The sequence below is a fragment of the Escherichia sp. E2661 genome, assembly GCF_004745185.1.
GTDB lineage: Bacteria > Pseudomonadota > Gammaproteobacteria > Enterobacterales > Enterobacteriaceae > Escherichia.
The window spans coordinates 1-52,435 of sequence record NZ_PDIG01000040.1 but is presented as its reverse complement, the minus strand read 5'-3'; the positions used below and the strand labels follow the sequence as shown (position 1 = coordinate 52,435).

Annotated in this window: 33 protein-coding genes and 13 pseudogenes; 18 read left to right on the top strand and 28 right to left on the bottom strand. The window is 48.7% G+C overall.

Features of this window, described 5'->3' with window-relative positions; translation table 11 throughout:
- Positions 1-87 (bottom strand): annotated as a pseudogene (locus tag CRI63_RS22425) (hypothetical protein); the annotation flags it as partial.
- Here CRI63_RS22425 and CRI63_RS22420 point away from each other — a divergent pair.
- From CRI63_RS22420 to CRI63_RS22410, 4 genes and pseudogenes are all read left to right on the top strand, one after another.
- Positions 78-421: pseudogene (locus CRI63_RS22420) on the top strand (ISAs1 family transposase); the annotation flags it as partial. The pseudogenes CRI63_RS22425 and CRI63_RS22420 overlap by 10 nt on opposite strands.
- 40 nt (positions 422-461) lie before the next feature.
- Complete coding sequence (locus tag CRI63_RS24045; RefSeq protein WP_167852330.1) at positions 462-647, top strand: hypothetical protein; 186 nt, start codon at positions 462-464, stop codon at positions 645-647.
- Complete coding sequence (locus CRI63_RS22415; RefSeq protein WP_135520844.1) at positions 634-1,083, top strand: hypothetical protein; 450 nt, start codon at positions 634-636, stop codon at positions 1,081-1,083. Before CRI63_RS24045 ends, CRI63_RS22415 begins: the two co-directional genes overlap by 14 nt.
- Before the next feature lie 291 nt (positions 1,084-1,374).
- Positions 1,375-1,924, top strand: a pseudogene (locus CRI63_RS22410) (ISAs1 family transposase); the annotation flags it as partial.
- Positions 1,925-1,998: 74 nt separating this feature from the next.
- On the opposite strand, the pseudogene CRI63_RS22405 reads toward CRI63_RS22410, so the two are convergent.
- A pseudogene (locus tag CRI63_RS22405) lies at positions 1,999-3,049 on the bottom strand (membrane-associated sensor domain-containing protein).
- Positions 3,050-3,152: 103 nt separating this feature from the next.
- On the bottom strand, positions 3,153-5,129 hold the full coding sequence (locus CRI63_RS22400) for an alkyl sulfatase dimerization domain-containing protein (protein ID WP_135520842.1): 1,977 nt from the start codon (positions 5,127-5,129) through the stop codon (positions 3,153-3,155).
- A 305-nt stretch (positions 5,130-5,434) separates the two neighbouring features.
- Between CRI63_RS22400 and pptA the strand changes: the two genes are divergently transcribed.
- Positions 5,435-5,662, top strand: a complete 228-nt coding sequence (gene pptA / locus CRI63_RS22395) for a tautomerase PptA (RefSeq protein WP_130210863.1) — start codon at positions 5,435-5,437, stop codon at positions 5,660-5,662.
- Positions 5,663-5,665: 3 nt separating this feature from the next.
- On the opposite strand, the gene CRI63_RS22390 is transcribed toward pptA, so the two are convergent.
- Positions 5,666-6,235 carry a flavin reductase family protein gene (locus tag CRI63_RS22390; protein ID WP_130217588.1) on the bottom strand — a complete coding sequence of 190 codons (570 nt, stop codon included), beginning with the start codon at positions 6,233-6,235 and terminating at the stop codon, positions 5,666-5,668.
- A gap of 174 nt (positions 6,236-6,409) precedes the next feature.
- On the opposite strand from CRI63_RS22390, the gene nhoA reads away from it, so the two are divergent.
- Positions 6,410-7,255: an N-hydroxyarylamine O-acetyltransferase gene (gene nhoA, locus CRI63_RS22385; protein ID WP_135487781.1), complete on the top strand. Its 846-nt coding sequence runs from the start codon at positions 6,410-6,412 to the stop codon at positions 7,253-7,255.
- 107 nt (positions 7,256-7,362) lie between these two features.
- Here the strand turns inward: nhoA and CRI63_RS22380 are convergent, their stop codons facing one another.
- The 7 genes and pseudogenes from CRI63_RS22380 to yddG all read right to left on the bottom strand — a co-directional run bounded on the left by CRI63_RS22380 (position 7,363) and on the right by yddG (position 17,619).
- Entirely contained in the window at positions 7,363-8,256 is an 894-nt protein-coding gene (locus tag CRI63_RS22380; RefSeq protein WP_135520840.1) for a PhzF family isomerase, read from the bottom strand.
- A 79-nt stretch (positions 8,257-8,335) separates the two neighbouring features.
- Positions 8,336-9,016 (bottom strand): respiratory nitrate reductase subunit gamma, encoded by a 681-nt coding sequence (narI, locus tag CRI63_RS22375; protein ID WP_130210515.1) that lies wholly within the window; start codon positions 9,014-9,016, stop codon positions 8,336-8,338.
- Complete coding sequence (gene narW, locus CRI63_RS22370) at positions 9,013-9,708, bottom strand: nitrate reductase molybdenum cofactor assembly chaperone (protein ID WP_135520838.1); 696 nt, start codon at positions 9,706-9,708, stop codon at positions 9,013-9,015. Before narW ends, narI begins: the two co-directional genes overlap by 4 nt.
- Positions 9,708-11,253 (bottom strand): annotated as a pseudogene (gene narH, locus CRI63_RS22365) (nitrate reductase subunit beta). The gene narW and the pseudogene narH overlap by 1 nt, the downstream one beginning before the upstream one ends.
- Positions 11,250-14,990 (bottom strand): nitrate reductase Z subunit alpha, encoded by a 3,741-nt coding sequence (gene narZ, locus CRI63_RS22360; protein ID WP_135520836.1) that lies wholly within the window; start codon positions 14,988-14,990, stop codon positions 11,250-11,252. Before narZ ends, narH begins: the two are co-directional and overlap by 4 nt.
- A gap of 81 nt (positions 14,991-15,071) precedes the next feature.
- Positions 15,072-16,459 (bottom strand): annotated as a pseudogene (gene narU, locus CRI63_RS22355) (nitrate/nitrite transporter NarU).
- Positions 16,460-16,737: 278 nt separating this feature from the next.
- Complete coding sequence (gene yddG, locus CRI63_RS22350; protein WP_135520834.1) at positions 16,738-17,619, bottom strand: aromatic amino acid efflux DMT transporter YddG; 882 nt, start codon at positions 17,617-17,619, stop codon at positions 16,738-16,740.
- A gap of 232 nt (positions 17,620-17,851) precedes the next feature.
- On the opposite strand from yddG, the pseudogene fdnG reads away from it, so the two are divergent.
- From fdnG to fdnI, 3 genes and pseudogenes are all read left to right on the top strand, one after another.
- Positions 17,852-20,898 (top strand): annotated as a pseudogene (gene fdnG, locus CRI63_RS22340) (formate dehydrogenase-N subunit alpha).
- Positions 20,899-20,910: 12 nt separating this feature from the next.
- Positions 20,911-21,795 (top strand): formate dehydrogenase N subunit beta, encoded by an 885-nt coding sequence (gene fdnH, locus CRI63_RS22335; protein WP_001240583.1) that lies wholly within the window; start codon positions 20,911-20,913, stop codon positions 21,793-21,795.
- Positions 21,788-22,441, top strand: coding sequence for a formate dehydrogenase-N subunit gamma (fdnI, locus tag CRI63_RS22330; protein ID WP_000045648.1), 654 nt, complete (start codon positions 21,788-21,790; stop codon positions 22,439-22,441). Before fdnH ends, fdnI begins: the two co-directional genes overlap by 8 nt.
- Positions 22,442-22,668: 227 nt before the next feature.
- Here the strand turns inward: fdnI and CRI63_RS22325 are convergent, their stop codons facing one another.
- The 6 genes and pseudogenes from CRI63_RS22325 to bdm form a co-directional block, all read right to left on the bottom strand.
- Entirely contained in the window at positions 22,669-22,953 is a 285-nt protein-coding gene (locus CRI63_RS22325; RefSeq protein ID WP_000781370.1) for a HigA family addiction module antitoxin, read from the bottom strand.
- Positions 22,953-23,231 (bottom strand): type II toxin-antitoxin system RelE/ParE family toxin, encoded by a 279-nt coding sequence (locus CRI63_RS22320; RefSeq protein WP_000605676.1) that lies wholly within the window; start codon positions 23,229-23,231, stop codon positions 22,953-22,955. Before CRI63_RS22320 ends, CRI63_RS22325 begins: the two co-directional genes overlap by 1 nt.
- Before the next feature lie 185 nt (positions 23,232-23,416).
- Positions 23,417-24,428, bottom strand: a pseudogene (adhP, locus tag CRI63_RS22315) (alcohol dehydrogenase AdhP).
- A gap of 133 nt (positions 24,429-24,561) precedes the next feature.
- The gene (gene maeA, locus CRI63_RS22310) at positions 24,562-26,259 is read right to left on the bottom strand and encodes a malate dehydrogenase (protein ID WP_024166593.1); all 1,698 of its coding nucleotides are present in this window, start codon (positions 26,257-26,259) and stop codon (positions 24,562-24,564) included.
- Between the two features lie 155 nt (positions 26,260-26,414).
- Positions 26,415-26,552 (bottom strand): stationary-phase-induced ribosome-associated protein, encoded by a 138-nt coding sequence (gene sra / locus CRI63_RS22305; protein ID WP_000841557.1) that lies wholly within the window; start codon positions 26,550-26,552, stop codon positions 26,415-26,417.
- Between the two features lie 101 nt (positions 26,553-26,653).
- The gene (gene bdm / locus CRI63_RS22300) at positions 26,654-26,869 is read right to left on the bottom strand and encodes a biofilm-dependent modulation protein (RefSeq protein WP_130217566.1); all 216 of its coding nucleotides are present in this window, start codon (positions 26,867-26,869) and stop codon (positions 26,654-26,656) included.
- A 344-nt stretch (positions 26,870-27,213) separates the two neighbouring features.
- On the opposite strand from bdm, the gene osmC reads away from it, so the two are divergent.
- Complete coding sequence (osmC, locus tag CRI63_RS22295) at positions 27,214-27,645, top strand: peroxiredoxin OsmC (protein WP_000152304.1); 432 nt, start codon at positions 27,214-27,216, stop codon at positions 27,643-27,645.
- Between the two features lie 310 nt (positions 27,646-27,955).
- Entirely contained in the window at positions 27,956-28,879 is a 924-nt protein-coding gene (locus CRI63_RS22290; RefSeq protein ID WP_130259036.1) for an omptin family outer membrane protease, read from the top strand.
- 67 nt (positions 28,880-28,946) lie between these two features.
- Here CRI63_RS22290 and dosP read toward each other — a convergent pair.
- The 5 genes and pseudogenes from dosP to CRI63_RS22265 form a co-directional block, all read right to left on the bottom strand.
- Positions 28,947-31,353 (bottom strand): annotated as a pseudogene (gene dosP / locus CRI63_RS22285) (oxygen-sensing cyclic-di-GMP phosphodiesterase DosP).
- Between the two features lie 24 nt (positions 31,354-31,377).
- A pseudogene (gene dosC / locus CRI63_RS22280) lies at positions 31,378-32,761 on the bottom strand (diguanylate cyclase DosC).
- Between the two features lie 344 nt (positions 32,762-33,105).
- The gene (locus tag CRI63_RS22275; RefSeq protein ID WP_130224876.1) at positions 33,106-34,425 is read right to left on the bottom strand and encodes a glycoside hydrolase family 10 protein; all 1,320 of its coding nucleotides are present in this window, start codon (positions 34,423-34,425) and stop codon (positions 33,106-33,108) included.
- A gap of 130 nt (positions 34,426-34,555) precedes the next feature.
- The gene (gadC, locus tag CRI63_RS22270; RefSeq protein WP_130259039.1) at positions 34,556-36,091 is read right to left on the bottom strand and encodes an acid resistance gamma-aminobutyrate antiporter GadC; all 1,536 of its coding nucleotides are present in this window, start codon (positions 36,089-36,091) and stop codon (positions 34,556-34,558) included.
- Between the two features lie 155 nt (positions 36,092-36,246).
- Complete coding sequence (locus CRI63_RS22265) at positions 36,247-37,647, bottom strand: glutamate decarboxylase (protein ID WP_135405912.1); 1,401 nt, start codon at positions 37,645-37,647, stop codon at positions 36,247-36,249.
- 592 nt (positions 37,648-38,239) lie between these two features.
- Between CRI63_RS22265 and CRI63_RS22260 the strand changes: the two are divergent.
- Positions 38,240-38,793 (top strand): annotated as a pseudogene (locus tag CRI63_RS22260) (tyrosine-type recombinase/integrase).
- Here CRI63_RS22260 and CRI63_RS22255 read toward each other — a convergent pair.
- Positions 38,790-39,632 (bottom strand): helix-turn-helix transcriptional regulator, encoded by an 843-nt coding sequence (locus CRI63_RS22255; protein ID WP_135520832.1) that lies wholly within the window; start codon positions 39,630-39,632, stop codon positions 38,790-38,792. The pseudogene CRI63_RS22260 and the gene CRI63_RS22255 sit on opposite strands and share 4 nt — an antisense overlap.
- Before the next feature lie 150 nt (positions 39,633-39,782).
- Between CRI63_RS22255 and CRI63_RS22250 the strand changes: the two genes are divergently transcribed.
- The 5 genes from CRI63_RS22250 to tibA all read left to right on the top strand — a co-directional run bounded on the left by CRI63_RS22250 (position 39,783) and on the right by tibA (position 47,132).
- On the top strand, positions 39,783-40,445 hold the full coding sequence (locus tag CRI63_RS22250) for a tyrosine-type DNA invertase (protein WP_130219592.1): 663 nt from the start codon (positions 39,783-39,785) through the stop codon (positions 40,443-40,445).
- A 366-nt stretch (positions 40,446-40,811) separates the two neighbouring features.
- Positions 40,812-41,276 (top strand): CaiF/GrlA family transcriptional regulator, encoded by a 465-nt coding sequence (locus tag CRI63_RS22245; protein WP_135520830.1) that lies wholly within the window; start codon positions 40,812-40,814, stop codon positions 41,274-41,276.
- Positions 41,273-41,890 (top strand): LuxR C-terminal-related transcriptional regulator, encoded by a 618-nt coding sequence (locus tag CRI63_RS22240; RefSeq protein ID WP_135489294.1) that lies wholly within the window; start codon positions 41,273-41,275, stop codon positions 41,888-41,890. The genes CRI63_RS22245 and CRI63_RS22240 overlap by 4 nt, the downstream gene beginning before the upstream one ends.
- Before the next feature lie 321 nt (positions 41,891-42,211).
- Complete coding sequence (locus CRI63_RS22235) at positions 42,212-43,432, top strand: autotransporter strand-loop-strand O-heptosyltransferase (RefSeq protein ID WP_135520828.1); 1,221 nt, start codon at positions 42,212-42,214, stop codon at positions 43,430-43,432.
- Positions 43,425-47,132 (top strand): autotransporter adhesin/invasin glycoprotein TibA, encoded by a 3,708-nt coding sequence (gene tibA / locus CRI63_RS22230; RefSeq protein ID WP_135520826.1) that lies wholly within the window; start codon positions 43,425-43,427, stop codon positions 47,130-47,132. Before CRI63_RS22235 ends, tibA begins: the two co-directional genes overlap by 8 nt.
- A 236-nt stretch (positions 47,133-47,368) precedes the next feature.
- Here tibA and CRI63_RS22225 read toward each other — a convergent pair whose 3' ends face one another.
- From CRI63_RS22225 to CRI63_RS22215, 3 genes are all read right to left on the bottom strand, one after another.
- On the bottom strand, positions 47,369-47,737 hold the full coding sequence (locus tag CRI63_RS22225; RefSeq protein WP_135520824.1) for a helix-turn-helix domain-containing protein: 369 nt from the start codon (positions 47,735-47,737) through the stop codon (positions 47,369-47,371).
- A 56-nt stretch (positions 47,738-47,793) separates the two neighbouring features.
- Positions 47,794-48,045, bottom strand: coding sequence for a DUF1471 domain-containing protein (locus CRI63_RS22220; protein ID WP_135520846.1), 252 nt, complete (start codon positions 48,043-48,045; stop codon positions 47,794-47,796).
- A gap of 125 nt (positions 48,046-48,170) precedes the next feature.
- Complete coding sequence (locus CRI63_RS22215) at positions 48,171-48,944, bottom strand: SDR family oxidoreductase (protein WP_135385950.1); 774 nt, start codon at positions 48,942-48,944, stop codon at positions 48,171-48,173.
- Positions 48,945-49,094: 150 nt separating this feature from the next.
- Here CRI63_RS22215 and CRI63_RS22210 point away from each other — a divergent pair, with 150 nt between their 5' ends.
- A complete protein-coding gene (locus tag CRI63_RS22210) occupies positions 49,095-49,988 on the top strand; it encodes a LysR family transcriptional regulator (protein ID WP_135520822.1) in 894 nt (297 codons plus the stop codon).
- A 61-nt stretch (positions 49,989-50,049) separates the two neighbouring features.
- On the opposite strand, the pseudogene CRI63_RS22205 reads toward CRI63_RS22210, so the two are convergent.
- Both CRI63_RS22205 and CRI63_RS22200 read right to left on the bottom strand, forming a co-directional pair.
- Positions 50,050-50,934, bottom strand: a pseudogene (locus CRI63_RS22205) (alpha/beta fold hydrolase); the annotation flags it as partial.
- A 234-nt stretch (positions 50,935-51,168) separates the two neighbouring features.
- Positions 51,169-52,435, bottom strand: a pseudogene (locus CRI63_RS22200) (type II toxin-antitoxin system HipA family toxin); the annotation flags it as partial.

Sequence of the window (52,435 nt, the reverse complement as noted above, 5' to 3'; positions counted from 1 at the left end):
CCATTCAAACGTGAAATCAATAAGTTCATCAGGGACATCGCAAACAATATGAAGACGGATCTCTTCTCTGCCGTGACTCTTTTCGGTCCATAATAGCAGAACAAAAGAAAGAGCAGAAATGACGGTCAGATATTATATCAGTTCTGCTGATTTAACCGCTGAGAAGTTCGCCACAGCGATCCGAAATCACTGGCACGTGGAGAATAAGCTGCACTGGCGTCTGGACGTGGTAATGAATGAAGACGACTGCAAAATAAGAAGAGGAAATGCAGCAGAATTATTTTCAGGGATACGGCACATTGCTATTAATATTTTGACGAATGATAAGGTATTCAAGGCAGGGTTAAGACGTAAGATGCGAAAAGCAGCCATGGACAGAAACTACCTGGCGTCAGTCCTTGCGGGGAGCGGGCTTTCGTAATCTTGCCCTGGTAGATCTTATTAGTCAGGGCCGTGGACGTATGCAAAGACAAGGTGCTCCTAGCGATCCCTATAATGAGATGGGTGAGTCTTACAAGAAAGGATATGAAGTTCATCCAAATGAATCAAATACGCAAAATGCACCTGAAGATGACATACCCCATGTCAAATGGAAAGATTGGGAATCGGGAAAATCTAGCGGAGGAAGAGGCCATGTCTTTTTCTGAATATGAAGAATTTTTTGAAATATGGCGTTTTGAGAATTGCTCTGAACTAATGCAAGCTGTTCAGTGCGGAGATATAATATTCTTTAATAAAGAACAGAGTAAAATTCTTTGGTCTATGTTTGTCTCACCAAATGTGAAACATCTGATGAGAATGGATATGAAAGTATTCTCGAATATAGAATATTGCGATGTCGATTTCGACATAAAGGAATCGGCTGATGATTTATTCTCGAGATTTAATGAATTATCTGACTGTCCTCAATCTGTTTTTTTATTCTTTGGTGAGAAACATCTATGTATAACTCCATATTCTCTTTTACAGAAATATTGGAATTATTATTTTTTACCATCAGATGAGACAACTATAATTATCACACCTCAAAATAAGTATTTTCTTTTCTCTTATGAGGAGTGCTTTTTTATTGTAACCAGATAATTGCTTATAATAAATAGATAAGATAAATTATCTCCTAATGAATTTATTAATAGATGACAACAAGTCATAATGGTATAACACTATGATTTTGAACATTTATAGTTGACGTTGATGGTACAATTCGCTAAATGGGTAGATTGCGTATCCCAGGGAAAGATCATCAGAAGTACACTTTTTGTACTAAATAATTCGCATTTTATGTTTAAAAATTGAGATATTCCTTATTACCTAAAGCTGTTTTTCATTGCTTATACATGATCAAATACTCCTTACATAATTAAGGAGAACAAAATAGAACTTAAAAAGTTGATGGGACATATTTCTATTATCCCCGATTACAGACAAGTCTGGAAAGTGGAACATAAATTGTCTGATATTCTACTGTTGACTATTTGCGCCGTTATTTCTGGTGCAGAAGGATGGGAAGATATAGAGGATTTTGGGGAAACACATCTCGATTTTTTGAAGCAATATGGTGATTTTGAAAATGGTATTCCTGTTCACGATACCATTGCCAGAGTTGTATCCTGTATCAGTCCTGTAAAATTTCGCGAGTGTTTTATTAACTGGATGCGTGAATGTCACTCTTCAGATGATAAAGACGTCATCGCAATTGATGGAAAAACACTTCGGCACTCTTAGGATAAAAGTCGTCGCAGGGGAGCGACTCTCGTTATTATTGCATTCTCAACAATGCACAGTCTGGTCTTCGGGAAGATCAAGACGGATGAAAAATCCAATGAGATTATGTGATTTCTGAACGTCTTAACATGATGGGCATTAAAGGAAAAATAATCACCACCGCTCCAATGAATGCCAGAAAGACATCGCAGAGAAGATAGCTCTGGACAAATATTACCACCCGTCAGCCCTTGTTAAGAGCGGAGAGACGTAATCTGTCCAGTCCCCTAATGCTTATAAAGCCCATCGATTTCGCCCATTTTCTTTCGCCCGGTATAACGCGGCGTCGGCATCTGAAACAATTTGTTCAGCCGTTTTTGAGGGAGCAGAACAGGCAATCCCCTGACTAACCGTAACAAATGCACTAACAGCAGATGCCTGATGCGGGATAGCTGCCAGTTTAAGTTCTTGCTTCACTCTGGCTGCTACCGCCTCAGCTTCCGGCAACGTTGCATTAAAAAGTAGGATGGCAAACTCTTCGCCACCATAACGAGCGACTATATCTTCAGGCTGGCGTATTGCGCGTTGCAGGGCGTCGGCAACTTGTATCAAACATTTATCACCCGCTGGGTGCCCGTAGGTGTCGTTGTAGCGTTTAAAAAAATCGACATCCAACATAATGAGAGCAAATGACCCGCCGTTATCTATCGCGTCGTGTAAGATACTGTTCATTGCACGTCGGTTTGCTATCCCAGTTAAAGGATCACGATGTGCTAATGCATCGAGGCGATTAATTAACTGGTTGTTGTACTTGTTTTGTTGCCATGCTTCTTCAAACCAACGTAACAAAATAAGTCGCCCACCATATAGCGCCAGTGAAAAAAGGCTCCAGATAACAGCGAAATGAACATTCACATGCTGATTGAGAACAAGACTGGCTAACGGGATGCTAAACCATAATGGAGTGATAAATGCGAGTAATGATGGCGTGTGAAAATACAGCGCAACAACGGCACTAAGCATTAATAATACACACAGAGGATAAGCAAAAGGTAACGTCCAGTGTGCAATGAAATAAAAGCAACACCATGACCATAACAGGCTGAGAATGACCAATAGTTGCTGAATATACAGCACTTTTTTTTCGGGAGATGAGCAATAAAAGGCCACTAATCAGTAGAATGCCGAAAGATGAAATATCAATAGTATGTACAAGGTTTTTCTCATTAAACCCTGAAGTCATGTCTTCATTAAACAAAATACCACGCAGCAAAATCATCGATGAAAAACAGATGTTAATCAAGGCAAACCACGGCAGGCTAATCGACATTCCGCGAATAACCATATCCTGGCGATTTTTCCACGAACAATGGGCGTTTTTTTCTTTTATCAGAAACCATTTCTTATAACCAGAAAAGGGCAGGAAACCTGCCCAATTTATACTGAGTTTATGGTGTCACTATATTGAACCAAAACTCAAAATTATCCATATAATCTAACAGCTCGTTGAGTTTTTCCGCATTGCCGGTAATTTTGACATCTCCTTTGTCTGTGGCTTCTTTCAGCGTCTCTTCTTTCAATACAATTTTGTTCAATACATCACGAGACAGAGTGATAGTGGCATCAGCATCCGAAGCCTCTACACCAGCGCTATGATTGAGAACACCATTTTCAAGCTCCACTTTATAGGTGCCGCCATCTTCACCAAAATCGAAATTCAACACGGCTTTGGCGTCTGCCGCTTTCTCACCATTAATATGGACGGCAAGATAATCAAAGAACATCTCTGGCGTCATTGCACGCACAGTGTCAGGGCTGGCAGTATTTGGTGTTGGTAATTTTTGTACGCCGTTACGCAATTCCTGTGCGCCAGTGAGATAGAAATTACGCCACGGCCCAGATTCAGCCTGATAGCCTAACTGCTCAAGCGCATCAGCTTCCAGATTTCTCGCTGCCTGGTTGTTTGGATCCGCAAACACCACCTTACTGACAACCTGAGCAACCCAGCGGAAATTACCCTGGTCATAATCCTGTTTGGCTTTTTGTAAAATGGCATCAGCACCGCCCATATACTCGACAAATTTCTTTGCGCCTTCTTCTGGCGGCAGTTCATCAAGCGTTGCGGGGTTACCATCAAACCAGCCGAGATAAAGCACATAAGTTGCTTTCACATCATGGCTCACCGAACCGTAATAGCCGCGATTCGCCCAGGTGTTAGCCAGTGAAGAGGGCAGTTTAAAGTTTGCGGCAATTTCATCACGGGTCATCCCCTGATTTGCCATACGCAGAGTTTGATCATTGATGTAGCGATACAAATCACGCTGGCTTTTAAGCAGTTTGACCACGTTATCATTGCCCCAGGTTGGCCAGTGATGTTGAGCGAGAATAATCTCGGCTTTATCACCCCATAAATTGAGCGCTTCGTTAATATATTTTGACCACGGCAGCGGTTGGCGAATTTTGGCACCACGCAGCGAATAAGTGTTGTGAAGGGTGTGCGTGACATCTTCTGCTGTTTCGATCAGTTTCTTTTCTTCAATAAACCACAGCATTTCAGAAGGCGCTTCGGAACCTGGCGCCATCAGAAAATCATAGGTCAACCCGTCAATAGTTTCTTTTTGCCCGGTTTTGGTGATGTAGTCAGTAGGAGCAATCAACGTGACCGTTCCTGCTGAAGTGGTTGTTCCCAGTCCCGCGCCGACCTGGCCTTTAACATCAGGTTTCAATAAGTTGCCATACATATAACTGGCTCGTCGGCTCATCACATTGCCAGCCATAATATTTTCGGAAACGGCCTCCTCCAAAAATCCGGCTGGCGCATAGATTTTAACTTTGCCTGATTTAACGTCAGCTTCATCAATTACGCCGCGAACACCACCGTAGTGATCGACATGACTGTGTGTGTAGATAACCGCCACTACCGGTTTCTGGCCGCGATTTTTGTAATAGAGATCCATCCCAACTTTGGCTGTTTCTGCTGAAACAAGTGGATCAACGACGGTAATACCCTCTTTGCCTTCAATGATGGTCATATTTGATAAATCAAGGTTACGAATCTGATAGACACCTTCAGTCACTTCAAATAATCCGCTGATATTTATCAGTTGCGCCTGACGCCATAAACTTGGATTCACCGTATCAGGGGCTTTATCGCCTTCTTTGATAAAAGCGTATTGTTGTGGATCCCAGATAACATTTCCTTGTTCGCCCTTAATCACGTCCTGAGGAATAGGGGCAATAAAACCTTTATGGGCATCAGTAAAGTCAGTGTTATCGGAAAACGGCAACTGGTTATAGAGTAAATTGTTTGCTTGCTGCGTGGCTGCGGTGGCGTTTTTAGGGGCTTCCGCCGCGAGGAGAGGTAAGGAACTGGTGGTGAATAATCCCGTTATTAGCAGACTTTTAACAATATGATTAAGCTGCATCTTAAGTGTCTCCAGAATGGATTTTTATTGGGGGTAATTACGGATGAAAATTTTTAGTGAGGGCAAGAATAACTATAATGGGCGTTAACAAATTGGCAAGCCGGGAACTTGATGTTTTCTTAATGGCATGTTGGCGAAGAATATATTCTGTAAGTTAACGTTTTCATTGGCGCTTTATTTAAAAGTGTGTAGTACAAATATGTACAATTTCAAGTAGGCATTATTGCTGTAAAAACGCATTACCGGACACACGACATTCACAACGTGTGTTAATTTTACTGACATCTTTCAAAAGGAGCACAATCATGCCGCACATAGACATTAAATGTTTTCCGCGTGAACTGGACGAGCAACAAAAAGCTGCGCTTGCTGCAGATATTACCGACGTTATTATTCGCCATCTGAACAGTAAAGACAGTTCGATAAGCATTGCGCTACAGCAGATTCAACCAGAATCATGGCAAGCTATCTGGGACGCCGAAATTGCGCCCCAAATGGATGCCTTGATAAAGAAACCTGGTTACAGCATGTAATGCTTAACCAGCCGTAACACGCTTGCCGCTGGTAACAAACGTGCCAGCACCTAAATGATGTAGTGTATTGAGCTTATCATCATCAAACTGCCAGCGGCCTTCGACAAATACCCGTGCGTCTGCCGCTGCTGATACCACTTCGCCGAACAGCGTGTCGTATTTCTCTTGCGCGGAAGTCGCTGGTAGCAATCGGCACTCCATCCACGCCAGACATTTTTCTTCAACCAGAGGCAAACCAAGCACCGGACCTTTCACCACCGGAATGCCATAGCAATTAAATTTATCTTCTTCACGCCCAGATACACTTCCCACTGCCCACGTCCAGTTAGTCGCTGCAACGCCTGGGATAACGATGCCAAATTTACCGTTACGCTCAATCAACTCCCTCGTCCATGTCGATTTATCTACCACAATCGCCACGCGTGGCGGTTCAAACTCCACCGGCATCGACCAGGCCGCAGCCATAATGTTACGCCGCTGGGATTGCTCATCTAAACTGGTGATCAGGACAGTAGGGCCATGATTTAACAGACGGCTGGCATGGTGTAATTCTACGGGGATGAATCGGCTCACGGTATCGCCTCGCTAAGAAGGTTGTTTTAAAAGCGTAGCTCGTAACGCAATAAGCAACGAAATTAACGGGATCGGCGATTTGCGAACGTGATGCATGTCCGCGATCGCACAAAATAGCCTGTGCGGCGCCTATTCCAGGTTATAAGTTGATAAAACCACTAACGGAAACGCCTGATGACGCCCATTCTGAATCATTATTTTGCCCGCATTAACTGGTCGGGAGCTGCTGCGGTCAATATCGATACGCTTCGTGCATTACACCTGAAACACAATTGCACCATTCCATTTGAAAATCTTGATGTTCTGCTGCCGAGGGAAATGCAGCTTGATGATCAATCTCTGGAAGAGAAATTGGTGTTCGCCCGGCGTGGCGGTTATTGCTTTGAACAGAATGGCGTGTTTGAGCGGGTATTACGCGAGCTGGGTTTTCATGTACGTAGTCTGTTAGGGCGCGTAGTGTTATCTAATCCACCATCCTTACCGCCGCGCACGCATCGTTTGCTGTTGGTAGAACTGGAAGGTGAACAATGGATTGCCGACGTTGGTTTTGGTGGTCAGACGCTGACCGCGCCAATCCGTTTAGTGCCGGATATCGCGCAAACAACGCCACATGGCGAATATCGGCTGTTACAGGAAGGGGACGACTGGGTTTTGCAGTTTAATCATCATCAGCACTGGCAGTCGATGTACCGTTTTGATCTCTGCGAGCAGCAACAAAGCGATTATGTGATGGGTAATTTCTGGTCGGCGCACTGGCCGCAATCGCATTTTCGCCATCATTTGTTAATGTGCCGCCATTTGCCGGACGGTGGCAAGCTGACACTGACCAATTTTCATTTCACCCATTATGAAAATGGACATGCAGTGGAGCAGCTAAATCTACCGGATGTGGTGTCGTTGTATGCGGTGATGCAGGAGCAGTTTGGACTGGGCGTGGATGATGCGAAACATGGATTTACTGTGGATGAGTTAGCGTTGGTGATGGCGGCGTTTGATACACATCCGGAGGCGGGGAAATAGTTTGTGCCAGAGTGCCGGATGCGGCGTAAACGCCTTATCCGGCGGTTGTAGGCTGATAAGCGAAGCGCATCAGGCAATTTGTTTTTCTGCCATCTATTGCAACGGTTTCAGAGTTCAATTGCCCATTCAGCATGGAAAAGAATCACCGCCGAGCCAGAAATGGTGACATTCTCCGGCTGGTTATCGCGAATTGTCACCGTTACATCAATCACTCCATCACGACCCAATGCGCGCCCCTGATGGCCTTTAACACGCAACATGCTGCCATCGTGGGGCAATACGTTGTGATGTACCAACCATGCACCCATCGGACCATTGGCATTGCCGGTCACCGGATCTTCCACAATACCAATCGCAGGCGAGAACATGCGACCATCGGTTTCGTTTTTGCCCGGACGGATCTGGAAGGGAAAGAAACCATTGCAGCCAATCTGTTTGCTGATAGCGGTCAGCGCAGCAAGGTCAGGCGAAAGGGCGTCGATATCCACTTCTGGTTTCAGCGGAATCATCACTTTTGAGTGTCCTGTTGTTGCGACCTGAATTGGCAAGCCTGGCAGAATATCGTCTTCAGTGAGATGAAGCGCGTTGATAATCGCCGCACGTGTTTCACCTTCCAGCGGTGGCTCAAAGCCAGGAGAACCTTGTTCCAGCGAAATACGATAATCATCGTTGTGCTTTTCGATAGTCACGCGGTGTTTTCCTGCCAGCGACGTTTGCCAGACCGTGCAATTTCCCAAACCTAATACCTTCGAACGTACATAATGTGCTGCCACGGTCGCGTGACCGCAAATCGGCACTTCAACTGTTGGCGTAAAGTAGCGGATGTGCACATCGCTGTCGTCGCTGTGCAGCAGAAACGCAGTTTCCGAATGCCCTAACTCGCGGGCGATAAGTTGCATTTGCGCTTCGCTAAGATTATCGGCAGGGAAAACAACACCGGCAGAATTGCCGCGAAACGGTTGAGAGGTAAAAGCATCGACGTGGTAAACCTGCGGTTTCATTAACGTTCTCCTGTGGCTGGAGAACTATCATAGCCTGCAACAGGCCGGAGAGCGAAGGGCTATCCGGCCAGGGTAATGATTATCGCCGCGAACGCACAATCTGATACCGACGAGTAAAGTACTCAAACGGCGCGCTCCAGACATGCACCAGTCGGGTGAACGGGAAGAGCAGGAAGATAGTCATTCCCAATACCAGATGAACGCGAAAGATATAAGCTACGCCATCAAGATGCGTCGATGCACCGCCCTGGAAAGTGACGATGCTTTGTGCCCATCCCACCAGCTTCATCATTTCACTGCCGTCCGGATGTTGTGCTGAAAAGGGAATGGTGGTTAACCCAAGAATGCACTGAATTAACAAGATGGCGAGGATCAGGATATCCGCACCAGAAGACGTCGCCCTGATACGCGGATTTGTTAAACGACGCACCAGCAGCCCCGCACCGCCAATCAACGTTAATACACCGCAAATACCACCGAGCACCATCGCCATCTGTTGTTTTACCGCCACCGGCAGAAACCACGCGTACATCCAGTGCGGCGTTAACATGCCAAACAGATGACCGAAGAAGATCCCCAGAATGCCGATATGGAACAAGTTCGACCACAGCACCATCCCGCGTTTATCCAGCATCTGGCTGGAGGCGGCGCGCCAGCTATACTGCCCGTAATCGTAGCGCAGCCAGCTTCCAAGGATAAAAACCGTGCCACACAAGTACGGGTAGATATCGTAAAAAAAGACGTTCAGATACTGAATCATTTCCCACCTCCCGCGCTGATGTCGACATACTGCGGCGCGACATCCTGGCTAAAGCGTCGCTGATATTGATTGAGCGGCGAGCTGTCACACGCCGTGGCGTTATCTTCAATAAACTTCACCTGTTCCTCTTCCCACACCGCATCCAGCGCCTGACGGGTGTCATCGCGCTCTTCGCTGCGAATCTGTTTAGTGACACTGTCACTTGAAAGTGTACTTCCCGCCAGATGCAACAGGGCGTCAAACAACGAATACCACGGTGCCTCGCGTTGTTTTAAGCGTCCGCCAAGCAGGGTGAGGATCGGCGCAACGTTGAGTAACCCTTCTTTCGCCTGGTCGTCCGGCAGTACGCTTAAATACTCCAGATACAGCGGCAGATAATCAGGCAGTTCCCGACAATCCAGTTGCAGACCGACCTTTTCATACTCCGCCAGCAGGTTCACCATTGCCTGGCCTCGATCGCGGGACTCGGCATGAACATGTTCGAACAGCAGCAGCGATGTGGTACGTCCACGGTCAAACACTTCGCACCATTCGGCCTGTTTATCCAGCAGCGGCGCGTTAAGCAGGTTACGGGTGAAATCCGTAAGCATCGGCGCGTCGCGGCGGATCAACACCAGCGCGTCCTCCTTGCATTCCCATAACAGCTCGTCCGGATACTCCATCAACAGGCCGATCACCTTGAGGATCTGCATTATTCGCCCTCCGCTTTATTGCGTACTTCGGTAATGTCGATGGCATCAATCCGGCTACTATTGAACAGGTTGAATTTGCTGTCCGAGCCGTGGCAACCGTCGCCAAAAGTAAAGCCGCAGCCGTTGCGTTCTGCGAAGGCATCGCCCGCCATTTCACGATGGCTGGTCGGAATGACAAAACGATCTTCATAGTTGGCGATAGCGAGATAGCGATACATATCTTCGACCTGAGCGACGCTCAAACCCACTTCGTCGATGGCACGGGTATCCGTTACGCCTTCCACGGTTTGTGAGCGCATATAGTGGCGCATCGCCATCATCCTTTTTAGCGCCCGCAGTACCGGGCCGGTATCGCCGGCACTCAACATATTGGCGAGATATTGCACCGGAATACGCAGGCTTTCGATGGCGGGGAGCACGCCTTCGCTTTTCGGCAAACCGCCCGCATCAGCGTAGGACTGAATCGGCGACAACGGAGGAACGTACCAGACCATCGGCAGGGTGCGATATTCAGGGTGCAGCGGTAGCGCCAGTTTCCAGTCCATCGCCATTTTGTAGACTGGCGAACGCTGGGCAGCTTCAATCACATTTTGCGGGATACCTTGTTTCAGGGCTTCCTCGATCACTGAGGGATCGTGCGGATCGAGGAATACTTCGCACTGGCGCTCATAGAGATCAACTTCACGCTCGGTGCTCGCCGCTTCCTCAATGCGGTCGGCGTCGTAAAGCAGCACGCCAAGATACCGGATGCGACCCACGCAGGTTTCTGAGCACACGGTGGGTTGGCCTGACTCAATTCGTGGGTAACAGAAGATACATTTTTCTGACTTACCGCTTTTCCAGTTGAAGTAGATTTTTTTGTACGGACAACCGCTAATGCACAAACGCCAGCCACGGCATTTATCCTGATCGATCAGCACAATGCCGTCTTCTTCGCGTTTGTAGATAGCGCCGCTTGGGCAGGTCGCCACGCAGCTGGGATTGAGGCAGTGTTCGCACAGGCGAGGCAGGTACATCATGAAAGTGTTTTCAAACTGCCCGTACATCTCCTTTTGCATGGCCTCGAAGTTGCGGTCGCGGGCGCGTTTTTCAAACTCGCCGCCCAGCAGTTCTTCCCAGTTTGGCCCCCAGATCACTTTGTCCATCCGTTTGCCGTCAATCAGTGAACGCGGGCGAGCAGTAGGAATATGTTTACCTTCCGGCGCGCTATGCAAATGTTCGTAGTCGAAGGTGAAAGGTTCGTAGTAATCGTCAATCTGCGGGACGACCGGGTTGGCGAAAATTTTGGTAATCACGCCCATCTTGCTGCCCACGACGCGGACGGATCTTACCGTTGACATCGCGGACCCAGCCGCCTTGCCACTCTTCCTGATCTTCCCAGTTTTTCGGGTAACCAATGCCCGGTTTGGTTTCGACGTTGTTAAACCATGCGTACTCCATGCCCTCGCGTCCGGTCCAGACGTTTTTGCAGGTCACCGAACAGGTATGGCAGCCGATACATTTATCGAGGTTAAGCACCATGCCGACTTGCGAACGTATTTTCATTTTTTCGCCTCCTGTACCTGATCGCGACCTTCATCATCCAGCCAGTTAACGTTCTTCATCTTGCGGATCATGATAAATTCGTCGCGGTTCGAGCCGACGGTGCCGTAGTAGTTGAAGCCCCAGGCCAGCTGCGCGTAACCGCCAATCATATGCGTCGGTTTCGGGCAAACGCGGGTGACCGAGTTATGAATGCCGCCGCGCATGCCGGTTACTTCCGAGCCGGGGATATTCATAATGCGTTCCTGGGCGTGATACATCATGGTCATGCCCGGCGGTACGCGCTGGCTAACAACCGCACGAGCTGTCAGCGCGCCGTTGGCGTTAAACACTTCCACCCAGTCGTTATCGACAATGGTCAGTTCACGGGCATCGGTTTCGCTGATCCAGACAATCGGCCCGCCGCGCGAGAGCGTCAGCATCAGCAGGTTTTCACTGTAGGTAGAGTGAATGCCCCATTTCTGGTGCGGCGTCAGGAAGTTAAGTGCTTTTTCCGGGAAGCCGTTTGGTGGGATCTGGCGCATTTCACTGACGCTGCGGGTGTCGATAGGCGGGCGATAAGCCACCAGACTTTCACCGAAGGCACGCATCCACGGATGATCCTGATACAGCTGCTGACGGCCCGACAGCGTGCGCCACGGAATTAACTCGTGGACGTTGGTGTATCCGGCGTTGTAGGAGACGTGATCGCTTTCCAGACCGGACCAGGTGGGGCTGGAGATAATTTTACGCGGCTGCGCCTGAATATCGCGAAAGCGAATCTTCTCGTCCTCTTTGTGCAGCGCCAGATGGGTATGTTCGCGTCCGGTGATTTCGCCCAGCGCCTGCCACGCTTTGACCGCCACATGGCCGTTGGTTTCCGGTGCCAGCGCCAGAATGACTTCTGATGCATCAATGGCGGTGTCAATCAGCGGACGCCCCTGCGCCGGGCCATCGCGTTTGGTGTAATTGAGTTTGCCGAGGAAATCGATTTCATCCTGGGTATTCCACGAAATCCCTTTACCGCCGTTGCCAAGTTTATCCATCAGTGGCCCGAGCGAGGTAAAGCGTTCATAGGTAGCAGGGTAGTCGCGTTCCACCGCCACAATATTCGGCGCGGTTTTACCCGGGATCAGGTCGCATTCGCCTTTGCGCCAGTCGAGCACTTCACACGGCTGGGAGAGCTCTGCCGGAGAGTCGTGTAACAACGGTTGCAGCACAACATCCGTTTCTTTGCCGAGATGTCCCACGCACACTTGCGAAAAGGCTTTGGCGATACCTTTGTAGATTTCCCAGTCGCTGCGTGATTCCCAGGCCGGATCGACCGCCGCAGAAAGTGGATGAATAAACGGATGCATATCCGAGGTATTCATATCGTCTTTTTCGTACCAGGTGGCGGTGGGCAGAACAATATCGGAGAAAAGACAGGTGCTGGACATACGGAAGTCGAGCGTCACCAGCAGGTCCAGCTTGCCTTCAATCGCTGCAGTTTGCCACTCAACTTCTTCCGGTTGGATTCCCTCCGTCGGTCCAAGTTCTTCCCCCTGAATGCCACTTTCCGTACCCAGCAGATACTTCTGCATATACTCGTGGCCCTTGCCAGAAGAGCCAAGCAGGTTTGAACGCCAGACAAACAGGTTACGCGGATGGTTGCTGCCGTTGTCCGGCTGTTCGCAGGCCATGCGTAACTCACCTGACTTCAGCGCCTGGGCGGTAAATTCGGCGGGTGATAATCCGGCCTTGTCGGCTTCGGCTTTCAGGGAGAGCGGGTTACGCCCCAGCTGCGGCGCAGAAGGTAGCCAGCCCATACGTTCGGCGCGAACGTTGAAATCAATCAGATGACCGCTGTATTTACTGGCATCGGCGAGCGGTGAGAGCAATTCCTGCGCGGTGACTTTTTCATAGCGCCACTGACTGGAGTGATTGTAGAAAAACGAGGTGCTGTTCATCTGGCGCGGTGGACGGTTCCAGTCGAGCGCAAAGGCCAGCGGCAACCAGCCGGTTTGTGGGCGCAGTTTTTCCTGACCGACATAGTGCGCCCAGCCGCCGCCGCTTTGCCCGACACAACCGCAGAAGATCAGCATATTGATCATCCCACGGTAGTTCATATCCATGTGATACCAGTGGTTGACGCCTGCACCGAGGATAATCATCGAGCGCCCATGCGTTTTATGGGCGGTATCGGCAAATTCGCGGGCGATGGTTTCAATATACTGGCGCGGTACGCCGGTAATTTGCTCACCCCAGGCTGGGGTGTACGGTTTGATTTCAGCGTAATCTTTCGCGCTGTTTTCATCTTCCAGCCCGCGATCGAGGCCGTAATTCGCCAGTACCAAATCATAAACGCTGACGACCGGACAGTTGCTGCCATCGGCTAATGTCAGGTTTTTAACGGGTAATTGACGCACCAGTACCGGATCGTGTTTTACGCTGCGAAAGTGCGGATTTTCAATGCCGCCAAAGTAGGGGAAGGCCACGCCTGCAACGGTGTCGTGTTGACCGAGCAGGGTTAACGACAATTCGGTTTCCGTACCGGCGGCAATGGATTCCAGATTCCATTTGCCTTTTTCGCCCCAGCGGAAACCAATCGAACCGTTCGGCACCACCAGTTCACCTGCGGTATTAACCGCCACGGTTTTCCACTGCGGATTGTTGCTTTCGCCCAGTCCATCCACCAGGTCAGACGCGCGGATCATACGCCCGGGAACATAGCTGCCATCTTCACGTGGTTCCAGCATTACCAGCATCGGCATGTCGCTGTAGCGGCGGCAGTAGTTGATAAAGTAGTCGCTGGGATTATCGAGATGAAACTCTTTTAAAATCACATGGCCCATTGCCATCGCCAGCGCGCTATCAGTGCCTTGCTTTGGCGCCAGCCACTGGTCGCACAGTTTTGCTACTTCCGAGTAGTCAGGGGTAATGGCGATAGTTTTGGTGCCTTTGTAACGCACTTCGGTAAAGAAGTGAGCGTCTGGCGTGCGCGTCTGCGGTACGTTAGATCCCCAGGCGATGATGTAGCTGGAGTTATACCAGTCTGCGGATTCCGGCACGTCGGTTTGCTCGCCCCAGGTCATTGGCGAGGCGGGAGGCAGGTCGCAATACCAGTCGTAGAAACTTAAACAGGTGCCGCCAAGCAGCGACAGATAACGCGTTCCGGCGGCGTAAGATACCATCGACATCGCCGGAATCGGTGAGAATCCGGCAACGCGATCCGGGCCATAGGTTTTGATGGTCCAGACGTTAGCAGCGGCAATCAGCTGGTTTAGTTCCTGCCAGTTGGAGCGGATAAAGCCGCCGCGCCCACGCACTTGTTTGTAGCTCAGGCACTTTTGCGGATCGTTCATAATCGATGCCCACGCCAGTACCGGATCGCTGTGCTGTTTAAGGGCTTCGCGCCACAGTTCAATCAGTCGTTTACGAATTAGCGGGTATTTCAGGCGATTAGCGCTGTAAAGATACCAGGAGTAACTTGCGCCGCGTGGGCAGCCGCGGGGTTCATGATTGGGCAGGTCAGGGCGAGTGCGCGGGTAGTCGGTCTGCTGGATTTCCCAGGTCACCAGGCCATTTTTAACGTAGATTTTCCAGCTACAGGAGCCAGTGCAGTTAACGCCGTGGGTGGAACGCACGATTTTGTCGAATTGCCAACGCTGGCGATAGCTATCTTCCCAGTCGCGGTTGCTATGCATCACCTGTCCGTGACCATCGGCAAAGGTTTCGCCCTTTTGTTTGAAGTAGCGAAAGCGATCCAAAAGTTTACTCATGACATGACTCCTGCTCCAGGAATGATTTGGGATCTGATGCCTTGTCGGATGCGACACGGTTGTACACCAGGCATCGATCTCTTATTTTTGGCTGAACTTCCGCCGACCATAAACCAGCCAGGTCAGCAGCACACAGATGATGTAAAAGATTAAAAACACTTTCATTGCGCCCACTGGCGAGCCGGTCATATTGAGCGACATGCCAAATGCTTGTGGAATAAAGAAGCCGCCCACCGCGCCGATGGCCGAAATAAAGCCCAGCGCCGCCGCCGTTTCAGTGATTGCTTCTCGCTGGGCCTGTTCATCGCTGCCGCCTTTCATCTTCACGCGATAAACCGTTATCTGGCGAAAGATGACGGCAATCATCTGGAAAGTAGAACCACTCCCCAAACCAGCGGTAAGGAATAACCCCATAAACACAGCGTAAAATGCGATGAAATTGCCGGAACCCGTGCCAGGTAGGGTAAGGAACAGCAGGGCGCTGAAAATCGCCATAAAAATGAAGTTGATAAGCGTCACCCGCACGCCGCCAAATTTATCGGAAATAGCACCACCCACCGACCGCGCGATGGCACCGATAAACGGGCCAAAGAACGCCAGACGCAGAATATTCACATCCGGGAACTGTGTTTTTGCCAGCATGGCAAATCCGGCGGAAAAACCGATAAACGAGCCAAAGGTAGCGAGATAGAGCAGACTCAGCAGCCACAGATGCAACCGTTGCAAAACGGGCAACTGGTCAGCAATTGACGCACGTGAACTGGCAATATCATTCATCCCTGACCAGGCGGCGATAGTGGCAATCGCCAGTAGCGGTACCCAAATCCATGCGGCATTCGCCAGCGACATCACAGAACCATCGGCCTGCGGTACGCCATTGACGCCAAGAAAAGCAAATACCGGTACAAAAATCACCAGCGGCGCAACCAGTTGCATCACGCTGACGCCTAAATTCCCCAACCCGCCATTAATCCCTAATGCACTGCCTTGTTTGGCTTTCGGGAAGAAAAAACTGATATTTCCCATACTCGAAGCAAAGTTCGCGCCAGCAAAACCACAGAGCAAAGCAATAACAATAAATATCCCAAAAGGGGTATTCGGATTTTGCACAGCAATACCGAGCCAGACGCAAGGAATAATCAGAATCGCGGTACTAAAAACTGTCCAACGGCGTCCGCCGAATATAGGCACCATAAAGGAGTAGGGAACACGCAATAATGCGCCGGAAACGAAGGTAAGGCGGTTAATAAAAAAAGCTGATCGGTAGTGAAATTAAAGCCGATTTTATTGAGATTAACGGCAACTGCGCTAAATAACATCCAGACACAGAAGGCAAGGAGTAAACAACTTACTGATATCCAGAGGTTTCTTCTGGCAATGTGTTTTCCTTTATTTTCCCAGAAGGCCGGATTTTCTGGCTTCCAGTCGCGCAAAAGGTAACGATTATTTTTCTCATTTTGTAGTGCCATATTCTTCCTCACATGCACACATTGTTAATGAAAAAAAGACAAGGCAGGACATTGGACGCAATGGTCCGTTATTAGAATTAAGAGTAAATAGAGTGAAGTGCTGATTGAAAGAATAGATAACAAAGCGAAACTGCGGGGGGAGAAAGCTGATTATCTGAATGGATATGTGTTACTGAATGTAACAGTGATGCATCATATTTGTTACTTATTCTTAGACTAACATACGGCAAACGTATTTGTTGCCGTATGAATCGTGGCTTTATTGTCGTAGCCTTTGCTTATCGTTGACGCGTTGCCAGCCAGCAGAGCAGGGAACCGCCGCAGACCATCAATGCGCCTTGCCAGAAAGAGAATGATAGCGGAGCACTGAGCAGCACGGCTGCAAGCGCTGAGGAAAGTACGGGCGTAAAATACGAACCGACTGCCATAATGGTGACGTTGCCATGTAAAATTCCGATGTTCCACGCCGCGTAAGCAAATCCTAAGGTAAATGCCGCTGAGATAAGTTTTATAATGACGGGCGTGCTAAATACCATCTCCGGTTGCGGCGTTAAAAAATAGTAAACCCACAAACTTGCTCCTGTCAGTAGGACGAATACGGTAATACCGTTAAATCCACGGGCATATTTATTGGTGACGGTGCAATAAGCGGCCCAGATAAAAGCACCAATAAAAGCCAGGCAATAACTCAACGGGCTGGTGGTGATATTGTTGATAATTTCATCCGGCTTGAGGCCATTTTCACCCCCTAATACCCAGCAGACGCCACCAAGGGCTAATAATAATCCTGGTACAATCAGCCAGTTGGTTTTCTGGCCATTAAACAGAATGGCAAAAAGTATCGTCAGACTGGGCCATAAATAGTTCACCATGCCTACTTCAATTGCCTGATGACGGGTTGCTGCATACCCTAAGGAAAGTGCCAGACAGATTTCATAGCTGACGAATAAGAAACTCCCCGCAAGTAAATAACCTTTGGGGATCTGCCGAATGCGCGGGAATCCAACGGTGAATATTAACAGCAGCCCGCTTAGTGAATAAATAGCTGCTGCGCCGCCGACCGGGCCGAGCCCCTCGCTGACACCGCGAATCAATCCTACCATCGTGCTCCACAGGACGATCGCTATTAGCCCTATGAGCGTTGCTTTTTGTCGTGTCATGCTCGCTGTTTTGTCTCTCTTGCCGTTAAAAATTAAGCTGAATTTTATAGCATTTTTTTTAACTGGCCTGTCAGGCAGTGGTGCGTTTTTCTACCGCTATTGAGGTAGGTCAATTTGCGCAGGCGGATTATTTTGTGGCAAACACGTGTTCTTTTTGATTTCGCGCAAAAAGATTCAGAATTTTACTGTTAGTTTCCTCGCGCAGTAATACCCCTGAAAAAAGAGGAAAGCAATGGACGTCAGTCGCAGACAATTTTTTAAAATCTGCGCGGGCGGTATGGCGGGAACAACAGTAGCAGCATTGGGCTTTGCCCCGAAGCAAGCACTGGCTCAGGCGCGAAACTATAAATTATTACGCGCGAAAGAGATCCGTAACACCTGCACATACTGTTCCGTAGGTTGCGGGCTATTGATGTATAGCCTGGGTGATGGCGCGAAAAACGCCAGAGAAGCGATTTATCACATTGAAGGTGACCCGGATCATCCGGTAAGCGTGGTGCGTTATGCCCGAAAGGGGCCGGTTTGCTGGATTACGTCAACAGCGAAAACCGTCTGCGCTACCCGGAATATCGTGCGCCAGGTTCTGACAAATGGCAGCGCATTAGCTGGGAAGAAGCATTCTCGCGTATTGCGAAGCTGATGAAAGCTGACCGTGACGCTAACTTTATTGAAAAGAACGAGCAGGGCGTAACGGTAAACCGTTGGCTTTCTACCGGTATGCTGTGTGCCTCCGGTGCCAGCAATGAAACCGGGATGCTGACCCAGAAATTTGCCCGCTCCCTCGGGATGCTGGCGGTAGACAACCAGGCGCGCGTCTGACACGGACCAACGGTAGCAAGTCTTGCTCCAACATTTGGTCGCGGTGCGATGACCAACCACTGGGTGGATATCAAAAACGCTAACGTCGTAATGGTGATGGGCGGTAACGCTGCTGAAGCGCATCCCGTCGGTTTCCGCTGGGCGATGGAAGCGAAAAACAACAACGATGCAACCTTGATCGTTGTCGATCCCCGTTTTACGCGTACCGCTTCTGTAGCGGATATTTACGCACCTATTCGTTCCGGTACGGACATTACGTTCCTGTCTGGCGTTTTGCGCTACCTGATCGAAAACAACAAAATCAACGCCGAATACGTTAAGCATTACACCAACGCCAGCCTGCTGGTGCGTGATGATTTTGCTTTCGAAGACGGTCTGTTCAGCGGCTACGACGCTGAAAAACGTCAATACGATAAGTCGTCCTGGAACTATCAGTTCGATGAAAACGGCTATGCGAAACGCGATGAAACACTGACTCATCCGCGCTGTGTGTGGAACCTGCTGAAAGCGCACGTTTCCCGCTACACGCCGGACGTTGTTGAAAACATCTGCGGTACGCCAAAAGCCGACTTCCTGAAAGTGTGTGAAGTGCTGGCCTCCACCAGCGCGCCGGATCGCACAACCACCTTCCTGTACGCGCTGGGCTGGACGCAGCACACCGTGGGTGCGCAGAACATCCGTACGATGGCGATGATCCAGTTACTGCTCGGTAACATGGGTATGGCCGGTGGCGGCGTGAACGCATTGCGTGGTCACTCCAACATTCAGGGTCTGACCGACTTAGGCCTGCTCTCTACCAGCCTGCCGGGTTATCTGACGCTGCCGTCAGAAAAACAGGTTGATTTGCAGTCGTATCTGGAAGCGAACACGCCGAAAGCGACGCTGGCTGATCAGGTGAACTACTGGAGCAACTATCCGAAGTTCTTCGTTAGCCTGATGAAATCTTTCTACGGCGATGCCGCGCAGAAAGAGAATAACTGGGGCTACGACTGGCTGCCGAAGTGGGATCAGACCTACGACGTCATCAAGTATTTCAACATGATGGACGAAGGCAAAGTCACCGGTTATTTCTGCCAGGGCTTCAACCCGGTTGCGTCCTTCCCGGACAAAAACAAAGTGGTGAGCTGCCTGAGCAAGCTGAAGTACATGGTGGTTATCGATCCGCTGGTGACTGAAACCTCTACCTTCTGGCAGAACCACGGCGAGTCGAACGATGTCGATCCGGCGTCTATTCAGACTGAAGTATTCCGTCTGCCTTCGACCTGCTTTGCTGAAGAAGATGGTTCTATCGCTAACTCCGGTCGCTGGTTGCAGTGGCACTGGAAAGGTCAGGACGCGCCGGGCGAAGCGCGTAACGACGGCGAAATTCTGGCTGGCATCTACCATCATCTGCGCGAGCTGTACAAAGCCGAAGGTGGTAAAGGCGTAGAACCGCTGATGAAGATGAGCTGGAACTACAAGCAGCCGCACGAACCGCAATCTGACGAAGTGGCAAAAGAGAACAACGGCTATGCGCTGGAAGATCTCTATGATGCCAATGGCGTACTGATTGCGAAGAAAGGTCAGTTGCTGAGTAGCTTCGCGCATCTGCGTGATGACGGTACGACCGCATCTTCTTGCTGGATCTACACCGGTAGCTGGACAGAGCAGGGCAACCAGATGGCCAACCGCGATAACTCCGACCCATCCGGTCTGGGGAATACGCTGGGATGGGCCTGGGCGTGGCCGCTCAACCGTCGCGTACTCTACAACCGTGCTTCGGCGGATATCAACGGTAAACCGTGGGATCCGAAACGGATGCTGATCCAGTGGAACGGCAGCAAGTGGACGGGTAACGATATTCCGGACTTCGGCAATGCCGCACCAGGTACGCCAACTGGGCCGTTTATCATGCAGCCGGAAGGGATGGGACGCCTGTTTGCCATCAACAAAATGGCGGAAGGTCCGTTCCCGGAACACTACGAGCCAATTGAAACGCCGCTGGGCACTAACCCGCTGCATCCGAACGTGGTGTCTAACCCGGTGGTTCGTCTGTATGAACAAGACGCGCTGCGGATGGGTAAAAAAGAGCAGTTCCCGTATGTGGGTACGACCTATCGTCTGACCGAGCACTTCCACACCTGGACCAAGCACGCATTGCTCAACGCAATTGCTCAGCCGGAACAGTTTGTGGAAATCAGCGAAACGCTGGCGGCGGCGAAAGGCATTGCCAATGGCGATCGTGTCACTGTCTCCAGCAAGCGTGGCTTTATCCGCGCGGTGGCTGTGGTAACGCGTCGTCTGAAACCGCTGAATGTAAACGGCCAGCAGGTTGAAACGGTGGGTATTCCAATCCACTGGGGCTTTGAGGGTGTCGCGCGTAAAGGTTATATCGCTAACACTCTGACGCCGAATGTCGGTGATGCAAACTCGCAAACGCCGGAATATAAAGCGTTCTTAGTCAACATCGAGAAGGCGTAAGGGGGCGAACAGATGGCTATGGAAACGCAGGACATTATCAAAAGGTCCGCAACTAACTCCATCACGCCGCCTTCTCAGGTGCGTGATTACAAAGCAGAAGTCGCGAAACTTATCGACGTTTCCACCTGTATCGGTTGTAAAGCCTGTCAGGTGGCGTGTTCGGAGTGGAACGACATCCGTGATGAAGTGGGGCATTGCGTCGGGGTTTACGATAACCCCGCCGATCTGAGCGCCAAATCCTGGACGGTGATGCGCTTTAGCGAAACCGAACAGAACGGCAAGCTGGAGTGGCTGATCCGTAAAGACGGCTGTATGCACTGTGAAGATCCGGGCTGCCTGAAGGCATGCCCGTCTGCTGGTGCAATCATTCAGTACGCTAACGGGATTGTCGATTTCCAGTCGGAAAACTGCATCGGCTGTGGTTACTGCATTGCCGGGTGTCCGTTTAATATTCCGCGCCTCAACAAAGAGGATAACCGGGTATATAAATGCACGCTCTGCGTCGATCGCGTCAGCGTCGGCCAGGAACCGGCTTGTGTGAAAACTTGTCCGACCGGGGCTATCCACTTCGGCACCAAAAAGGAGATGCTGGAGCTGGCGGAACAGCGCGTGGCGAAACTGAAAGCGCGTGGTTACGAACATGCTGGCGTCTACAACCCGGAAGGGGTCGGTGGTACGCACGTCATGTACGTGCTGCATCATGCCGATCAGCCGGAGCTGTATCACGGTCTGCCGAAAGATCCGAAGATCGACACCTCGGTAAGCCTGTGGAAAGGCGCGTTGAAACCGCTGGCAGCGGCTGGCTTTATCGCCACTTTTGCCGGGTTGATTTTCCACTACATCGGTATTGGCCCGAATAAGGAAGTGGACGATGACGAGGAGGAGCATCATGAGTAAGTCGAAAATGATTGTGCGCACCAAATTTATTGATCGCGCCTGTCACTGGACCGTGGTGATTTGCTTCTTCCTGGTGGCGCTGTCCGGGATTTCGTTCTTCTTCCCGACGCTGCAATGGCTGACGCAAACCTTCGGTACGCCGCAGATGGGACGCATTTTGCACCCGTTCTTCGGCATTGCGATTTTCGTCGCGCTGATGTTTATGTTTGTGCGTTTTGTGCATCACAACATCCCGGATAAGAAAGATATTCCGTGGCTGTTGAACATTGTCGAAGTATTAAAAGGCAATGAGCATAAAGTGGCGGATGTTGGTAAGTACAACGCCGGGCAAAAGATGATGTTCTGGTCGATCATGAGCATGATTTTCGTGCTGTTGGTGACCGGGGTGATTATCTGGCGTCCGTACTTTGCGCAGTACTTCCCGATGCAGGTTGTCCGTTACAGTCTGCTGATCCACGCGGCTGCGGGTATCATCCTGATCCACGCCATCCTGATCCATATGTATATGGCGTTCTGGGTGAAAGGGTCGATTAAAGGGATGATCGAAGGGAAGGTGAGCCGTCGCTGGGCGAAGAAACACCATCCGCGCTGGTATCGTGAAATCGAGAAGGCAGAAGCGAAAAAAGAGAGTGAAGAAGGGATATAATCTCTTTTGAACTTTAAGCTGAAAATGGCGCTGTAAAAGGCGCCATTTTCATATTGTAGACAACGTAGGCTTTGTTCATGCCGGATGCGGCGTGAACGCCTTATCCGGCCTACAAACCGTTCAAATCCAATAGATTGCAGTGAACGTGTAGGCCTGATAAGCGTAGCGCATCGGGCAATGTTGCGTTTGTTATCAGTTTCAAATGGCGCTTTATAAGGTGCTTTTTTTTATTGCGTAACCAGACGGCGCAGTCGCGACACATCCACCGTTTTTTCCGCCTCTGCCAGACTCCAGGCGTTTTGCAGATTCAGCCACATTTGCGGCGAACTGCCGATCACTACAGAAAGTTTAATTGCCATTTCTGGCGTCAACGCTGCTTTTCCGGTCAGCAATCGGCTTGCCGTTGAGGGCGCAATTTCCATTGCTCTGGCAAACTCGCGCAGGCTGACATTAAGTTCGTCCAGTGATTCCTGAATAATGTCCCCCGGGCGGGGATGATTGGCCATTTTCATCAGTGATAGTCCTCGTAATCCAGTATGTATGCATCGCCATTGACGAATTCAAATGTGATTCGCCAGTTGCCCGAGACAGATATCGCCCAAATTCCATCGCGATCGCCGCTTAACGGGTGTAGTCGGTAACCGGGCATATCGATATCAGCAAGACAGCTTGCTGCATCAATCACAGCGAGTCGGTGGCGTAATCGTTTGACTTGCGTCGGTATAACGCCGGAGGTTTTGCCGAGAAGAAACAAGTCACGCAATCCCTTGTGTCTGAAATTCATTATCATCTCTTCATCCTTGTTCCCTCGAAAGGAACACTATCACTATTGTTCCGTGCAGCGCAACAAATTTCGCTACGTTTTCGCGAATTGTGAGGGGAAAGATGGGGGAGGAAAAGAAGAAGAGTGAAATTGCGGAAAGCGTCTCGCAAAACAGGCTGCGACCCGAACATGGCAGTCGCAGCAAAGGCCTCTTAGCGACGGAAATCAATCACCATACGGCCACGGATTTTGCCTTCTTCCATCTCGGTAAAGATGGTGTTGATGTCCGCTAACGGACGCAGGGCGACTTTCGGCACCACTTTGCCTTCAGCGGCAAACTGGAAGGCTTCGGTTAGATCCTGGCGCGTGCCGACCAGCGAACCGACCACTTCAATACCATCCAGCACAAGGCGTGGGATATCCAGGCTCATAGACTCCGGCGGCAGACCGACAGCCACAACACGACCGCCTGCTCGTACAGCATCAACCGCCGAGTTAAACGCAGCTTTAGCTACCGCTGTTACCACCGCAGCGTGAGCGCCACCGGTTTTCTCCTGCACAATTTTGGCGGCGTCTTCGGTGCGTGAGTTAATCGCTAAATCTGCACCCATTTCGGTTGCCAGTTTTAACTGCTCATCATTGACATCAATGGCGATCACTTTGGCGTTAAAGACATTCTTCGCGTATTGCAGGGCGAGGTTACCCAGACCGCCAAGACCGTAGATAGCAATCCACTGTCCTGGACGAATTTTTGACAGTTTAACGGCTTTGTAGGTGGTGACGCCCGCGCAGGTAATACTGCTGGCCGCCGCCGAGTCCAGGCCATCTGGCACTTTTACCGCGTAATCCGCCACCACGATACACTCTTCCGCCATCCCGCCATCAACGCTGTATCCGGCATTTTTTTACCGAACGACAGAGGGTTTCGTTACCGCTGTTACAGTATTCGCAATGACCGCATCCTTCGTAGAACCATGCCACGCTGGCACGATCGCCTGGTTTTAATGAGGTGACACCTGGGCCAACTTCTGCCACCACACCAATACCTTCATGACCCAAAATCACACCGGTCTTATCACCAAAATCGCCATTCTTAACATGAAGATCGGTATGACATACACCACAACACTCCATTTTCAGCAGGGCTTCGCCATGTTTCAGTGAGCGCAGTGTTTTATCCGTAACGTCAACATGATGATCCTTCGTAACAACCGCAGCCTTCATAGTTCCTCCTTTTCGGATGATGTTCTGCATAGCAGGTGAGGCAAATGAGATTTATTCGCCACTACCCAGTATGGATGAGATCTGAAAAAGGGAGAGAAAAATTGCCCGGTAGCCTTCACTACCGGGCGCAGGCTTAGATGGAGGTACGGCGGTAGTCGCGGTATTCGGCTTGCCAGAAATTATCATCAATGGCCTGTTGCAAAGCTTCGGCAGACGTTTTCACCGCCACGCCTTGCTGCTGCGCCATTTTGCCAACCGCAAACGCAATTGCGCGGGAGACTTTCTGAATATCTTTCAGTTCCGGTAGTACCAGACCTTCGCCGTTCAGGACCAGCGGCGAATACTGAGCAAGCGTTTCACTTGCCGACATCAGCATCTCATCGGTGATACGTGACGCGCCGGAAGCAATAACGCCCAGCCCGATGCCCGGGAAAATAAAGGCGTTGTTACACTGGGCGATAGGGTAGATTTTATCTTTCCATACCACTGGGTTAAACGGACTGCCAGTGGCGACCAGCGCGTTACCTTCGGTCCAGGCGATAATGTCCTGCGGTGTGGCTTCCACGCGTGATGTCGGGTTAGACAGCGGCATCACGATCGGACGCGGACAGTGTTTGTGCATCTCACGGATGATTTCTTCGGTGAAAAGCCCGGCCTGTCCGGAGACACCAATCAGAATATCCGGTTTGACATTGCGCACCACATCCAGCAGTGACAGCACATCGCTGTCGGTATCCCAGTCACTGAGGTTTTCGCGCTTCTGCACCAGTTTGGTCTGGAAAGGCAGCAGGTTCGGCATCTTGTCAGTCAGCAAGCCAAAGCGATCGACCATAAAGACTTTCTGCCGCGCCGCTTCCTCGCTTAATCCTTCGCGCTGGGTCTGGGCGATGATCATTTCGGCAATGCCGCATCCCGCTGAACCTGCACCGAGGAAGACAATCTTTTTCTCGCTCAGTTGGCCACCTGCCGCGCGGCTGGCTGCGATCAGTGTGCCTACCGTTACCGCCGCGGTTCCCTGAATATCATCATTAAAGGAACAAATTTCATTGCGATAGCGGTTAAGCAGTGGCATCGCATTTTTTTGCGCGAAGTCTTCAAACTGTAACAGCACGTCCGGCCAGCGTTGTTTCACAGCCTGGATAAATTCGTCAACAAATTCATAGTATTCGTCGTCTGTAATACGTGGGTTACGCCAGCCCATATACAGCGGATCGTTAAGCAGTTGCTGGTTGTTAGTCCCAACGTCCAACACCACCGGGAGCGTATACGCCGGGCTGATCCCGCCACAGGCGGTATAGAGCGACAGTTTACCGATCGGAATGCCCATCCCGCCAATACCCTGGTCGCCGAGGCCCAGAATACGTTCGCCGTCGGTCACCACAATCACTTTGATATTATGGTTCGGCACGTTTTGCAGAATATCGTCCATATTGTGGCGGTTCTGGTAAGAGATAAACACGCCGCGTGAACGGCGGTAGATCTCAGAAAAACGCTCACAGGCTGCGCCGACGGTTGGGGTATAAATAACAGGCATCATCTCATCAAGATGATTGTTTACCAGACGGTAGAAGAGGGTTTCGTTGGTGTCCTGGATATTACGCAGGTAGATGTGCTTGTCGATTTCGGTTTTGAATCCCTGATACTGGATCCACGCACGTTCCGCTTGTTCTTCGATGGTTTCGACCACTTCCGGCAGTAACCCCAGCAGGTTGAAGTTACGGCGTTCTTCCATGCTGAAGGCGCTGCCTTTATTCAACAACGGAAATTCCAGCAGTACAGGGCCAGCGTAAGGAATATAAAGCGAACGCTGTTTTTTTGTTTTTGGTTCCATGTCACTCACTCTTTTTTGAATATCCATCCCTGGGGTGCTTTTATCTTCTTTGCTTTACCGCCAGGGCGTCGGCCCCAAGTATAAAGCAGATAAAACAAAAACACCATTGCGCAGGCAATGGTGTTTAATCGTCATTGAGGACTGATGGTTATGAATTACTTTTCAGCGGGGCGTTTTCTGCCGGTTGGGGTATTTACCACGCTGGATTTGTCACCTTCGGTAACTATTTTGCGCTGGTTAGAAATTTTATGATCCAGTCCAAGAATATGACGTGCCTGACGGTTCGATTTCATTTGTACTCCTCAATCCTGTAGCTAGTTTTAAGGACAACATCGCCGTAGCGAAGAAACACGTGCTAAACCCCTAAATTAGGTTGCCGATCAAGCATAGCAGCTTAAAGCGTAGGGTGCTGGCCGCTGATCACATAATTTATCGTTTGCTGGTAGATGTCACTGAGGATGTCGTTATCAGAGGCTTCGACCCATTTGGTCAGCTCCATGAGAATGTCATCTTCAGTGACAACACCGTGCTCTGCCCGAAGGCCTTGCTCAATGGCATTAACCAGAGCGGGTTCTGCTGTTGAATTTTTTGCCTGATAATAAGTAAACATAGTGATTCTCCGTGTCTGTGTATTTATGGTGTCTGCTACGGATTGCAGATTTATAAAGCACATTCAGCATGACAAATATTTACCGCTTCGTTGTTAAGATTAGTCCTGGTTGATGATTTTTATATTTTAACTGCATGATATTGATGGGGATTGTTATTGTAATGAGTTGATTTGTATTGAGGCAATATCTCTTGAGTTATATATTTCCGGCTACCTATTGTGGGAATGTAATTTAAGTGCAGGAGAAATATTTTCGCCGGATTTTATTCGGAATATCCTGCTTATCCTCGTGCTGATTCTCACGTAGTCTATAATTTCCTTTTTAAGCCCACAGGAGAGCAAGAATGACAATCCATAAGAAAGGTCAGGCACACTGGGAAGGCGATATCAAACGCGGGAAGGGGACAGTATCCACCGAGAGCGGCGTGCTGAACCAACAGCCGTATGGGTTTAACACGCGTTTTGAAGGAGAAAAAGGAACTAACCCTGAAGAACTGATTGGCGCAGCGCATGCCGCATGTTTCTCAATGGCGCTTTCATTAATGCTGGGGGAAGCGGGATTCACGCCAACATCGATTGATACCACCGCCGATGTGTCGCTGGATAAAGTGGATGCTGGTTTTGCGATAACCAAAATCGCACTGAAGAGCGAAGTTGCCGTGCCGGGTATTGATGCGTCCACTTTTGACGGCATTATCCAGAAAGCAAAAGCAGGATGCCCGGTTTCTCAGGTACTGAAAGCGGAAATTACGTTGGATTATCAGTTGAAAGCATAAGTACTCGCCGGATGATGTTGTCATCCGGCAAGCATTTACACAGATATTTCTGCTTATCCCAATGAAACCTCGCATTTAAACTGCATCTTCATTTTTTTTCGTTATTCCTGCCTGTTCTCGAACAATCATTATTGCATTAGATTGTAAACTCCTGTTTCGTTCAGAATAACAGTAAAATTTTGTTTATTTATGTTCTCTGTTTGATGGTGAGAAACATTTATGGCATTGTAAGATTCAGTTGATTTAATTAACCTGAATTAATTAAATTTAATTAATGAGCTAATTAACATTGTTTAATAAGGATGAAACTATGTTGATGAAAAAGGTCTCTTTTGCCATTGTTTTAATTTCCCTTAGTCAGTATGCAAGTGCGTCTTCAGAATTTAATTTCTTATCTGACAATGTTTTTGTTGATGCTTCTCTTTCATTTCTGAATGGTGAGTCAGGTGAGTTTGTTTATAGCAATGGTGGCAAACTTAGCCAACTGGACTGGAAAATCCAAAATACCCCCATTGTTAAAATGGGGGTAACCTGGGATGCAATCTCATGGCTGACACTTAATGCTAAAGGCTGGACGACGATTGCGTCTGCCGGCACGCTGATGGATGATTATGACTGGCTGGAGCCGGGGCAGCACCACTGGAGCGATTGGTCACATCACCCAGCAACGCGGTTGAATTTTGCAAATCAGTTTGATCTCAATATGACAGGTTGGTTTTTAAAGGAGCAAAACTACCAACTTGGCGCCATGTTAGGCTATCAGGAGACGCGTTTCAGTTGGATCGCGAAAGGAGGTTACTATAGTTATGATAATGGTGCCGACACTGGAGATATCCCTCATAACGAAAGAGTTATTGGCTACCAACAAAAATTCAGTGCTCCCTATTTAGGTCTCTCTGGTAAATATATCTATCATGATTTTGATATTATTGCTCAATTTAAATATAGCGCCTGGGGAGAAGGGAAAGGTACGGATCAGCATTATTTGCGCAACATTACATTTAAAGATGAAGTATCCAACCAAAAATATTATTCAGGTCTTATTAATGTGGGGTATAACATTAATTCACAGACGCGTATTTTCACAGAAATGTCATGGAGTAGATTCTCTAATGATATTGGAAATACTATAATTTATCATAAAGAAAATGGTGAAAGTGTAAAAGAGAAAGATTCGCCAGGGATGCAAAACTATAATTACATTATTGGCGCGGGCATTCAGTATCGATTTTAATATAGCGTCGGGTGAATGGCTGAATATGAATACATGAAATCTTGCCCGTCTGCACGGGCAAGATGTACTAAGCGTCGATTTGAAGCGGTAGCGCAGTAGACATCCAGACAGAGATCTCTTCGGCGGGCAAAGGACGTGAGAATAAATATCCCTGAATAACGCGACAGTGGATCTTGCGTAGCATCTCAAATTGTTCTTTGGTTTCGACGCCTTCCGCCACGACGGTTAAATTGAGGCTTTGCCCAATGCTGGTAATGGCTTCAAGTAAGGCACGGATGCGTTTTTCGGTCAGACAACGATCGACAAAGCTTTTGTCGATTTTGATTTCCGTTACCGGAAGACTGACTAAACGGGATAAACCAGAAAATCCAGTGCCGAAATCATCGACAGATAAACCTACGCCCATATCGCGCAGGATCTGAATGCGCTTAAAGATTTCGGTATCGTGTTCCATCATCATGCTTTCCGTGATTTCCACCGTCAGCTGGTGGCCGTCAATACCCCAGGCTTGCATTGCATCAGACACCTGATTGGGTAGCTGATTGCTACGAAAGTGCAGCGCAGACAAGTTAACGGAAAGCGCCGGGATATGAATATTCTGGCTACGCCACTCTGCTAGCTGGCGGCAGGCTTCAGCAATAACCCAGCGACCAATGTTTTCGATTTCGCCAATCTCTTCAGCAAGGGGGATAAATCGTGAAGGGGGAACATGACCATGCTGTGGGTCATACCAGCGAGCGAGGGCTTCGATACCATACAGCTCACCGGTTTCCGCAAAGATCTGCGGCTGATAAACCAGTTTTAGTTTGTTGTTGCTGATAGCTTCTTTCAGCGCCGCACCAAGAATCAGACGCTCTTTCACCATTTCGTTCATTACCGGGCTAAAGAATTGCCAGCCGTTACCGCCGTTTTTGCGAATAAAATCCATCGCATTGTGGGCAGTCGAAAGCAGGTAGTCCCGGTTTTTACCAACGTCGTAACTGATACCAATGCTTAAGGTTAGCGGGAATGGTTTATCGTCAATCATGACCGGTTTATTCACGACGTTGCGAAGTTCATCGGCTATTTGGGTAATGTTACTGACGTCGTTTTCCGGACTGATGAGGACAAACTGTGTACCTTCAATACGACAGAGATACTGGTCAGGTTTGATCTTTTCGCGAAAGCGATTGACCACTTCCAGCAATGCCTGATCGGCCCACGCATAGCCAAGGCTGTCGATGACATCCTGAATATGGTCAATGCCAATAAGATACACCACCGGAGAGACGGCATTTTCTACCAGGTCATCGAGATAATTGTGTAGGTTATTGCGGTTTGGCAAACCGGTCATCGGATCAAACTGAATGAGCTGCTCAATATGCTGGCGACTTTTTTTCCTGTTCCAGCGCCAGGGCGGCCATATGCTGGCTGATATCCGCCACTCGTTCGATAAACGCGCTGGTTACCGCCCCGGACGCTGTTTTGATTTTCAGAATCCCGGCAGGCGCGCCATCGCGCTGGCGAATGGTGACTGACCAACTTTGCGCATTCTTTACTTCCGTCCCATGAGAGGACGACGCCCAATGCACCGGCATACCATTACGCAATGCATACAACGACACATGGGATTCATGAAGAATGGATTCAATATTCCGGCAGATGATTTCGCCCATTTCATGAAATGGCGGGCTGCTACACATCGCGGCGAGAATATTGCCTTCAAGCTCACGAATTTGTCGTTCTTCGGTGATATCGGAGAAGGTCATCACCAGGTTTTGCAGATTAGCCAGCACATCATAAACTGGGCTAATAGAGGCTTTAATCCAGATTTTTTCCCCCGTGCGCGTTAACAACAGAAATTCATCCTGATCACGCGCTGTTTTCCATAGCAGTTGCTGTAAGCGAATACGATTATCTGCCGGGTATTCAGGGATGTTAAGCAAAGTATCGGGCTGCATACCGCTGGCTTCGCTGATGCAGTAACCAAACATTTCAGTAAACGCGCGATTGCACTGCACGATATGGCGTTCCGGGTCCAGCACAATGACCGGGCGGTCGAGATGGTCAACGGCAATAATTAACTGCCGGGTCTGTTCTTTCTGTGCCATTTCTACGCTGGCATCACGTACCAGCGCCAGGTAATAAATTTTCCCTTCGGCAGTGACTTTGGATAGCGCGAAACGGGTCCAGATTTTACTGCCGTCTTTTTTCTCCAGCTGCAATTCCCGGCTCATACCTTCGACCCGCGCTTTACCGCCTTCGCGGTTATGGCGAATATATTCTGGATGCGCAGGGCGCAAATTATGGGGAATCAGCATATCAATGTTATTGCCTATCACTTCTTCGCGCTTATACCCCCAGAGCTTTTCCGCCGCAGGATTAAAAAACATTACTTCGTCATTTTCGTTAATTAACACCGCGCCCATCATATTTTGCTCAAGGGCGGGAAAAAAAATGCCGTCGGCGGCATTTTCTGCATCGGTTAGCTTCATGATTACCTCTGCATCCGGGAGCATCTAAAGACTGGCTTTCCAGAGTTCAACACGGTTTCTACCTCGTCTTTTCGCGATATACAGAGCTTCATCGGCTATTTGAATTAAGCGTTCATAATCAGGATGCCCATTAAACATGGCAGCGCCAATGGACAAAGAAAGGGTTATGTCTTCGCCATTTGCGGCTTTCAGTTTGGTTTTTTCCACCCGGCTGCGGATCCGCTCTGCGGTACGCAAAGTGTCATTTTCTGAAGCTTCAGTCAGCACTATGATAAATTCATCGCCACCGTAGCGAAAAACATAGTCACTGCTACGTACGTTGTCGTAAAAACGCCTGTGAGACTTTACGTAAAATCTCATCGCCTGTGTTATGTCCCCATGTATCGTTGATCTCTTTGAATTTATCTACATCGATGATCAGAACAGACAATGGTGTACCGGCCCGATTGGCATGGGCAATTTCACGTTTAAAGATAGTCGGCAAGAAACGGCGGTTAAGTAATTTCGTCAGTACATCCATACCCACTTCATGACGCGAGACTTCTTCAAAGAGTTCACGCAGTAAGGTGATAATCTGCGATACGGTATTTCGTATCTGTAATAAAAACTTCACGCGCAGACTTTTGTTACTCAAATTTTTGGCATTGAGCATTGTCTGATGAAAAACCCCGTCGAAATCCTGAATAAGGCGAGAGATATGACCAACTTCAGCAATGCCACTAAAATAATGGCGACCTTTATGGTTAAACCACAGGCCAAAATCAGCCTGACTTAACGGTAAGCTGCTGCCTAAATCAGAATCCAACAGAACTTTATAAATAATATCTATTTCCCATGAAAGTAATGAGGCTATTTGCCGTTCTTTTTCTTCTTCGGCGTTTTCCAGTAATGAGAAGATACGATAATTCTCGTCTTCTTTAGCCGCGCTACTGTCGCTAAAGGTAAATGCTCTGGTCATCACTTCCATGGCTATGTCGATACTGTTAATCGAAAAGTGATAAACCTGAAGTTTTTCAGAAGGTGAATAATCAGAGGAAAATATTACCGGGTAGAGGATTTTTTTCAGCACGCGAAAACCCATCTCGACAATTTCTACCGGAATGCCAATACGAGCATGGACTTCGGCTACGGTATGTTGGATTTGTATAAGTCTTTCAACATCATCTGTTTGTGCAGAGAGCACATTGATAATCCACGTTTCCATCGCACTTTTAAGTTGCCTTTCGACCTGTTCGTTACTCAAAAACTCTTCGGCATGCGGGTCAGTGCGTACTATTCGATAAAACTCAACACTTAAGTAATGAGCATGCGTTACGGCAATTTCTGCCGCTTTGTTACGAATGAGGGGGTCGACCTGGGCAACTAATCCGGTCCACTCATCTTTCATTCTTTTAAAGTACATCTCCATAATTCATACCCTTATACGGCTGGAAAGGCAGACGGAATCGAAAAACGCAACTCGTTTGGACAGGTTTATGGCACCATATTCTCCTGAAATATGAAGATATACCGAAACGAAATAAATGACTTATGACCGTTTTAATCTACGTTACTGGTCTTCTGAAGAGTATAGCCCATCGTGATTATTTTTCGGTGATGGTTAATATCGTATGGTTTTTCATATTCATACGTTTTTATCAGGGGAATTATAACAATTCGACTTAAGTTGATTTGATTATTAGTTGAGAGTGTTTTGTTGATGACAAGCCGGTGTTTAAAGCACCGGCAGTGTCACAAAGTAAGAAAGGGCGTTTAGCTTCCCCAACGGCTTTGCAGATAGCTAACTGCCTGTTGAGTTTGCGGCTTGTTCAGATAGTCTTCGCGGAACAAAATTGTGCCGCTAATTTCTGGCACGGCGTCGTTAAGATCGAGCTGCTTTTTCAGTTCTGGCACGCCGCCGTTAACCATCCAGTCTGGCTCTATCTTTGAAGGTTCGCCGACTTTATAGAAGGCGATACCAATATAAAGACGGGTTTTGGTTGGTTTGACGACATCTGCCCACCATTTTGCCAGCACGTCATAACGTGCGGCGCTACGCGAGAACGGCCAGTAAATTTGCGGGGCTATATAATCCAGTAAGCCTTGTTCGACCCAACGACGAGTGTCTGCGTAGGATTCATCATAAGCTGCGGCCCCGCGCGTATCAGAACCGAGCGGATCGTGTGAGCGATTGCGCCAGACGCCCGCAGGGCTTACACCAAATTCGACTTCCGGCTTAATACTTTTAATGGTGTGCGACACCTTAGCAATTAACTGCTGGGTATTGTTGCGCCGCCAGTCAGCTTTTGACGCAAATGCACCACCGTATTTGCGGTATGTCTCGTTATCGTTAAGCCGTGAATCCGGCGATTCAGTATAAAAATAGTCGTCAAACTGCACGCCATCTACCGGATAACGAGAAACCACTTCAGCAACTATCGATGTGATCCAGTCCTGAACTTCAGGGATCCCAGGGTCGAGAACAAAACGGTCACCTGACGTCCTGATCCAGTCGCGATGTTGAACATAGACGCTGGCCGGTTGTTGAGACAGTGTGCTATTCAGTTCTCTGATAGTTCCGGGCTTCGTATTAACCGACACGCGGTAGGGGTTAAACCAGGCATGTACTTTCATCCCACGCTTATGGGCTTCGTCGAGAATAAATTGCAGCGGATCGTAACCAGGATATTCACCAATCTTGCCGGTCATTAGATCGGACCACGGCAAAATCTTCGACGGCCAAAGGGCAGTGCCGTCGGGCTTCACCTGGAAAAAGACCGTGTTAATTCCCAGTCGTTGCAAGTTTTCCAGTTTGTCGATCATCGCCTGCTGTTGCACGCGGACCCGGCTGGTGGGGTTGCTGATGTTAACCGAGGAGACGGGAGGCCAGTCGAGGCGGGACACCGTGGCCAACCAGATACCGCGCATAGGTTGCGACGACTGTTGTGCGGTCGCTGGTGGTTTTGAGCCTGCTGGTGGTGTCGTCATTGAATCTGGAGGCGTGCTTTTACAACTACACAGTAAAAGAGCCAGTGCAACCAGTGCCGCTGGCCTTTTAATCGCGGATTTCACAGTTCGGGAGCAGATATCCATATATGCTTATTTCCGGTAAACAGATGTGCGCTTATTCTCGTACTTATCTGGGGCAAGTCAATACGGCAATAAGTACGCAAAAGGGAGCGATTAATTTTCGCTCCCTTGTGTTATTACCACTCAGACACGGTTAGTGTTTCTTATCGTTCATCACAATATAGTGCGGTGAACGAGCACGTGGATGCAGGAAGAAGTGACCTTTCGGCGCGTTCTGGCTGTTAATTGGCTCCAGTGTAACACCTGTATTCGCTTTGCCTTTACGGTCATGAATGGCATAGAGAATAAAGGGTAGGGCAAGTACCACCAGGAAACTAACGACCAGTAATTCGACATACATATCGGTAGAGTCACCCTGGATGTTATCCGGCGGCAGGAAGGAAACAATAAACGCCATAATTGAAGTCAGCAGACCGACAATAGCCACGACCAGTTTCACCCCTTTACCACCAGGGATATTAAATGTGCGTTTTAAGTCAGGATGTTTAAGAACCAACACAATGTAGCCAATAAACAGCATGAAATAAGCACACAGATAAATCACCACCGTCAGCGCCAGTGCGATCAGGAAGGACATGTTGTTACCACCACCGGTGTTGGTGAGGATGATCAACGCGATAGAGGTAATCACCAGCTGGGAAATTACCAGAGTTACCGGCACACCATTTTTGTTCATTTTAGCGAACGCGGCGGGCAGTAGATTTTTCTGCGCGGTGACATACATCCCACGAGAAGGGCCAACAATCCATGAGGCGATTTCCGCCAGAACACCCAGCAGCAGCAGGGCAGAGATAACGCGAACCGTCCACTCAATTTCCGGTGCCACATGAGACATCAGCACGGTGAATGTTTGCATTACACCTGCGGACAGGTTGATTTCATTACCCGGAATCACCATCGCAATGGACAAACCGCCTACTGAACTTAAGCAAATTGCTGCTACCATCAGCAGTAACATTGCCAGCGGATAGTCGCGCCCGGGGTTGCTCATTTCATTAACGTGGGTCGCGGAAGCTTCTACCCCCATATAACTCAAAATGAAGGCAACAAACACAACCAAAGTGCCAACTTTCGAGAAATCAGGGAAGAAGGTTTTGGCATCCATTTCGATAGCAACCGGTGCTCCGGAGTGCAGATAAATCGCTGCTAATGCAATCAAAATAAATGCAGGCAGTAGAATACCCGCGAAGAAACCCACTTTCGCAATTCGCGCAGTATATTTAGTACCGCCAAACTGAGTTAATGCCAGCGCCCAAAGAATAATCAGCGCCGCGATAGTTTTCGTTACCGGGTCTTCATTCAGTGCTGGCCATTTCAGAATGTAGGACAGCGCCCCTAACACGAAATAGAGCATTGGAATAAAGCCAATAGCGATTTGCAGATAGCCAAATGAGATTGCAGCGAATCCCCATTTCGGCCCCAGGGTATTTGATACCCAGGCGAACACGCCACCTTCTTCCCAGCCGTCCACGGTGGCCATTTCCGCAGCACAAAGACCAACGGGAATAAACCATAAAATCCCGCCTAAGAGCAGGAAGAAGACCAATGAAAAGCCAGATGTTGCGAAGGTAGGGTATTCATAAACAGCCATTACCATCGACGCCGTGATGGCGAAGAACCCGAGTAATGTTAGCTGCTTAGCTTTACCTGTCTGTACTGATGTAGCCATATTATCCCCCTAAAACGGTTGTCCTGTGGAACCGCACCTGTTTTGCTCTGAAGTGCCTTCAGAACAATTTTTTCCGTTGCTAATGCCAGTGAACAGACTTCGGAAATTGTCCCGAAACGGGTTCGTTTCGGGACACCGTTACCGCTTAAACGTTATCAGGTATGTTTAAAGCTGTTCTGCTGGGCAATGCCCTGCAGTTTCGGGTGATCGCTGAGGTATTTCAGGGAGGCTTTGTAGTCTTCCAGTAACAGTTCAGCGAAGTCCATTTCGAAGCCACGGCGGCACATAATGCGCATTACCACGATGTCGGTGGCTTCACCACCGAGGGTAAATGCCGGAACCTGCCAGCCGCGCAGGCGCAGACGTTCAGAGAGGTCATACAGGGTATATCCTGGATTTTCCCCGTCTTTCAGTTTGAAGCACACCGCCGGGATACCTTCATCCGGGCGCCCCGTACAGATGAACTCATACGGCCCCAGTTTGGCGATTTCATCCGCCAGATAAGCAGCAACCTGGTAAGAGGCGTTCTGTACTTTGGTATAGCCTTCACGACCGAGGCGCAGGAATTCATAGTACTGGGCAATCACCTGACCTGCCGGACGGGAGAAGTTGATGGCGAAAGTACCAATCTGACCGCCGAGATAGTCAACGTTGAATACCAGTTCTTTCGGCAGCGCTTCTTCGTCACGCCAGATAACCCAGCCGCAGCCCAGCGGAGCCAGACCGAATTTATGGCCTGAAGCACTGATCGATTTCACGCGCGGCAGGCGGAAGTCCCAGACAATATCCGGCGCCACGAACGGCGCAAGGAAACCACCGCTGGCGGCGTCGATGTGCATGTCGATGTCGATACCGGTGTCGGCCTGGAATTTATCCAGTGCATCGTGCAGCGGTTGCGGGAACTCATAGTTACCGGTATAGGTCACGCCGAAAGTCGGCACCACGCCGATGGTGTTTTCGTCGCAGGCCTCAATCATGCGTTTCGGATCCATGAATAGCTGACCGGGACGCATAGGGATCTCACGCAGCTCGACATCCCAGTAGCGGGCAAATTTATGCCAGCAGATTTGCACCGGGCCGCAGACCAGGTTTGGTTTATCGGTCGGCTTACCTGCGGCTTCCATACGCTTGCGCCAACGCCATTTCATCGCCATCCCGCCGAGCATACAGGCCTCGGAAGAACCAATGGTGTTGGTGCCAACGGCCTGGCCGTTTTTCGGTGCAGGCGCGTGCCACAGGTCAGCAACCATATTTACACAGCGCAGATCGATGGCTGCGGATTGCGGATATTCTTCTTTGTCGATCCAGTTTTTGTTGATCGACAGATCCATCAATTTATGGACATTTTCGTCGTCCCAGGTCTGGCAAAAAGTTGCCAGGTTCTGACGCGCGTTACCGTCGAGAAATAATTCATCATTGATAATTTGAAATGCGACATCATCACGCATTTCATGCAGCGGAAAATGTTTAGATTCAGCGATGGTGGAAATAGATTTTGTACCAAAACGTGAATCGAGTAGTTCCGACCTTAAATCCGTTACTTGCTTCTTATCCATTTCAAACTCCTTAAAATGATTGGATCGCAATAAAAAAGTAGGATTTATCGATAAAGTAAGCAAGCTCAATGGTCTGGGTTTTAAATAACAAAATCCTAATCTTGTTTGGTTTTTGACAATAATTGCATTATGTTTTTTTAAGTAAAAACAAAAGGATGAGCAATATACTAATGATAATTTCGATCTTTTTAGCGTTATTTTAATGTGTTTTTTTACCTGCCGTTATTATCACGTAAAAATTAGCCAATAAAATATCATTATTAGTTAGTGGTTAATTTTTTGAACGTTTTTAAAGATTATCGAATAAAAAAGAGATAATTACCAGAATCCCCGCCAACATTGTTAGTGGGGTAATTTGTTATTTCGGCAGTAATACTACGATATAGGTAACTGCGTGAAGGAGTTGTTGCCCTGGATGTAAACTGATTTTTACCCTACGTGTCATATGGACGTTCACTTATTATCTTTGAAGGCCAGGCAAGATAACGTCAATACGGCGTTGGGGATCGTTTACACGCCAACTTCCGAAACTGATAAGTCTTCCTTTTAATTAATAGTGTAAAATTCAGGTATAACTCTGACAGGAGGAAATATGCGTAAATACATCACCAGCAGCGAATGGGCGCTTTTTTTTTAATGCTATAACGGGTACGCGAAATGAAATCCGTGATAAAGCATTGCTACATATAACTTACATTCATGGACTTCGCGTCAGTGAGTTGATAGACCTTAGACTAGGAGATCTTGATATGACTGAAAAAATTGTTTTTATTAGGCGTCTGAAAAATGGATTATCAACTTCACATCCATTACAGCCAGAAACAATAGAATTATTGCAACGCTGGTTCCTGATTAGAAAAAGATACGCTAAGGGTAGTCAGGATGATTATCTTTTTCTGTCAAGCCATGGAAAAAAAAATTTCCAGGCAATGGATTTATAAACTCTGCGCACGATATAGTCAGCGTGCGGGTCTGAGAATTAAGGTTCATCCGCACATGTTGCGTCACGCCTGTGGTTATGCTCTTGCTAATCAGGGACTGGATACTCGTCTGATTCAGGATTATCTGGGACACAGGAACATTCATCATACTGTACTGTATACAGCCAGTAATCCAGGACGTTTTCATCGGGTCTGGCGAAGTTAAATTTTTACGCAAGGAATGAGGAATTGCATATCCATAATATTTTTATTATCTGTTCTGTGAAATAGTGTATATATAGGTCCTCTTTTTATAACACATTTATTAATACACAGTGCCCCCATGGCATCATATATATGAAAATCAAAAATCTCTTTGTATGTCCCAGTAAATTCCTGGCTGGCATATAAACCATCAGGAAGAAGCGTCTCTGGTAGGGAAAAACTGTTTATTTCTTTAAAAGTATAAATTAGTTCAGAATCTGTTTCTCTGGAGGGTATCATTTCGCCTGAAATCATAAAATCAGACATTTCATCAACAGGACCATAAATTGATATTATGGACTCAAAAAGGTTACGGTTATAAATAAAATGATCGCCGCTCTGGGTATGGATAAAGTCCATTCCCAGATTCACAGGCATTTTAAGGTTTGGAACAGAAGGATGATTGCCCTCAGCTATCTCAATCCTTCTGAATTTTGTGCACGGTGTGGTTCTGTACAATACGGGCTGGGCATACTGCATATCCCAGGCATCCGCATTGCGATACTGCACTGGTGACACCTTGAACTGTTGCCTGAAAGCACGGGAAAAAGCCTGGGGCGAACTGAACTCATACATTAGTGATATGTCTGTTATCCGGCGACTGGTATGACGCAAAAGTAAAGCGGCAAGTGTTAGTTTTCTGCGACGTATGTATTGCGCCACACTGATCCCCGTTACATCCTGAAACAGTTTGTACAACCAGCGTTCTGAATAGCCTGAACGTTCAGCAAGAACTTTTACTGACAGTGAACTGTTCAGATTCCCTTCGATAATTCCCGCCAGTTGCTGGATTAAATTCATTTGCTATACCTGTGGGTCCATGCCAGTTGACTGTTCTTAAGAGCAATCGGTGTTTTATTCTGCTTTCCTGACTTTAGCACGTTTAGCCATAGCCTGATGGGGTCATCGTGTCACTCTTGAATGCTCTGTTTCATCTGACCGGAGCCATTAATGTCTTCCCGAAAATTTCTTACTCACCATGAAGTCAGCCTTTTGATACAGGCGGTGCTGAAGGGGCGCCACCCGGAACGTGATGCCTGCATGATTCTTCTTGCTTTTATCCACGGACTCAGGGTCAGCGAAATGCTTTCGTTACGTCTTGCTGACCTTGAGCTCGAGTCCCGAAAACTGTGCGTCCAGCGCCTGAAAAACGGCTTCAGCACCGTGCATCCCTTACTGACTGAAGAAGTACAATGTATCAGGAACTGGCTCAAAGCCCGGGAAACTATGAAATTACCTACAACAGAAGAAGAGAGGGACTGGCTGTTTATTTCCAGATCAGGGCGTCCGCTTACCCGTCAACGATTTTATAACTTGCTGGCTGAAGCAGGAAGAAATGCCGGGCTGGCTGTTGCTGTCCATCCACATATGCTGAGACATGGGTGTGGTTACGCGTTGGCTGATAACGGCATCGATACACGCCTGATTCAGGATTACCTGGGACACCGGAATATCCGGCATACGGTGATTTATACAGCTTCAAATTCGGCCCGCTTTGAACGGTTATGGAAGCCGTCAAAAAGGGCGAAAAAGCAACTTTTTGACCCAAACTGTAAACTGCCTGTATTGCGGTTGCAAATGTTAAAAAACACATGTTATGCAAACAACAATTAATTAAAGATCATTTGATTTAAATCAATAAAACCCCCGAATCAATTCCCTTCTGTAACAATATGGCATTGATGTCTGTCAGTTTTCTGAATTTTCCAAAACTCCATTAACAGTATAAATTGCCAAAAACATCACATAACTAAGAAAATAAAACCAGATAAAAACAAAAATTTAGTTTTTTAATCCAATGTTGTCAAAATGGGTCATTTTGACAACAACAGATCCTCTTCTTGTGCACCTGTATTGCGCGTTACTCAGCACTGATAACCCGACACATGCGGCAACAGATGTCTGTTGTCATTATTGGGGGGAGGGATGTCAGTGCTTCTTAATTCATACTTCTGACGGAGAGATATTCAGGTGGCGGGTATGCCTGAGAGACGCAGACGAATAAAGAGACATTTTTTCTGTCCTGAGTGTGTTCAGGACATGCAGGCTCGACCACTGTATATCATCGTGACCTTCTGGGGGATGCGAACCGGCAGGTTACTGACAGTTGAGGCGGTCAGCCGAGAGTTTCATATTCCCCAGAGAACAGCAAAAGATATTCTGTATTACATTGAGCACGAGGGGCGAAACCATATCCGCTGCAGGCGCTTTATACAGAACGAACCGACAACGGGACGAAGACGCGCCCTGCGGATCCTGGATATACAGGATCCGCAGGAAATCCCGGCCAGTTCAGGAGCAAAACTGGATGTTCAGTTGGAACCTGTTGCCCCCGCAGCAAAGCAGTTACTCAGGCCACAGACAAAATTTCAGAAACTACGTCAGTGGATGGTATCGAGAAAACAGAATGAACAGGCTCCTCAGGAGCTGACAGAATACGGATGAAACAGATATTTTTGATGAGTCAGTGTCAGTACACCCGCCTCGGGCTTTTTGCAGTGATGGAAAGTGCCGGGCAACATGCTGTTCAGGTTATTTCCGTGGAAACACCGGAGCAGATTGTGTCGCATATTCTGTCTGACAGACACCTCCCCGGGAAACAGCGTGTCATTGTGGTAGATCTCACCTGCCATGAGTCATCAGTGACTGTGAGGGCGCTGTGGTTTTTGTGGAATCTGTCAGTCCTTTATTCTGAACGCCACGAACTGAGAGGGACTCCATGCATTTTAATTGGCCATCAGGGAGGGCAGAATAATATCAGATATCCTTTTACCTGGATTTCTCCGTCACAAAGCTTTCATCACTTGAAAAATATTTTTCTGCGCATTCTGGCAGTGCCTTCTCGCTATATAAGTAGTGGGTATAGATTTCAGCGTTTAAGTGCTAATGAGCGACATGTGATAAATGCACTTCTTGGCGGTGAAACTGTAAGGGATATTGCAAAGCGTATGCAGATACATTACAGCAATGTGTGTTACTACCGACAAAAGGCGATATTTAAAATCGGTCTGAGAAACCGGAATGATATTGCATGGATTATGAACAGGAAGTTTTTGTAAGCGCTGTAACGGTACGTACTGACCGGATACACTTCCGAAATTGATAAGTCTTTCTGCACGTAAACTGTAAACTAACTCCTGCGCGTAGCCGGAAGTAATGCAGGGTGCATTTCATCGGCAACGACTAAAGTCGTTTTAACTATAATGGAATGCGCGAGGTGTGACATCGTGAGAATGTCATATGTGAACTCATCTCTGCTATTACAGAAGAATATCAAAACCGTGCGATGGGTGTTACTCATCATAAGAAAGACACTTCAGTTATATTTTTAGCGTACTCATCGTGCTTTTCAACGCTTATATATTTTTGAAGGTGAAAATATGTCAACGCTGAAGAATACATTTTTTATCCCTCCGCCTGACACGCCAACGCAGGCAGGGCCTGAAAATATTTTTTATGACTTTAATGATGGTGCACGTGTATTGCTTCCTGAAGGGAAATGGCACGTGCGTTTGCTGGATGCGGATTCAGAAAATATTCTTTTCTGCTGCGATGTGGATAAAGGCTGGGTAACCAGCAGTAAGAAATATTTCGTGCGCTTTCGTATTCAGGTATTCCGTCAGGGGGAAGAAACGCCTCTGCTGGATGAAACCCTGAAATTAAAAGACCGGCCTGTACTGATTTCATTCCCGACCGGGACGCTGGGCGATTTGCTCGGCTGGTTTCCTTATGCGGAACGCTTCCAGTCCCTGCATAAGTGCCGTCTGGAATGCACGATGGCGCAGGACATTATTGATCTGCTGGCGCCTCAGTATCCGCAGATACAGTTTTCCACGCCGGATAAGCCGCGCACGGTGGCGCCTTATGCCACCTATCGCGTGGGGCTCTATTTCGGTGGCGATACAAACAATCAGCCGGTGGATTTCCGCAAGGTCGGTTTCCACCGCTCTGCGGGCTACATTCTGGGCGTTGACCCGCGTGAAGCCCCCGTCCGGCTTGACCTGTCTGCCCCCCGGATTATCCAGGAGCCTTATGTGTGCATCGCCACACAGTCCACTTGTCAGGCGAAATACTGGAACAACGGCACTGGCTGGAGTGAGGTTGTCGCACACCTGAAATCACTGGGTTACCGGGTGCTGTGCATTGACAGGGATGCCCATTATGGCCAGGGCTTTGTCTGGAATCACATCCCGTGGGGCGCAGAGGACTTTACCGGCAAGCTTCCGCTGCAGGAGAGGGTGAACCTGCTGCGGCATGCCAGCTTCTTCATTGGCCTGCCAAGCGGCTTGTCATGGCTGGCCTGGGCTACCGGTATTCCGGTGGTGCTGATAAGTGGCTTCAGCCTGCCCAACAGTGAGTTTTATACCCCGTGGCGGGTATTCAACTCCCATGGCTGTTATGGGTGCTGGGACGATACATCGCTGAATTTTGACCACCACGATTTTTTGTGGTGCCCGAGACATAAGAATACTGACCGGCAATTTGAATGTACCCGGCTGATAACCGGCGCCCAGGTCAAGGGCGTCATCAATAAACTTCACCGTTCTTTAACTGAACAGGGTGTTGAGGACACTCTGGAGAAAGGAGTAAGCAATGAATAAGGTTTATAACACTGTCTGGAATGAATCCACAGGGATGTGGGTCGTTACCTCAGAACTGACCCGTAAAGGAGGTCAGCGCCCCCGGCAAATCAAGCGTACCGTGCTGGCAGGGCTGATTGCTGGTTTGCTTTTGCCGTCACAGCCTGTACTGGCGGCAGCCTATGACAATCAGACAATTGGAAGTGGTGGAACAAGCCCATCCATGTCCCTGGGTACGGGTGATACGGCGACAAATACCACCATTAACGATGGAGGGTTTCAGAATGTCAACAGCGGCGGTAGTGCCACGAGTACCGTCATTAATAGTGGTGGGAGCCAACTAGTATCCAGTGGCGGTAGTGCTACGGACACCAGTATTAATAAAGATGGGCTTCAGATTGTATCCAGCGGAGCAAGTGCCACAAATACAACCATTGTTGACTTCGGGAAGCAGCATGTCAGCGGCGGAAGTGCCACGGACACCACTATTAACAGGAATGGACGCCAATATATCTCCAGTGGTGGCAGTGCCACTAAAACAACCGTTAACAGTGGCGGGCGTCAGCATGTTTATAAAAACGGAAATGTGACAGAAACGATCATTATGGACGGCGGCAGGCTGCAGGTGGAAGCCGGTGGCTCAGCCTCTAAGGTTACTCAGAAAAGTGGCGGTGCTGTCGTTACTAATACCAGTGCAGACCTGAGTGGTACCAACGCTAAAGGCAGCTTCAGTATAGGTGGCGGCAGTGCAGTCAATATGCTGCTGGAGAACGATGGCTACCTGACGGTTTACAGTGGTCATCAGGCCAGCGATACAACCGTTGGCAGCAGCGGGACGCTGAAAGTCCGCAGCGGCGGAAATGCCATAGAAACGACGATTATCAGCGGCGGCATGCTGCAGGTGGAAGCCGGTGGCTCAGCCTCTAAGGTTACTCAGAACAGTGGCGGTGCTGTCGTTACTAATACCAGTGCAGACCTGAGTGGTACCAACGCTAAAGGCAATTTCAGCATCGCTGGCGGCAGTGCTTCCAATATGCTTCTGGAGAATGGTGGCTCATTAACTGTACTCAATGGGCATCAGGCCACAGGTACCACTATTAACAGTGGTGGAGATATGATGGTCAAGGGCAGCGCTACTGACACCACCATCAACGACAATGGCTTACTGCATGTATCCAGCGGCGGGAGTGTCACTGGCACCATCGTTAATAACGGTGGCCGCGAGAATATCAATTCAGGCGGCAGTGCCACGAGCACTACCCTTAACAGTGGTGGTATCCAGGCTGTCTCCAGCGGCGGTGTTGCTACGAGCACCCTCGTTAACAACGGAGGGAGCCAATATGTCTACAGCGGCGGCAATGCGTTGAACGCCTCTGTTAATGACGGTGGGCGTCAGTTTGTCTCCAAAGGCGGTATCGCCATTGCTACTTCTATTAATAGCGGCGGTCGCCAGTATGTCCGTATCGGCGGCAGTGCCACGGACACCGTAATTAACAATACTGGGCGCCAGTTTATCTCCAGCGGCGGCAGTACCACTAACACTACAATTAATTCCGGTGGGGGGCAGTATCTCTACGCCGGAAATGCCACGAAAACTACAGTTAACAACGGCGGACGCCAGTATGTCTCCAGTGGCGGCAGTGCCACTGACACAATCGTTAACAGTGGTGGACGTCAGCATGTTTACATCGACGGTAATGTCACAGAAACGACTATCACAAGCGGCGGCATGCTACAGGTGGAGGCCGGTGGCTCAGCATCTAAAGTTACCCAGAACAGTGGCGGGGCTGTCGTCACCAATACCAGTGCAGCCGTGAGTGGTACCAACGATAAAGGCAGTTTCAGTATCGCTGGCGGCAGTGCAGCCAATATGCTGCTGGAAAACGGCGGATACCTGACGGTGTTTGACGGTCATCAGGCCAGCGATACGATGGTTGGCAGTGACGGTACGCTGGATGTCCGCAGCGGCGGTGTGCTCCTTGGTACCACCACCTTGACTGATAAAGGGACTCTCGTCGGTGACGTTGTCACAAATGAAGGGAACCTGTATTACCTTAACAACAGTGCTGCGACCTTCGCAGGCACCCTGACGGGTACCGGTACCCTGACACAGGAAGGCGGTAGCACCCGCTTCAGCGGTCTGTTGTCTCAGGACGGTGGGATTGTCCTTCAGAGTGGCGGGGCCATGACGATGGATGCCCTTCAGGCTAAGGCTAATGTGACAACACAGTCAGGCACCACCCTGACGCTGGATAACGGGACCATCCTGACGGGGAACGTTGCGGGAGACAACACCGGCGCAGGTGATATGGCGGTTAAAGGTGCTTCTGTCTGGCATCTCGATGGTGACTCCACTGTTGGCGCATTAACGCTGGATAACGGGACCGTTGATTTCCGTCCGTCAGCAACCACGCGTCTGACGCCAGCCTTCCAGGCGGTGTCGCTGGCGCTCGGGAGTCTGTCAGGTAGCGGGACGTTCCGGATGAACACGGATATTGCATCGCATACCGGAGATATGCTGAATGTCGCGGGTAATGCCAGCGGTAACTTTGTGCTGGATATCAAAAACACCGGTCTGGAGCCAGTATCTGCAGGTGCGCCGCTTCAGGTGGTGCAAACAGGTGGCGGTGATGCTGCGTTTACCCTGAAAGGCGGGAAAGTCGATGCCGGTACCTGGGAATACGGCCTGAGCAAGGAAAATACCAACTGGTATTTGAAGGTTGATACTCCGCCTCCGGTTACTCCGCCGACTAACCCTGACGCAGGTAAGCCAGATGCAGGTACATCGTCGTCTCCGGTGCGTCGCACAACAAAATCGGCCGACGCAGTACTGGGCATGGCGACAGCACCGGCATACGTCTTCAACAGCGAGCTGGATAATCTGCGTTTCCGTCATGGTGATGTGATGCAGAATACCCGTGCACCAGGGGGCGTATGGGGCCGTTATACCGGGTCAGACAACCGCATTAGCGGCGGGGCCAGCTCGGGCTATACCCTGACCCAGAACGGTTTCGAAACCGGCGCCGATATGGTCTTTGACCTGAGTGACAGCAGTTTAGCGGTAGGTACTTTCTTCTCTTACAGCGACAACAGCATTAAACATGCCCGTGGAGGAAAGAGTAAAGTCGACAGCACCGGTGGTGGTCTGTACGCGACCTGGTTTGATAATGACGGCTACTACGTGGACGGTGTGCTGAAATACAACCGCTTTAATAATGAGCTGCGTACCTGGATGAGTGACGGCACGGCGGTGAAGGGCGATTACAGCCAGAACGGTTTCGGCGGTAGTCTCGAAGCGGGCAGAACCTTCAGTCTGAATGAGAATGCATGGGCGCAGCCATACGTGCGGACAACTGCATTCAGGGCGGATGCGAAAGATATCAGCCTGAATAACGGCATGAAAGCCAATATCGGTGCGACCAAATCTCTGCAGGCTGAGGCTGGCGTGAAGCTGGGGATGACCCTGGACGTTGCAGGAAAAGAGGTCAAGCCGTACCTGTCGGCGGCGGTGAATCATGAATTTTCGGACAACAACAAAGTCCGTATCAATGACACCTACGACTTCAGGAACGACATCTCCGGGACGACCGGGAAATACGGACTGGGTGTCAGTGCGCAACTGACCCCAAATGCTGGCGTCTGGGCTGAAGCTCGTTATGAAAACGGTAAACATACTGAGTCTCCGATCACGGGCAGTGTCGGGTTCCGTTTTAATTTCTGAGACGTGTCCTGAACACAGCAGGGATTAAACCATGCGGTGCGGGCGGAAGTTAAAAGGCTTCCGCCCGCGTTTAAATACTTGCTGCCAGAATTCGTAAAAAACTTCACGGCCTGTAGCGATGCAAAGTAATATCTGAGGGGATAAAACAAGGGTAAACAGGTTTCCATGTCCATTAGAACTATGGGCTCAAAAGATATTCATCTCTCGATGCAGAATAAATTACCATTTAAGTGATACTACGTAAGTGTGAAAATATTTAAAATATTAATGTTTTTTATCCTTTCGGTGTTTCTATATTTTAATGGTGGTAATTTGTATTTTTTAGAGAAAATCCGAGTAAAAGTCTGTTGAGAATCGAACCCATATTTATAGGCGATGCTCATCACAGACTCATTAGTCTCGACAAGATCTTTAGCTGCAAGACCAAGTTTTTTATCTTTGATATATTTCCCAAGGCTAACTTTTTTTATCTGTACAAAAATCCGCTGAAGATGCCACTTAGAGTATCCAGCCCGCGCAGCAACATCGTCTATCTTCAGCGGTTTATGTATGTTTGAATCAATCCATTGAGTTACCTCATTGATAATATCTTCTGTTCTGGACATAAGACGACGCTAACTATAAGAGGGCTGTGACATATATTGTTCAAAATGCTAATTATTTACTTATAGATTTCAGCAACCCCGTGCAATCGGTTATTCCCCGTGGTTGACAGAATTTTGTATGATATTGCTCCTTGCTCATCAGCTTTACGAGAAAGCGCATTCGATAATTCATCAAGCGTCAGGGCATTACTGGCTGAGACTACACCAATCTTTTCTTTGCCATCTGCATGACGAATCTCCTCAGCAGCAGATGCAGTATTTACCGAAATGAATCCCATGAATAATGCAGTAATTAGTAGTGCTTTCATATCTGATACCTGTTTTAAACGACATATTTGGGAGTTGACAAATATCAGAAGGAGCTTCCTCCTTCTTGATCTGTAAATATACAGTTCTAAGCTGTCATAAGACTGACTGTCATATGACAACGTTGTCAGATTTTTGAGTACAGATTCAGGTCGTTAATAACGCACTCAGGTTCTTCAGTAAGGGGCATATTGTCTATATCGAAAACCCCATCATTTTTTTGGGGGTTATCACTCTGCAGCTCTGCAAACAGAGGGGTGAGATCCTGCTGTGCTTCTCCTTGCTCTGCGACCAGTTCGAACGTTTTATTTTTAGCCGCATCATTGCTCAAGGCCGTTACCAGTACCCGGGCGATTTGTTCCCGGGAGATAACACCATCTTCCGGCGTTCCCGCATGGCGTCTATCCCCCTGAAGCATGACGATTCTGTGCTCATCATCATTGTTGTAATCAAACCAGCCGGGTCTGACGATAGTGTAGATATGCCCACTGGCTCTGACCAGGCGTTCAGAGCGTCTCTTCCAGTCATGAACTTCAGTACGTTGATTCCAGCTACTGAGCCGCTCAGTAACGCCAATCGTTGTCATCAGGGCGATGCGAACAGGTGTATCCCTGAATATTCGCAAAATGTTACGTACACCGCCGTAATCTATCGCTCTGGCACCAATACGTCCCTGACCATCGGAGCCGAGTGTAAAAATGATGGCATCAATATCTTTCGGTAAATCGGTGAGTGTTTCAGGTATTGAAACATCGCCATAGAAAATATCTGTTCCACGAGGGAGTAACTTGATTTTCCGCCGATTCCTGACCAGAGCCACGGGCTGATGGCCCATTGCAATAGCAGTATTCACAACATGAATACCAATGCTTCCTGTTGCGCCAGCAACGAGTATTTTCATGATAAACCTTCTGATAATTCAGCCTTATATTTGATACAGCCAGAGAATATCAATTATCATTATTGCCAGTAACGAGGCTAAAATGATTGTGTCTATGAACACCCTTCATGAATGCGCTTTGAAGGGAATGCTTCTACAAGGAAATCGTCAATGCTTAAAGAAAACTTCAACGAACTGCAAATCTTTCTTGTGGTGGCAAGAGAGCGAAGTTTTACCAAAGCAGCGAGCAAACTCGGCGTCTCTCAGTCTGCACTTAGCCATGCAATGAAGGCACTGGAGGAAAGGTTAAATATCCGTCTCTTAACCCGAACTACCCGTAGCGTGGCTCCCACGGAAGCAGGGGAGAGAATAATTGCCTGTCTTGAGCCACGTATAGATGAGCTTGAGCGCGAGCTGGAATCACTTATCCAACTGAATGGCACGCCCACCGGGAATATTCGTTTATCAGCCGGGGAACATGCTGCGCGCAGTCTGGTCTGGCCGAAGCTAAAACCGTTCCTCAGGGAATATCCCGAAATCAATGTCGAACTGGTGGTGGATAACGGTTTTGTCGATATTGTTGAAGGTCGTTTTGATGCTGGGATCCGGCTGGGTGAAAGTGTGGATAAGGATATGATTGCAGTGCGAATTGGGCCGGAGATGCGGATGGCCATGGTGGGATCGCCGGCGTATTTTGCTGCAAACCCTGCGCCTGAAACGCCTCACGAACTACAAAATCATCGCTGCATCAATATGCGTCTGCCAACTGCCGGTGGACTTTATCACTGGGAGTTTGAACGCGAAGGAAAACCGTTTCGGGTCAGAGTTGATGGGCAACTGACGTTTAATTTGCTGCCAGAAAGAATTGATGCCGCATTATCAGGATTTGGTATCGCCTGTGTTCCCGAAAACGAGGTTCAGGATTATGTAAAGTCAGGCGAGCTTATTCAGGTTTTACAGGAGTGGTGTCCAACTTTTCCCGGATATTACCTTTACTATCCCAGCCGTAAGCAGCATCCGCCTGCTTTTGCGCTGTTGATTGATGCACTTCGCTATTCAGAGTAAAGGGCCCGCTTTTTGCTGTGGGCCCGTTCAGGTATTAACGGCATACGCATGCCTGGTATGGCTATTGCAGATTTTTCTCTTTCAAAAACCGACTCACCAAATCAGCGATTTGCACATTATTCAGCTCAGAGAACGGGAAGTGGGTATTACCTCTGATTCCAGCCTCAGGCAGATGCGTCACCGTCACATCCCCACCATGCTTGTTAACCACATCACGCCACTTACGCGCCATTGCCAGCCGTACTCGCCAGCTGTCCTGTGCGGGCATGGCTACAGGTTTATCCGGTATGTTATCGCCGTAAATAATCAAAATCGGGATTTTAGTCAGCGCTATAAACTGTTCCATTGGCACGGGTTCACCCTTCAGCGTGTCGAACGCACTTGGCATAGGGGCAGGGAGCTCTTTTTCCGGGAACACAAAACCGCTGCCTGGCTCGAAGGCGACAATGGCTTTGACCTTGTTGTTTTTCATCGCGGCATACCAGCCTGGTCCACCACCCTGAGAGTGAGTAAAGAGGATTGCCGGGCCTGATTTATCCACTACGGCAGACATTGCATCAGAGATGACATTGACATCAAATGGTCCTGTATTCGGAGTCATCTGGCGGAAATACTGATTTAGTGCCTCTTTGTCGTGGGAAAACTGGACGCCTTTAAAATACTCTGGCCACACGCCAACACGGAACTGGTTAAACCACATCTGCTCATCAGGTTTTGGTGTAACCGTACCTTCTACAGTGGTACGTCCGGCATCACCCCGACGCGGCTGATCGACAATATACGTGGAGAATCCGCGGCGCAGGAATATGTTCTGGAACCCTTCACGACCATCTGGCGTACTTTCCCAGGTACGAGAAGACTGGCCCGCGCCATGCAGCATAACTATGGGATATTTATGCGGATTCTCCGGTATTTGATAGAACACCGACGCATGATCGCCATGATAAGGTAGTTAAAAAATCGAAAGAGAGCTCCAGCATTCTGGGGAATCAAGATTCCGACAATAGGGTAGTAATTTGCTGACTCTACGAGGCGAGACGTGGGTGTAAGACGTTGCTTATCCAATCCAATTCGCTATTTAACATAATATACATTATGCGCACCAACATAAACAAAGGGAAAATCCAGTCTTTAGCGGTCATGATTGTCCTGCTCATTAGCCACGATCAAAACCCTCATCTCACTTAATTCCGTATTCTCGGCTTAACCGACCGTGCAACCTCAACACATTGGTTTCAATTGCCGTCACCACATTCTCCGAAAAATCTGCCGGTAATGAAGTCTTCACGTTATCCAGTGCTGCGGGAATCATTCTGGCAAAGTCACTCAGGATTTCATGCATCAGCACTTCCGGGAATTTCAGCGCCTTTGCTGTCGCCAAAAAATGTCGCGGATAAATTTTATCGATTGCCGTTTTTCTGCCTTTGGATGCGTTAAGCCCCATTGCCAGTTTGAGATCGCTGATGTGTATTCCCGCGCCACCCAATACCGGAAATGCTGAAATGATGTCGTAAAATGGCGTGAGTCGATAACTGCCACCGGCCTGGATAAAAACCGAAAAATTTTTCGCATGGCCGTCCGTCGCGCCAATCAACCACTGGAATACCTGGAATTTCATAAAATCATAACGATCGCGAAGCGCCTCGCTGGACCCCATTAAAAACGCCATGATCCGCGCGATGCCTGGGCCTCCGTCAGATTCATATTTCACCGATGAAGGTAAACCGAATGTCTGACACATATCCTCCTGTGGCAAGCGAAGTAAAACCGTTCGTTCAGTATTCCAGCGCCTGTCAAAGCGTTCGACCGCTAACGCGCGCACTCTACCCGCTTTTATGATTTCTGCGTCCGGAACATTCAACCCGAGTTCTTTCGCCAGCAGCAGACAGTAATATTCATTATCCACGCTTTGACTGAGATCGAGCGTCGCGTTGGGCTGCCTGATTTCACCAATCGGTAATTTAATGATATGCGTCGTCGGCGTTATTCCTTTCGGAATGCACCAGTCATTGCCCATTCTGAGCAGCGCGGTCTTCTCCTGCGCGCCAGCAACCGAGATACGAAAGTCATTTTCTTCTCTAATCATGCCTAGCGGAATATCTGCTTTATAGGCCGTTAATACTTCTTCAAGTCTGGCGTCAGTAAGCTTTTCCCATGCCATTATCGGGTGCGTTACGGTTTCATCTTCTGGTAATAACGTCACGGCGCCAACGCTGTCTCGCCCTATTTCTGACAATAAATCAAACGGTTGTCTGGATTTAGCATGATAACGTTTAACGATCCGGTCGCGTACAACCGGGCTATCGGGTAACAGGTTATCGAAGAAGTTAAACACGGCATCAGAGGCGACTATTCCCCCTCTGCAATGGCATCGATAGCGACAACGGCCTGGCAATAACGGTTGGCTAACCACTCCGGCGCATACCTAAAAGTGTGCGCGCCATTTG

Excerpts from the sequence above, each read along its gene's own strand:
- tibA (WP_135520826.1), top strand. The coding sequence starts at position 43,425 with ATGAATAAGGTTTATAACACTGTCTGGAATGAATCCACAGGGATGTGG.
- CRI63_RS22250 (WP_130219592.1), top strand. The coding sequence starts at position 39,783 with ATGTCTTCCCGAAAATTTCTTACTCACCATGAAGTCAGCCTTTTGATA.
- narZ (WP_135520836.1), bottom strand. The coding sequence starts at position 14,990 with ATGAGTAAACTTTTGGATCGCTTTCGCTACTTCAAACAAAAGGGCGAA.
- CRI63_RS22265 (WP_135405912.1), bottom strand. The coding sequence starts at position 37,647 with ATGGATAAGAAGCAAGTAACGGATTTAAGGTCGGAACTACTCGATTCA.
- CRI63_RS22240 (WP_135489294.1), top strand. The coding sequence starts at position 41,273 with ATGAAACAGATATTTTTGATGAGTCAGTGTCAGTACACCCGCCTCGGG.
- narW (WP_135520838.1), bottom strand. The coding sequence starts at position 9,708 with ATGCAGATCCTCAAGGTGATCGGCCTGTTGATGGAGTATCCGGACGAG.
- sra (WP_000841557.1), bottom strand. The coding sequence starts at position 26,552 with ATGAAATCGAACCGTCAGGCACGTCATATTCTTGGACTGGATCATAAA.
- osmC (WP_000152304.1), top strand. The coding sequence starts at position 27,214 with ATGACAATCCATAAGAAAGGTCAGGCACACTGGGAAGGCGATATCAAA.
- CRI63_RS22225 (WP_135520824.1), bottom strand. The coding sequence starts at position 47,737 with ATGTCCAGAACAGAAGATATTATCAATGAGGTAACTCAATGGATTGAT.
- narI (WP_130210515.1), bottom strand. The coding sequence starts at position 9,016 with ATGATTCAGTATCTGAACGTCTTTTTTTACGATATCTACCCGTACTTG.
- CRI63_RS22220 (WP_135520846.1), bottom strand. The coding sequence starts at position 48,045 with ATGAAAGCACTACTAATTACTGCATTATTCATGGGATTCATTTCGGTA.
- CRI63_RS22275 (WP_130224876.1), bottom strand. The coding sequence starts at position 34,425 with ATGGATATCTGCTCCCGAACTGTGAAATCCGCGATTAAAAGGCCAGCG.
- CRI63_RS22400 (WP_135520842.1), bottom strand. The coding sequence starts at position 5,129 with ATGCAGCTTAATCATATTGTTAAAAGTCTGCTAATAACGGGATTATTC.
- fdnI (WP_000045648.1), top strand. The coding sequence starts at position 21,788 with ATGAGTAAGTCGAAAATGATTGTGCGCACCAAATTTATTGATCGCGCC.
- CRI63_RS22290 (WP_130259036.1), top strand. The coding sequence starts at position 27,956 with ATGTTGATGAAAAAGGTCTCTTTTGCCATTGTTTTAATTTCCCTTAGT.
- CRI63_RS22215 (WP_135385950.1), bottom strand. The coding sequence starts at position 48,944 with ATGAAAATACTCGTTGCTGGCGCAACAGGAAGCATTGGTATTCATGTT.
- yddG (WP_135520834.1), bottom strand. The coding sequence starts at position 17,619 with ATGACACGACAAAAAGCAACGCTCATAGGGCTAATAGCGATCGTCCTG.
- gadC (WP_130259039.1), bottom strand. The coding sequence starts at position 36,091 with ATGGCTACATCAGTACAGACAGGTAAAGCTAAGCAGCTAACATTACTC.
- CRI63_RS22415 (WP_135520844.1), top strand. The coding sequence starts at position 634 with ATGTCTTTTTCTGAATATGAAGAATTTTTTGAAATATGGCGTTTTGAG.
- maeA (WP_024166593.1), bottom strand. The coding sequence starts at position 26,259 with ATGGAACCAAAAACAAAAAAACAGCGTTCGCTTTATATTCCTTACGCT.
- CRI63_RS24045 (WP_167852330.1), top strand. The coding sequence starts at position 462 with ATGCAAAGACAAGGTGCTCCTAGCGATCCCTATAATGAGATGGGTGAG.
- pptA (WP_130210863.1), top strand. The coding sequence starts at position 5,435 with ATGCCGCACATAGACATTAAATGTTTTCCGCGTGAACTGGACGAGCAA.
- nhoA (WP_135487781.1), top strand. The coding sequence starts at position 6,410 with ATGACGCCCATTCTGAATCATTATTTTGCCCGCATTAACTGGTCGGGA.
- fdnH (WP_001240583.1), top strand. The coding sequence starts at position 20,911 with ATGGCTATGGAAACGCAGGACATTATCAAAAGGTCCGCAACTAACTCC.
- CRI63_RS22235 (WP_135520828.1), top strand. The coding sequence starts at position 42,212 with ATGTCAACGCTGAAGAATACATTTTTTATCCCTCCGCCTGACACGCCA.
- CRI63_RS22380 (WP_135520840.1), bottom strand. The coding sequence starts at position 8,256 with ATGAAACCGCAGGTTTACCACGTCGATGCTTTTACCTCTCAACCGTTT.
- CRI63_RS22210 (WP_135520822.1), top strand. The coding sequence starts at position 49,095 with ATGCTTAAAGAAAACTTCAACGAACTGCAAATCTTTCTTGTGGTGGCA.
- CRI63_RS22320 (WP_000605676.1), bottom strand. The coding sequence starts at position 23,231 with ATGATAATGAATTTCAGACACAAGGGATTGCGTGACTTGTTTCTTCTC.
- bdm (WP_130217566.1), bottom strand. The coding sequence starts at position 26,869 with ATGTTTACTTATTATCAGGCAAAAAATTCAACAGCAGAACCCGCTCTG.
- CRI63_RS22255 (WP_135520832.1), bottom strand. The coding sequence starts at position 39,632 with ATGAATTTAATCCAGCAACTGGCGGGAATTATCGAAGGGAATCTGAAC.
- CRI63_RS22325 (WP_000781370.1), bottom strand. The coding sequence starts at position 22,953 with ATGAAAATGGCCAATCATCCCCGCCCGGGGGACATTATTCAGGAATCA.
- CRI63_RS22245 (WP_135520830.1), top strand. The coding sequence starts at position 40,812 with ATGCCTGAGAGACGCAGACGAATAAAGAGACATTTTTTCTGTCCTGAG.